54 protein-coding genes and 1 tRNA gene (1 of these 55 running past the window's edge) are annotated in these 57,671 nt (G+C 39.0%); 20 read left to right on the forward strand and 35 right to left on the reverse strand.

Going from position 1 to position 57,671, the window contains the following annotated elements; all coding sequences use genetic code 11:
• Window positions 1-590: 590 nt before the first annotated feature.
• Together VJJ80_01790 and VJJ80_01795 are read left to right on the forward strand one after the other, a co-directional pair.
• The gene (locus VJJ80_01790) at window positions 591-1,289 is read left to right on the forward strand and encodes a hypothetical protein (GenBank protein ID HLC38837.1); all 699 of its coding nucleotides are present in this window, start codon (window positions 591-593) and stop codon (window positions 1,287-1,289) included.
• Entirely contained in the window at window positions 1,282-1,527 is a 246-nt protein-coding gene (locus VJJ80_01795; protein ID HLC38838.1) for a hypothetical protein, read from the forward strand. Before VJJ80_01790 ends, VJJ80_01795 begins: the two co-directional genes overlap by 8 nt.
• Window positions 1,528-1,946: 419 nt before the next feature.
• On the opposite strand, the gene VJJ80_01800 is transcribed toward VJJ80_01795, so the two are convergent.
• The 4 genes from VJJ80_01800 to dnaG all read right to left on the reverse strand — a co-directional run bounded on the left by VJJ80_01800 (window position 1,947) and on the right by dnaG (window position 5,813).
• A complete protein-coding gene (locus VJJ80_01800; GenBank protein HLC38839.1) occupies window positions 1,947-2,252 on the reverse strand; it encodes a hypothetical protein in 306 nt (101 codons plus the stop codon).
• Between the two features lie 11 nt (window positions 2,253-2,263).
• On the reverse strand, window positions 2,264-2,824 hold the full coding sequence (locus tag VJJ80_01805) for a hypothetical protein (GenBank protein HLC38840.1): 561 nt from the start codon (window positions 2,822-2,824) through the stop codon (window positions 2,264-2,266).
• Window positions 2,825-2,899: 75 nt separating this feature from the next.
• A complete protein-coding gene (gene rpoD, locus VJJ80_01810) occupies window positions 2,900-4,015 on the reverse strand; it encodes an RNA polymerase sigma factor RpoD (protein ID HLC38841.1) in 1,116 nt (371 codons plus the stop codon).
• Window positions 3,999-5,813 carry a DNA primase gene (gene dnaG, locus VJJ80_01815; protein HLC38842.1) on the reverse strand — a complete coding sequence of 605 codons (1,815 nt, stop codon included), beginning with the start codon at window positions 5,811-5,813 and terminating at the stop codon, window positions 3,999-4,001. The genes rpoD and dnaG overlap by 17 nt, the downstream gene beginning before the upstream one ends.
• 167 nt (window positions 5,814-5,980) lie before the next feature.
• Here dnaG and VJJ80_01820 point away from each other — a divergent pair, with 167 nt between their 5' ends.
• Window positions 5,981-6,298, forward strand: coding sequence for a hypothetical protein (locus VJJ80_01820; protein HLC38843.1), 318 nt, complete (start codon window positions 5,981-5,983; stop codon window positions 6,296-6,298).
• A 38-nt stretch (window positions 6,299-6,336) separates the two neighbouring features.
• Here the strand turns inward: VJJ80_01820 and VJJ80_01825 are convergent, their stop codons facing one another.
• The 16 genes from VJJ80_01825 to VJJ80_01900 all read right to left on the reverse strand — a co-directional run bounded on the left by VJJ80_01825 (window position 6,337) and on the right by VJJ80_01900 (window position 20,286).
• Complete coding sequence (locus tag VJJ80_01825) at window positions 6,337-7,503, reverse strand: fibronectin type III domain-containing protein (GenBank protein ID HLC38844.1); 1,167 nt, start codon at window positions 7,501-7,503, stop codon at window positions 6,337-6,339.
• On the reverse strand, window positions 7,496-8,644 hold the full coding sequence (locus VJJ80_01830; GenBank protein HLC38845.1) for a hypothetical protein: 1,149 nt from the start codon (window positions 8,642-8,644) through the stop codon (window positions 7,496-7,498). The genes VJJ80_01825 and VJJ80_01830 overlap by 8 nt, the downstream gene beginning before the upstream one ends.
• Before the next feature lie 85 nt (window positions 8,645-8,729).
• Window positions 8,730-8,990 carry a hypothetical protein gene (locus VJJ80_01835; GenBank protein ID HLC38846.1) on the reverse strand — a complete coding sequence of 87 codons (261 nt, stop codon included), beginning with the start codon at window positions 8,988-8,990 and terminating at the stop codon, window positions 8,730-8,732.
• Between the two features lie 136 nt (window positions 8,991-9,126).
• The gene (locus tag VJJ80_01840; protein ID HLC38847.1) at window positions 9,127-9,540 is read right to left on the reverse strand and encodes an NUDIX domain-containing protein; all 414 of its coding nucleotides are present in this window, start codon (window positions 9,538-9,540) and stop codon (window positions 9,127-9,129) included.
• Window positions 9,541-9,856: 316 nt separating this feature from the next.
• A complete protein-coding gene (locus tag VJJ80_01845) occupies window positions 9,857-10,669 on the reverse strand; it encodes a ferric reductase-like transmembrane domain-containing protein (GenBank protein ID HLC38848.1) in 813 nt (270 codons plus the stop codon).
• Window positions 10,670-10,817: 148 nt separating this feature from the next.
• On the reverse strand, window positions 10,818-11,009 hold the full coding sequence (locus VJJ80_01850) for a hypothetical protein (protein HLC38849.1): 192 nt from the start codon (window positions 11,007-11,009) through the stop codon (window positions 10,818-10,820).
• Window positions 11,006-11,482 carry a hemerythrin domain-containing protein gene (locus VJJ80_01855; protein ID HLC38850.1) on the reverse strand — a complete coding sequence of 159 codons (477 nt, stop codon included), beginning with the start codon at window positions 11,480-11,482 and terminating at the stop codon, window positions 11,006-11,008. Before VJJ80_01855 ends, VJJ80_01850 begins: the two co-directional genes overlap by 4 nt.
• Window positions 11,483-11,486: 4 nt before the next feature.
• Entirely contained in the window at window positions 11,487-11,693 is a 207-nt protein-coding gene (locus VJJ80_01860; protein HLC38851.1) for a helix-turn-helix transcriptional regulator, read from the reverse strand.
• A gap of 206 nt (window positions 11,694-11,899) precedes the next feature.
• A tRNA-Ser gene (locus VJJ80_01865) sits at window positions 11,900-11,989 on the reverse strand.
• A gap of 174 nt (window positions 11,990-12,163) precedes the next feature.
• Window positions 12,164-12,589, reverse strand: a complete 426-nt coding sequence (locus tag VJJ80_01870) for a hypothetical protein (protein HLC38852.1) — start codon at window positions 12,587-12,589, stop codon at window positions 12,164-12,166.
• A gap of 93 nt (window positions 12,590-12,682) precedes the next feature.
• Window positions 12,683-14,902 (reverse strand): phosphoenolpyruvate synthase, encoded by a 2,220-nt coding sequence (gene ppsA, locus VJJ80_01875; GenBank protein HLC38853.1) that lies wholly within the window; start codon window positions 14,900-14,902, stop codon window positions 12,683-12,685.
• 245 nt (window positions 14,903-15,147) lie between these two features.
• A complete protein-coding gene (locus tag VJJ80_01880) occupies window positions 15,148-15,483 on the reverse strand; it encodes a DUF4870 domain-containing protein (protein ID HLC38854.1) in 336 nt (111 codons plus the stop codon).
• A gap of 95 nt (window positions 15,484-15,578) precedes the next feature.
• A complete protein-coding gene (locus VJJ80_01885) occupies window positions 15,579-16,025 on the reverse strand; it encodes a regulatory protein RecX (GenBank protein ID HLC38855.1) in 447 nt (148 codons plus the stop codon).
• Window positions 16,003-17,076 carry a recombinase RecA gene (gene recA, locus VJJ80_01890; GenBank protein ID HLC38856.1) on the reverse strand — a complete coding sequence of 358 codons (1,074 nt, stop codon included), beginning with the start codon at window positions 17,074-17,076 and terminating at the stop codon, window positions 16,003-16,005. The genes VJJ80_01885 and recA overlap by 23 nt, the downstream gene beginning before the upstream one ends.
• 68 nt (window positions 17,077-17,144) lie before the next feature.
• Complete coding sequence (locus VJJ80_01895; GenBank protein HLC38857.1) at window positions 17,145-18,116, reverse strand: RodZ domain-containing protein; 972 nt, start codon at window positions 18,114-18,116, stop codon at window positions 17,145-17,147.
• 94 nt (window positions 18,117-18,210) lie between these two features.
• Window positions 18,211-20,286: a DNA translocase FtsK gene (locus VJJ80_01900; protein HLC38858.1), complete on the reverse strand. Its 2,076-nt coding sequence runs from the start codon at window positions 20,284-20,286 to the stop codon at window positions 18,211-18,213.
• Window positions 20,287-20,481: 195 nt separating this feature from the next.
• Between VJJ80_01900 and VJJ80_01905 the strand changes: the two genes are divergently transcribed.
• Window positions 20,482-21,123: a hypothetical protein gene (locus VJJ80_01905; GenBank protein HLC38859.1), complete on the forward strand. Its 642-nt coding sequence runs from the start codon at window positions 20,482-20,484 to the stop codon at window positions 21,121-21,123.
• Window positions 21,124-21,225: 102 nt separating this feature from the next.
• Here VJJ80_01905 and VJJ80_01910 read toward each other — a convergent pair whose 3' ends face one another.
• The 8 genes from VJJ80_01910 to VJJ80_01945 form a co-directional block, all read right to left on the reverse strand.
• A complete protein-coding gene (locus VJJ80_01910; GenBank protein HLC38860.1) occupies window positions 21,226-22,953 on the reverse strand; it encodes a ribonuclease J in 1,728 nt (575 codons plus the stop codon).
• 215 nt (window positions 22,954-23,168) lie between these two features.
• Window positions 23,169-25,262, reverse strand: a complete 2,094-nt coding sequence (locus tag VJJ80_01915) for a polyribonucleotide nucleotidyltransferase (protein HLC38861.1) — start codon at window positions 25,260-25,262, stop codon at window positions 23,169-23,171.
• A gap of 104 nt (window positions 25,263-25,366) precedes the next feature.
• On the reverse strand, window positions 25,367-25,621 hold the full coding sequence (rpsO, locus tag VJJ80_01920; protein HLC38862.1) for a 30S ribosomal protein S15: 255 nt from the start codon (window positions 25,619-25,621) through the stop codon (window positions 25,367-25,369).
• Window positions 25,622-25,678: 57 nt separating this feature from the next.
• A complete protein-coding gene (locus tag VJJ80_01925) occupies window positions 25,679-26,830 on the reverse strand; it encodes a DHH family phosphoesterase (protein HLC38863.1) in 1,152 nt (383 codons plus the stop codon).
• Between the two features lie 306 nt (window positions 26,831-27,136).
• A complete protein-coding gene (locus VJJ80_01930; protein ID HLC38864.1) occupies window positions 27,137-27,778 on the reverse strand; it encodes a hypothetical protein in 642 nt (213 codons plus the stop codon).
• 91 nt (window positions 27,779-27,869) lie between these two features.
• Window positions 27,870-28,700 carry a DNA methyltransferase gene (locus VJJ80_01935; GenBank protein ID HLC38865.1) on the reverse strand — a complete coding sequence of 277 codons (831 nt, stop codon included), beginning with the start codon at window positions 28,698-28,700 and terminating at the stop codon, window positions 27,870-27,872.
• Window positions 28,697-29,365: a BsaWI family type II restriction enzyme gene (locus VJJ80_01940; protein HLC38866.1), complete on the reverse strand. Its 669-nt coding sequence runs from the start codon at window positions 29,363-29,365 to the stop codon at window positions 28,697-28,699. The genes VJJ80_01935 and VJJ80_01940 overlap by 4 nt, the downstream gene beginning before the upstream one ends.
• Window positions 29,366-29,537: 172 nt before the next feature.
• Window positions 29,538-30,344, reverse strand: coding sequence for a hypothetical protein (locus VJJ80_01945; GenBank protein ID HLC38867.1), 807 nt, complete (start codon window positions 30,342-30,344; stop codon window positions 29,538-29,540).
• 285 nt (window positions 30,345-30,629) lie between these two features.
• On the opposite strand from VJJ80_01945, the gene rpsT reads away from it, so the two are divergent.
• Window positions 30,630-31,031, forward strand: a complete 402-nt coding sequence (gene rpsT, locus VJJ80_01950) for a 30S ribosomal protein S20 (GenBank protein HLC38868.1) — start codon at window positions 30,630-30,632, stop codon at window positions 31,029-31,031.
• Window positions 31,032-31,208: 177 nt separating this feature from the next.
• Complete coding sequence (gene lepB, locus VJJ80_01955) at window positions 31,209-31,820, forward strand: signal peptidase I (protein ID HLC38869.1); 612 nt, start codon at window positions 31,209-31,211, stop codon at window positions 31,818-31,820.
• Between the two features lie 3 nt (window positions 31,821-31,823).
• Here the strand turns inward: lepB and VJJ80_01960 are convergent, their stop codons facing one another.
• The 6 genes from VJJ80_01960 to VJJ80_01985 form a co-directional block, all read right to left on the reverse strand.
• The gene (locus VJJ80_01960; GenBank protein HLC38870.1) at window positions 31,824-33,440 is read right to left on the reverse strand and encodes a DUF2207 domain-containing protein; all 1,617 of its coding nucleotides are present in this window, start codon (window positions 33,438-33,440) and stop codon (window positions 31,824-31,826) included.
• Between the two features lie 151 nt (window positions 33,441-33,591).
• Entirely contained in the window at window positions 33,592-34,530 is a 939-nt protein-coding gene (gene holA, locus VJJ80_01965; GenBank protein ID HLC38871.1) for a DNA polymerase III subunit delta, read from the reverse strand.
• Window positions 34,527-37,271: a DNA polymerase I gene (gene polA, locus VJJ80_01970; GenBank protein HLC38872.1), complete on the reverse strand. Its 2,745-nt coding sequence runs from the start codon at window positions 37,269-37,271 to the stop codon at window positions 34,527-34,529. Before polA ends, holA begins: the two co-directional genes overlap by 4 nt.
• A 221-nt stretch (window positions 37,272-37,492) precedes the next feature.
• The gene (locus tag VJJ80_01975) at window positions 37,493-38,827 is read right to left on the reverse strand and encodes a UDP-N-acetylmuramoyl-L-alanyl-D-glutamate--2,6-diaminopimelate ligase (protein HLC38873.1); all 1,335 of its coding nucleotides are present in this window, start codon (window positions 38,825-38,827) and stop codon (window positions 37,493-37,495) included.
• 74 nt (window positions 38,828-38,901) lie between these two features.
• Window positions 38,902-39,915 (reverse strand): peptidoglycan bridge formation glycyltransferase FemA/FemB family protein, encoded by a 1,014-nt coding sequence (locus VJJ80_01980; GenBank protein ID HLC38874.1) that lies wholly within the window; start codon window positions 39,913-39,915, stop codon window positions 38,902-38,904.
• A gap of 128 nt (window positions 39,916-40,043) precedes the next feature.
• Window positions 40,044-40,496 (reverse strand): hypothetical protein, encoded by a 453-nt coding sequence (locus tag VJJ80_01985; GenBank protein ID HLC38875.1) that lies wholly within the window; start codon window positions 40,494-40,496, stop codon window positions 40,044-40,046.
• Between the two features lie 167 nt (window positions 40,497-40,663).
• On the opposite strand from VJJ80_01985, the gene tsaD reads away from it, so the two are divergent.
• The 3 genes from tsaD to VJJ80_02000 all read left to right on the forward strand — a co-directional run bounded on the left by tsaD (window position 40,664) and on the right by VJJ80_02000 (window position 45,083).
• Window positions 40,664-41,716 (forward strand): tRNA (adenosine(37)-N6)-threonylcarbamoyltransferase complex transferase subunit TsaD, encoded by a 1,053-nt coding sequence (tsaD, locus tag VJJ80_01990; protein ID HLC38876.1) that lies wholly within the window; start codon window positions 40,664-40,666, stop codon window positions 41,714-41,716.
• A 31-nt stretch (window positions 41,717-41,747) separates the two neighbouring features.
• Window positions 41,748-43,949, forward strand: coding sequence for a valine--tRNA ligase (locus VJJ80_01995; GenBank protein HLC38877.1), 2,202 nt, complete (start codon window positions 41,748-41,750; stop codon window positions 43,947-43,949).
• 210 nt (window positions 43,950-44,159) lie between these two features.
• Entirely contained in the window at window positions 44,160-45,083 is a 924-nt protein-coding gene (locus VJJ80_02000; protein ID HLC38878.1) for a tetratricopeptide repeat protein, read from the forward strand.
• 13 nt (window positions 45,084-45,096) lie between these two features.
• Here VJJ80_02000 and VJJ80_02005 read toward each other — a convergent pair whose 3' ends face one another.
• On the reverse strand, window positions 45,097-46,914 hold the full coding sequence (locus tag VJJ80_02005) for a SpoIID/LytB domain-containing protein (protein ID HLC38879.1): 1,818 nt from the start codon (window positions 46,912-46,914) through the stop codon (window positions 45,097-45,099).
• 153 nt (window positions 46,915-47,067) lie between these two features.
• On the opposite strand from VJJ80_02005, the gene VJJ80_02010 reads away from it, so the two are divergent.
• The 11 genes from VJJ80_02010 to VJJ80_02060 form a co-directional block, all read left to right on the forward strand.
• Complete coding sequence (locus VJJ80_02010) at window positions 47,068-47,442, forward strand: four helix bundle protein (GenBank protein ID HLC38880.1); 375 nt, start codon at window positions 47,068-47,070, stop codon at window positions 47,440-47,442.
• Between the two features lie 75 nt (window positions 47,443-47,517).
• Entirely contained in the window at window positions 47,518-48,702 is a 1,185-nt protein-coding gene (locus tag VJJ80_02015) for a hypothetical protein (GenBank protein ID HLC38881.1), read from the forward strand.
• A gap of 28 nt (window positions 48,703-48,730) precedes the next feature.
• Window positions 48,731-51,358 carry a hypothetical protein gene (locus VJJ80_02020; GenBank protein HLC38882.1) on the forward strand — a complete coding sequence of 876 codons (2,628 nt, stop codon included), beginning with the start codon at window positions 48,731-48,733 and terminating at the stop codon, window positions 51,356-51,358.
• A gap of 30 nt (window positions 51,359-51,388) precedes the next feature.
• Window positions 51,389-52,078, forward strand: a complete 690-nt coding sequence (locus tag VJJ80_02025) for a hypothetical protein (GenBank protein HLC38883.1) — start codon at window positions 51,389-51,391, stop codon at window positions 52,076-52,078.
• A gap of 10 nt (window positions 52,079-52,088) precedes the next feature.
• Window positions 52,089-52,859 (forward strand): hypothetical protein, encoded by a 771-nt coding sequence (locus VJJ80_02030; GenBank protein ID HLC38884.1) that lies wholly within the window; start codon window positions 52,089-52,091, stop codon window positions 52,857-52,859.
• A gap of 89 nt (window positions 52,860-52,948) precedes the next feature.
• A complete protein-coding gene (locus VJJ80_02035) occupies window positions 52,949-53,455 on the forward strand; it encodes a PrgI family protein (protein HLC38885.1) in 507 nt (168 codons plus the stop codon).
• Window positions 53,445-53,819, forward strand: coding sequence for a four helix bundle protein (locus VJJ80_02040; protein HLC38886.1), 375 nt, complete (start codon window positions 53,445-53,447; stop codon window positions 53,817-53,819). Before VJJ80_02035 ends, VJJ80_02040 begins: the two co-directional genes overlap by 11 nt.
• A gap of 86 nt (window positions 53,820-53,905) precedes the next feature.
• Window positions 53,906-54,685 (forward strand): hypothetical protein, encoded by a 780-nt coding sequence (locus VJJ80_02045; GenBank protein ID HLC38887.1) that lies wholly within the window; start codon window positions 53,906-53,908, stop codon window positions 54,683-54,685.
• A 168-nt stretch (window positions 54,686-54,853) separates the two neighbouring features.
• A complete protein-coding gene (locus VJJ80_02050) occupies window positions 54,854-56,629 on the forward strand; it encodes a DUF87 domain-containing protein (GenBank protein ID HLC38888.1) in 1,776 nt (591 codons plus the stop codon).
• A gap of 47 nt (window positions 56,630-56,676) precedes the next feature.
• Window positions 56,677-57,042: a four helix bundle protein gene (locus tag VJJ80_02055; GenBank protein HLC38889.1), complete on the forward strand. Its 366-nt coding sequence runs from the start codon at window positions 56,677-56,679 to the stop codon at window positions 57,040-57,042.
• A 76-nt stretch (window positions 57,043-57,118) separates the two neighbouring features.
• Window positions 57,119-57,671, forward strand: the start of a protein-coding gene (locus VJJ80_02060; protein HLC38890.1) for a lytic murein transglycosylase. Its footprint extends 641 nt past the window's final position; 553 of the gene's 1,194 nt are visible here — the first part of the coding sequence; the start codon lies at window positions 57,119-57,121; its stop codon lies off the right edge, out of view.

The raw sequence follows: 57,671 nt of genomic DNA on the forward strand, positions 1-57,671 counted from the left end.
TTTTTTGAAATTTAAATGAGACACTCATCAATCCCTTTTTATGGTGTCTCATTTGTCTCATCCGCCTTGGCGAGCCTTCGGCGAGACAGGTTTTTGCTTCAAAACCTCAAAAATGATGTAATATAATCAATCCCTATTTAATAATTAGGTAAAAGACTAAAGAATAAAGTAACCCTCCTATGTTTCCACCTACACTAAAGTTTCGGTGGATCGTCCATAGCCTTTAGCGAAGGACGAAAAGCTACGGAAAAGCAAGAAGGTTCTAGACTAGGGTGGGGAGCCAACAAAAAAGATACTCATAAAAAAGTATCTTTTTTGTTGAATTCTGATAGGTCTGGATTCGAACTGGAAAGGGGTTGGGAAAACAATTGTTTTCCCGTTTGGGGTGACCTGACGAGTAAAGCGAGGAAGACAAGAGGGCGGAAGCCCCATGGAGAGCAAAGCGATGTGAGAATCCGCCACCTATCTCATTTCTCATCTTTTGATGAGGTTTTTATTTTGTGAAAAATAGGATATAATAAAAATATTCAAGGAGGGCTGGTAGTTCCTTGACATTTTTTAAATCTGATCCGACAAGGAGGCCGAACCGGATGCCAGCTCGAAAGCCAGCTTCAGCCAAAAAGCAAGTCCCGGCCAAAGCAACCAAGGGCAATACTCAAAGATACTTCATTAATACAGATGCATTGGATGTATTGTCTCTGCTGGATATAGATATTTTTAAGCCCATAGTACTGAAACCTGCAGCATATGATGAAACGCTCGCTCCATCTGAAAAACTGCATAATCTGGCTTATAGCTTGTTGAATTTGCTCGCCCAAAAACGAGACGAGATGCTCATGACATATGGTGCGAAATATGAATTATCAATGTCAATTCGCGAAGAAGATGGTCAACCTAAAGTAACCTTCTGCCAAATCTCACTCGATCAAGATGGGATTTCAGCTTGGGTTTGTGGACATTCCGAACTTGCTTTTGGTAAAATGGCGAGCGAAGGAATTATTCTGGAATATATTGATGTTGAGAAACAAAAGAACCAAAAACGCAAATTTGCCGCCGCCATCAAAGCGTTCATTACTACTCCCGAACATTTCGACCATAATTATGAACAATGTGAAACTATTGACAGGCCAATGGTAATTAAAAAGGATCTGAAAAGCCGCACTGCGGTGATTGAAGCCTTATGGCACTTTAAAATCTTTTTCGATGAGCTTGACCGACTGATTACCAACACGATCATAAAAGAACAACAGCTCACTAATCAAATTACACAAAGAACTATGGATGAGTAAAACTAAACTTAGAGGAGGCGAGGATAATGCCACTGGGTGCGAAGGAAATATGCAACGAATGGACGATATCGCGGCTGGGCGAATTTCGCTTCCCGAAAAACCACTTATTGATCCCGAATGGCGTGATATTGATTCTCAAACAATTACCAATCATCTCAGGCGAGCCGAAAGACTTGCCAGAATTCGCGTTCAAACAACCACGAGAATGCCGAATGCGATTGGAGAAGATAACCAATAGCAGAACAAGAAACGATCATTACTAAAGGTAAAATTGTTGAAGCGGAGTGGAGATATCACCCTGGTGTGGGTAATTGCATTTGCGGAAGATTATTGTGGCGAATGGTAACTTATATTGTGTACCACCAGATAAATGGTAAAAAAACAGGAAAAATGGCGAGATTTTGCTCACTGCAATGCGCGAATCATCACTCTCTACAATATATATCCGATTGTCCTGAAGATACCCATTTTCTGATAGGTGACCAACTAATTGAAATCACCGATAATAATCGTCATCTATTTCAAATTCAAAAGCCGTGAACAGGCACAACTCCACTCACCTTCCCCACGGCTCTTTTTTATCGCCTCGACGGCGATAACCCCGCATTCCTTGCGTTTTGACAGGAAAATCTGCAGGGTATTTTATTTCAAACGATTTTAAAATCCTGAGGCGTCGGTGTCGTTTTGATTGAGAGCAGAATTAATGCTGTTTAAATCAATACTATTTAGATCATTTTGAGCTTTGTCTAAATCAGTGTTATTTTTAATCGTTGCCTGTGCAGATGTAGAACTGGTTGAATTCGTTGTTGCAGGAATTGCAAGATAGCTGGTTTGTGATATTTGCTTTGAGGTTTTCGTAATATAGTAATAAAGAGAGCCGGCAACAGCCAGGACTATGATTAAAAAAACCGCCCAAGTCCATTTAGGAAATTTTGTTTGAGATTGTGATGTATCTTGACTCATATTTTCTCCTTTTATTCATTATCTTGATTATTTGAAGAATTCTCGGTACCAGTCGAGGAACGCACCGCTACAATTAAATCATTGATTGCCGCCCGATATTCCTGAAGATCTTTTTTGACGACCAACATATCAGTGCGAAATTGAGTTAAGAGATCTTTAGGGCTATTACTTTCACAATTAAGATCATCAATGCCAACTTCGGCTTGCGCTAAATCTTCTTTGGCGGCTAATTTCTTTTCCGCAATTGCGGCTAACAAATCATCATAATTGGCTACAGTTTTTCCGGCTGGTATAACCGTATCGGTATAATATCCCTTGACGTGATCGGCGATTTTGTCAAAGTTTTCAATCATGTTTTCGGTCGTTTTAACTAATTGATCGGATCTTTTTTGAAGAGATTTTTCTTTATTTTGGCAAGCTTTCAAATTGGCTCCGGTAAGACTATTGGTGTTGCGTTGTTGGCTGACTTGAGAAGAAGAGTTAGAAGCATTGGCATTGGGCGCCGCATTAATAAGTGAGACGGAGAAAAATAAAATCAAAACAACAATTAATATTCTAATTGAAGTTTTCAAATTCCCCCTTTTGAAATTTTAATATATCAACTCAATTATATTTTATAATTTTTGAAAAATTTGTCAAGAATAATTTTATTTTAAATAATCTTTGAGTTTTTTAGCATCATCGTGGATTTTGAGTTTTTGCAATGCTTTAGCTTCAATTTGTCGAATTCGCTCGCGAGTGACGCCAAATTCTTTACCGACTTCCTCTAAGGTATGAGTCCGGCCATCTTCTAACCCAAAGCGCATTTTGAGAATTTTTTGTTCGCGAGGTGATAAAAATTCTAACACTTCAGTGATGTGTTCTTTGAGCAATTGGTTGGTGGTGACTTCTGCTGGTGATAATGATTCTTTGTCTTCGATAAAATCGCCCAAACGGCTGTCTTCTTCTTCACCAACTGGCGCTTCCAAGGACACTGTTTCTTGGGAAATTTTAATAATATGCTCGACTTTTTCTGGAGAAATGCCCATTTCTGCGGCAATTTCTTCAGGCAAGGGTTCGCGGCCTAAATCTTGAACCAGCTGGCGTTGAGTACGGATTAATTTGTTAATAGTTTCGATCATGTGCACCGGAATTCGAATGGTGCGCGCTTGGTCAGCAATCGCGCGGGTGACCGCTTGTCGAATCCACCAAGTCGCATAAGTTGAAAATTTATAACCTTTTTTATAATCAAATTTAATAACCGCCTTCATCAAGCCTAAATTACCTTCCTGAATTAAATCTAATAGTGACAAACCGCGGCCAGTATATTTTTTCGCCACCGAAACTACCAATCTTAAATTGGCTTTGGCTAATTGACTTTTAGCCACTTCATCGCCCAATTCGATTCTTTTGGCAAAATCGACTTCTTGCTGCCTGTTTAATAAGGGAATTCGGCCAATTTCTTTTAAATACATCCGGACTGAATCTTCGGATGTTTCGGCAAGCTGGTTTTCGGTTTCAAGCTCGCTTAATTCCCGTTTTTCTTTAGTTTCAATGCCGGTCACCCGGTCTGAATCAGTAATATCAATGCCTTTTTCATTTAAGGCTTTGGCAATTTCGTCGACTAAGGCCAAGTTATCTTCAATTTCCGGAACCGCCTGCATAATTTCCTGATAAGTGACGAAGCCATGATCTTCGCCTTTTTTCATCAAGTCCCAGACCTGATCTGGAAATTTATATTCAGATTTTTTAAAGTCTTTATCTGGTTTATTTTGCTTGGTCATGATTGCCTCCTATTTGTTTCTGTAACTGTAAAATTAATTCTTTAATTTGGCTGCGATTGCCAGTTTTTTCCGCTTCAGCGATTTTTTTCTGAAAATCATTTTTGATTTTATCTAAACGCTTGGCTTTAAGTCTTTGACAAGCAATCACGATTTCATCTTTTAAGCCCTTCTCGGATAATTGGCCAAATTCATTTTCAGCTTCAAGAAAATAACTATTCGCAGTTTTCAGTTCTGCCTCGGTTAATTCTTTTTTAAGCAGTTTTTCATCAACTTTATTATTTTCAGTATATGACTTTATAATCGCTTTCGCAATTTTTTGATTTTCCGGTGATGAAAAATTAGCCAGATTTAATTTAGATAAGATTGGTTTGGCGATTTCGGGAAATTTTAAGGCGGCACCGATGACAATTTCTTCGATTGGTTCATGAATAGCTTGGGGGGTAGAAATTGCCTGATTTTGATTTTGGGCACGAGGATTTGGGCTTGGCGAAAAATTTCGCGGCATTTTCTGGTAAGCCTCATAAAGAAATTTTTCATCTGTATCCAAAAAACGGCTCAATTTTTTTAAATAATCTCCTACCAAAACTGGCTCAGAAATCTTTTTGATAATCCCCAATAACTCAGTTGCCACGACCTGCTTTTCTTGGCTGGTCATATTTTTGCTTTGATATTTTTGCTTTGCCAAATCTAAATAAAAATCAACCGCATCTTTGGCTTGGGTGATCGCTTTTTTAAATAATTCAGGTTCTTTTTGGAGAATTTCCGCCGGATCTTTAGCTTCGGGGGTAACAATAATCTTGGGCATGATGCCAATTTGGTGAGCGGTCGCAATTGCCCTTTTGGTCGCTTCCTCGCCTGCGGCATCAGCGTCAAAACAATAAGCAAAATCAGTGGTAAATTTTTTGAGAATTTGCAATTGGTCTGCGGTAATAGCCGTGCCGGAAGACGCAACCACATTTTCGATTCCAGCTTGGTGGCAAGCGACCACATCCATTTGTCCCTCAACAATAATGACAAATTTTTGGGCTAAAATTTCTTTTTTGGCTTTGTCCAAACCATATAATATCCGGCTTTTGTTATAAATTGGCGTGTCAGGCGAATTAATGTATTTGGCCGGTTCGAAATCTCGACCCGCAGTTTTTATCTGACCAGTGCTAAAAATTCGGCCAGAAAAGCCTAAAACATTTTTAGCAATGTCTGAGATGGGAAAAGTGAGGCGACTGCGGAATCGATCATAAAAACCGCCGTCTGGCTTGATAATGACTAAGCCTGATTGCAAAATATGGTCTTTGGCAAAATTTCTTTTAACCAATAATCTGGAAACTAAATCCCAGGAATCTGGAGCAAAGCCGATTAAAAATTTATCAATGGTAGCTCTGGTCAAACCGCGCGCTTTTTCTAAATATTCGAGCGGTTTCTGGCCAATTTCTTTGGTGGTTAATAGATAATGATAAAATTTGGCGGCGGTTAAATTCATTTGATAAAGTTCGTCTTTGGTTTTTTTGAGCTGCGGATTTTTGGGGGTTAATTTGACACCGGCTTTTTCGGCCAAAATTTTTAAAGCATCGGCAAATTCGATGCTTTCGTATTCCATCAGAAAACCAAAAATATCGCCGCCTTTTTGACAGCCAAAACAATGCCAAATTTGTTTTTCCGGAGAAACGATAAAAGAAGGCGTTTTTTCGGCGTGGAAAGGACAAACCGCTTTGAAATTACGGCCCGCTTTTTTAAGCGTTAGATATTGGCCAATAAAGTCGACAATATCAATTCGACGCTTAATTTCTTCAATTTCGTCCATATCTTACCTCTATTTGGGATTTTTGATTAAAATATTAAAACTGCCCGTTATCTTTTCGAGAAAAACAGGCAAAAATTTATTTCTATTTCTTAATTTAATTATACCATAACTCTTGCATTTTGAAAAGGAACAATATTTAATGATTTAGTTGCTCCGTCTTTTTTTATGTGATAAGTTTAGATTATAGAGATAAAATAAGGAGGAAAATAACAGAAGATAAAAAAGAAGCGACACCAGTTGTCGCTAATACCCAACCATCTTCGCAAACTCCAACCGCACCTGCGACTCCCACTAACCAAGCCCAGCAATCGGCTCCACAAACTTCTCAAAATTCAAATAATGGTTTAAAATGCGCTTGTTGCGGAATCGCTGGCTGCTGTTTATTTATTATTTTATTAATAATTATTTTTCAAATACTCTCATGGACCGGCGTCTTGCCAGTGGGTTTGTTTTCGATTTTTGGTTCAATCTTCCCGGGAATGTAAATCGATTTTGCTCTAAATAAATTTTGAAAAATTTAAGGCTATTTTTTAGTCTTATTTTTTAATTCAGGTTCTTTTTCGATCACGGTTGGCGGAGGAGTTGCCGCGACCGGCTGAGGAGTTGGAGTGGATTTTTTTCTAAAAAAGATCACATAACCTACAACCATTACCACCACGAAAAAGAAGATTAATCCCAAGACCACCACGATGGCTAAAACTGCGCCCGGTAACATCCCACCACCAAATAAGCCCTGGCTTTGTTTATAGTCGTTAATTATTGCCTCTAAATCATTTGAGGATGCGAGACTGGCAAGATTTGAATTTGCAGATTCCAAAGATCCTTTGTAGGCTCTTACTATATAATAATAGGTAATGCTGGTGGTGGCATTTTTATCGATAAAACCGCCCACCATCGCTGGTGTGCGAGCGATTTCGCTAAACGGGCCGTTTGAATTTTGACTTCTAAATAGCTTATAGCCATCAATATTTTGAGATTTTGAAGGAAACCAGGTTAATAAAATAGAACCGCCATAATCAAATTCAACATCTTTGGCGTTTAATTTTGAAGGTGGTAAAATTGTTGAGCTAGTTTGACTTGCTGGCGCGGCACCGGTGCCGGCTTGTGAATTATATTGAGGATTGGTTGAATTGCTTGAATTTGAATTCGTATTTGGAGCTGGATTTTGGGGATTGGCAGGATCAGAAGCATAAACGGCAAAACCAAAATCAAAATTCAAATCAGGAATATTATTAATCGCCGCGTAACCTCGAGCATAACAGGCAGATTCGCCGTGGTACCAAACGGTGTGACCGTTTAAATCCATATCCGACAAAATAATTGCATACATGCCGGTCGGCATGCTGACGTCTGGAAAATCAAAAATAACCCACGAAGCAGTACTGGTGACTTCTTGGGTTTTATCAGTAATAATTTGTCCGGGCGAGGTGGTGGCGTTTAAAACCTGTGCCCTAACTCTGGAAGTACCGCCAATTTCAGTTTTAAGATAAACCGAAATTGCATCAAGGGTATGTTTGGTGGGCACAAAAATTTGCGCCGGTTCATGACTTAAAAATGAAACATCGGGGTTGCCAGCCACGCCATTCGAACAAACCTGGTCAAGGCTTGCTAAGGCTTGAACTCGAGTCTGGGGTATTAGAATTGAGGTTAAAAAAGTTAAGATTGATAATAATGATTTAATTTTATTCATTTTGATCGTGAGCGACTTGATTGTCTTGGCTTGGGGTGGCTTGGGGTTTTTCAGGATTTTGATTGGCTTTTTCGCGCGCTTTTTTGGCATAATGTTTGCGCAAGAATATTAGAAGAATGACGCCATCTACCAAAACAAAAGCACCAATTCCGACATACCACCAGAGATAATTTTTCATTTGGCTTAGAGTATTGGTGGCCGTGGTCGTAGTTTTTTCACTTATTTTAATGCCCAACAAATTAACCTTTGCTGAACCTTTATTATTAATTTGTGCCTGGCCGACCAGAGTGTAATCCCCTTCATCTAATAGCCTCGCGTCAATTTTTGTCCACCAATTGCCATTTTTTTCTTGGGCAACTTCAAAGGCTTGAGTACCAACCATCAAAACCACCTGAGAACCTGCCGGGGCGGTTCCCTCTAAAGTCATTTCATCTTTTAATTTAAGGGTGATATTTTCAGGGGTTGGCGTAATTTTTTGGCCATTTTTTTGAACCTCGGTTAGGACTGGCGAAGCAATTGAAGTGTCAACCGGAAACCAACTCGAATCAGTGTCGGTTGAGGTATCTGTAGAGGTGTCAGTCGAGGTGGCAGGGGCTGGCGTGGCTGCAGTATAATTATAGCCATAGACTCGGAAACAAGCATCATAGGTATGTGGAAGCCCGGTTGCCAAAAAATTTCCGCCGATATAACCGTCAACATTGTTATAATACCAACGGGTGGCGACATCATTGATGCTCAATTTAATACCATAATATTGCCCAGGCGTAACAGTAACATAGGGCGAAGCAAAAGCAATTGTTTCCCAAGTGTCACCTGCTGGAGCAGTAATTACTCCACTGGAAGTTTTAACAACTGCACTCGCGGGACCATCAATACCATCCATTTCATAAATTTTTATGGTCAGCGTTGAGCCCACAGTGCGATCTTTTAAATAAACGTCAATACTCACCAGACGATTTTTAGTAGGCTTAAAGGTCTGAATCATGTTGGCGTTATTGTCTATCAAAAAACCCCAACCACCGGCAGTTTCTTCATAAGATTGATCCAAAACTGATCCGGCAACCCCGGCCGAGGTCCCCATCGGTATTGCCAACAAAAAAATTGCCACAAAAAGCGCCATTAATCTAAATAATCTCTTCATTCCCCCTCCTTAAAGATTGATAAAGTGTTTTCCTAATTATTATTTTATCATTAATAAATTAAGTAGTAAATAATTAATTTTAGGATTACAGGTTCTTACTCTTTTTCTTGTATGAGTTAAGAAAAATTTCCACAAAATCGATTCTGTCTACTAGGATTTCCCCAAGAAAAGCAAAGGGAATCGCAATTAATACAACAATGGCGACAACGCGCCAAGAGATAGTTGCATCAGTCGCGACGGAAATGGTGATCAGATCTTCGGCAATGCCAACGATTATCCCAAAAACTAAAAATTCTAAAAATACTTCAATTTTTTTCCATTTTTTGACTTGTTGTTTGTCAACCATTTTACCCCAAAATTTTTAATAAATTTTTATTATTATTGAAGTTAATCCTAATCTTAAGCTAAACATAAAACTAAAAAGTAAATTATTACACTAATAAATTTATATTTCTAGCTGGTAAGAAATTAGTATCAAAAACTTATTTTTTTACTCTTTTTGGGCGGATAAAACTTTTAAAAGCGGGGATTAAATTATTAATCAGTGGGTATTTTCTAAAATCATGCGGATTAATCCATTTAAAATCATCATGATCTTGGCTTAATTTTACTTTATCGGATTTTGCGAAGCATTCAAAAAAGGTACCAACAATTTGCCAAGTTTTTCCTTTAACGATTGGTCGCCATTCATTAACATAAAAGGGGCGCCCAATTTTTACATTAAGCCCGGCTTCCTCTTTGATTTCTCGAAGTAGACTTAAATCAAATCGTTCTCCCGGCTTTACCCTGCCGCCAACAACATCATATTTGCCAGTGTTTACGCCGTCTTGATATTGAGAAGATTCTTTCAAAATCAGAACTTTATTATTAAAGACAATAAACGCTTTCGTCGCCACAAATATTATAGGTTTAATATTGCTTCTAAATTTATGAAAATTGGTCCTTCGACAATGCTCGGGATGAACGGTGTGTATTTGAAAAAATCCGAACTGATTTTGCCCAAAATTTGTAGGGCGGGCGGAATTTTTACCCGCTTTTGGAGGCCCCCCAACCCCCGTTCCACGTCCGTAGCTTTAACGAAGGAGGGCCTTCCGCTCGCCTCGCCTTGCCTGTCCAACCGGTAGGCGGGAAGCGGAAGCGAAAAGGACGATTTTAAGTTTTTCTTTGCTTGCCCAGCGAAGCCTTCGGCGAAGTTGGGGCGGAAAATTCTTTTTATTCAATAAATTGTCTTCCCCACCAGAAGGTTGCAATGTAAATAAATGGTAGCACAACGGCACTTATATAACAGGCCGCGCGTCCAAATCTCGGACCGACGAATTCAGCTAAGCGTATAAAAACCACCAAGACCATAAACCAGCCCACCAGAAGACCCGCGCCGGGCCATTCCGGATGCACTAACTCTTTACTCCCACCAATTTGGTACCATTTTACCCATCCACTCCACTTCATAATAAAAACGTGAAGAAGAATAAAAGCAAAAGCAAGACGCACGCCCCAGTATTGCAACCGCCACCATTTTTCTCTGCCGAGTACCATCATCGCCCGATTATTAGAGATAAAGAAAATTGTAATAAGAATGATGGTAGCCGTGAGACCGAAGATAAACGGCCACCAGTCCGCACTCAAAAATTTCTGCACAGGAAACTTGTCCTGCAAAAAGAAAAATGAAACGATACTATGAGTCAATGCCAGAAAAAAAGCCATGATTCCCAATTCTTTTCGGTATTGAACATAATGATCAGGGAAGGAAAAAAAACGACTTCCAGGACCAATAAGAATAACAATGCCGATAAGCACTGTGGCCACTCCAGCGAAAACTTTATTGGCAATATATAAATCGTAGTATCCGCGGCGATAGAAAAGATAGACCGATAAAGCAACAAACGAAATTACGGCAACCACAAATGCCGCACCATACTGCTGAAATTGATACTTCCAATCAATATTTGACTGATGCGGCTGCTGAGGTGTCGTTGATTCAGATGGTGGCTGGAGGGAAATATTTGTAGAAGTAGTAGTTCTCATAATAATCTTTTATATTAACCAAAAACTAATACCTTGTCCGAGTCTTCGACCATTTTGAGTAAATCGGACATTGCGGAAACGGGACAAACTTTGCTTTCTTCTTTACCGCGCACTTTGAGACAAGTACCGCACACATAAACCTCGCCTTTTAATTTTTGAATTCTGTGGTTTTTGCAGAAATATCAAAATCTTTAGTGTCAGGAATAGTATCAAGCTCTGACCCCTCGTTCATTAAAAATATTTCCACTTGATGGCTCGCTTTAAGTGCAGTAATTCCTAGACGAAATGTGTTCCACGCGTGTTCTGGTTTATTAGATTGTAAAATAATGCCAAGTTTCATTTCTTAACTTTAATTTTTTCGCATTGTGAGGCGAGATTAACCAACTCTTCTTTGCTGAACACATCCTGGGCGCAAGGATATAAAGTGTTGTTTTCCTTAAAAATATGATCCTTCAAAAGAGAAATCATGGCTTGAGTATTTTTCTTGAGTTTAGTTTCATCATTTTCCTGCAAAGCTTCTCTCATTTTAGTAAGATAATTTCTTTTAGTTACATGTTCCACAAGCATTATGCCGATAGGCCCGCCCTCGTTTGGTATACCTTTCTTTTCTAGGGCTGGGAATAAAACTTGTTCCTCTTTTTGATGATGAGGTTCGGCAAATGTTTCAGTAAAGTGTAAAAATTCTTTAATTTTTGCATGATTAATTGTTGGCTGATTAATAACTGCTTCTAAATCATCGACGTGTTTCAGAATATTTTGATGATCTGATTTTAATTCTTCTATGCAATTGTGGTGATGACAATGATTAGACATAAATTTATTTAATTAAATCCTCGATTGAAACTCCCAATGCTTTGGCAATTTCCGCCATAGTTTGAACGCTTGGCTTATTAACTGCACCGCTTTCCACTTTTGTAAGCGTTGTATATTTAATATCCGCCTTCTTGGCTAAATCGTCTTGCGTTAAGCCAAGTTTGGCTCGTAGTTTCTTAATGTTTTCGCTGATAATTTTTCCACTTGTCATATAAATAAAGTTTTGGTAGCATTATAGTAAATGAGATTATTACCTTTATTGCTATACTACCAAATAAAATGAATTAATCAATAAAAATTCGAAAAGCCCGCTTCTGGCGTTCCGCTTCGCGGAACAAAGGCAAAAAATTTGATTTTGAACCGAAAATCGGCTGGCGAGCCCGCGTAGCGGGCGAGCCAACAAAGACATTTCCCAATTGGCGGAGAGAGTGGGATTCGAACCCACGGACCCTTTGCGGGGTCACAGTCTTTCCAGGACTGCCAGTTAAACCACTCCTGCATCTCTCCAAATTTACTTCTCTGTCTCTACCTCAATACTCTATCTCCCGCCAAAGGCGGGTTGCTAAAGGCGACAGATCTCAGTTCTGCCTTAATTATACGCAATTTATGATAAAAAAAGAAGGCTGAAACAAGTCGATTGGGATGGATGGCGAAGCGCCAAAACTTGTGCCAGCCTATGGGCTAAAGTAAAAAGTAAGAAAAAAGGTTAATTCGGGGTGAAATAGCACCCTGAGTAGAGGTGATCATTCGTAAAATAGTCGAAACAGAAACGGAATCAGAGATGGGGTAAAAACGATAAGAGATAATGCAGCCTGTTTCGCAGGAAAAAACCTGAAAAACATAAACGTTTCCTATCTGGTCTTGACAGCTCCAGTACCCACATGGGTTTTGATCATTTTCAAGACTTTTCCTTAAAGCGATCATCATCTCGCGAGGAGTATTAGCCTCAATTAAGCCTTCAACTTCAGTGGCAAGTTCGCGGCTAGAATTCACAATTGTTTTCCAACCTGGAGCAAGATACATCACGACCGGTCGAGAATGTGTTCCATTTGAGGAAAAAACGTTTTCGCTCCAGACAATAGGCTGAATTGCATTTCGAGCTATCACCTGAAGTCCCCCTTTCCGGAGATGACAAACCATCACTGCCAACAGGATGATTTATATTATATACCAAAAAATTAATTTGTCAAATTTTGAGAACTATTTCTTTTCAACTTTTGAGACCAATTCACGAGTTTGTTCAATGACATCTGGATTTACAGAAATAGAAGTAATGCCGGCTTTAACTAAAAATTCGCAAATTTCCGGATAGACTGATGGCGCTTGTCCGCAAATCGAAATTGTCACCCCGCGCGCTTTACAACCAGCAATAATTTGTTCAATCGCCTTTAAAACCGCGTCTTCGCGCTCGTCAAACTCAGCCGCTAAATGGGCGTTATCACGATCAATACCCAAGACTAATTGTGTTAAATCATTTGAACCGATGGAAACGCCGTCAATGCCTTGTTTGAGGAAATCGTCAATCAATAAAACATTGGCAGGAATTTCTGCCATCATCCAAATTTTAAAATCCGGGGCTTTAGTCAAACCAGCCTCTGAAACCATGGCTAAAACCTTTTTTAATTCAGTTGGGGTTCTTACAAAGGGAATCATTAGCCAAACATTATTAAGCCTTTTCCTGACATTTTTGAGCATTTTTAATTCGAGTTTAAATAAATCTGGCTCTGCTAAATACCGGCAAGCACCTCGATAACCAATCATGGGATTGGCTTCAAATGGCTCAAACTCTTTACCGCCTCTTAAGTTTGCATATTCATTAGTTTTAAAATCAGTGGCCCTATAAACTACCGGTCGCGGGTAAAAAGCGGCCGCAATTTGCGAAATTCCCGTACTTAAAATTTCGACAAACTCATCACCTCGGCCTTGTTCTAACATGCGACGCGGGTGCTCGCCTTTGTTAGCGATAATAAATTCTGCCCGCAACAAACCCACCCCATCAACTGATTTTTGAGCAATTTGTGAGGCTAATTCCGGCTCTCCCAAATTAACATAAATTCGAGTTTTAGTTTTAATATCAGATTTAGCCCGGGCTTTTTCCTTGCACTTGACTAAAGCATCCCCTTCATAAACTAAACCTTTATCGCCATCAACGGTAATTTTTTGGCGGGGTTTTAATTTTTTGGTGGCAAAATTAGTCCCTACTACACAAGGGATGGCTAATTCGCGGCTGACAATGGCGGCATGGGAAGTTTGCCCACCCTGATCAGTCACCACGGCTTTGGCTTTTTTCATCGCCGGCACATATGATGGATCAGTCATTTTAGCAACTAAAATATCGCCTTTTTTAATCTGCCCAATTTGCTGAGGACTTCTTAAAATTCTCACCGATCCCGAGGCAGCCCCGATTGAAGCCGCGGTGCCTTTGAGCAAAATGCGGTGGTTTTGGGCTCGAACAATCTCTCTCTCAACGAGAATTTTTTCCGCGGTCGTGACAGGGCGGCTTTGGACGATATAAAGCCGACCATCGCATGAAGACCATTCAATATCTTGAGGATATTTATAATGTTTTTCAATCTTTATTGCTATTTTGGCTAATTTTTCAATCGTCTGGTCTGAAATCTTTTGCGCTTCTCGATCGGCACGTGCCACTGGAACTCTCTTGTCGCGATCGCCAACTTTTTTAATCGCCCAGGTTTGTCGGGCGATTTTTTTATCTAAAATTCGAAAACCTTCTTTGTAGATTAAATATTTGTCGGGGATAATTGATCCGGAAACAATCGCCTCGCCCAAACCGAAACCGGCTTCAATGGCAATTTTGGCCCGATCATTGGTGGCAGGATCTAAAGTAAACATCACTCCTGATGCATCTGATTGAATCATTTTTTGGACGACGGCCGACAAACCAACTTTCAAATGATCAAATTTATTCATCCCGCGATAATAAATGGCGCGTGGCTCAAATAATGATGACCAACATTTTTGGACGGCTAAAGCTAATTCTTTTTCCCCATTGATATTTAAAAAGGTGATTTGTTGACCCGCAAATGAGGCGGTTGGCAAATCCTCGGCCGTGGCAGAACTTCGAACCGCCACAAAATCGGCATTGAGCTGATGATAAAATTTAATAATTTCTTTTACTAAATCTGGATCAATTTTAGAGGACATAATGCTTTTTTTAATCCGTCGCGAAGCAACACCTAATTGAGTGGTGCTTTCATAATCAATTTTAGATAAGAGCTCGCGAATTAATTTATCAATGCCATTTTTACGGATAAAATTAAAATAAGCCCCGGAAGTCACACAAAAACCATTTGGAACCGCCACGCCAGCTTTTTTAAGCTCGCCGAGGTTAGCACCCTTGCCGCCAACTTTGGGAATATCGTTTTTGGAAATTTCCGAGAATGCTAAAATATTCTTCAAAACCCCTCCTGCACTCCATAATTTAATATAATTGTTGTGCAGCCCGCCGCTAAAGTGCAGCGTGAGCCGTGAACGGATAGTTCCCAAAAGGCGAACACTAAACTTAGGCGGGCTTATTAATTAACAACTATTAAAACTTTATTGTTAATTGTTATTCGTTATCTGCTAACTGTTTACCTTCTAAATATTAGAAATTAGGACCCCGACTGCTGGGCCGGGATCCGCTTTTCTAAAATTTTATACGGTTATATTTTGATATTTTCACCGTATTTGCCAATGACTGGCAAAGGTTGCGTTTTGCCACCCAAAGCGTTCATTAGGCCCATAATGAATAAAATCAAAACCAGAATCCAACCGACGCCACTAACCATCCATCCCACAACAGGAATAGCGGCAATAAAGCTAATAATGATGCCAAAAACAAACAAGACTAAGCCTTGTTTGGCATGGTACTGAGCAAAAGGTGAATCTTTTTTGGCTAAAAGGGGAATTAAAAATAAAATTCCCAGATAGCCGATTGCTGCCATCGCCTTATTCTCTTCAACATCACTTCCGCCTGATTTTACTGGTTCGTCTGCCATTGTCCCTCCTCGTTAAATAGTCGCTTGAGCCAAATGCTCAAACGAAATTCGATTATTTAATATTATCATAACAGAACCATAATTTTGTGCAAATTTTAATTAATTTTTAAAACTTGGCTAATCGTCTCCCAACTAAAGCCGCGCCGAGCCAAAAAAGCTATCATTTTTTGGCGAGATTCAGACTCGGAAAGATTGTGCATAATTTTGCTTTTTTGCTGAATTAAAAGTTTGGCTTTTTTGATTTCTGAAATATTGTCTTCATCTAAAACTTTTTTAATGATGTCTTCGCTAATGCCGAGCCTTTTCATTTCTAAAAAGAGCAATTTTGAGCCTTCGGGATGCAACTCGTTTCGATTTTCAAGCCACATTTTGGCAAAATCCAAATCATTTAACAAGCCTGCGGATTTTAGTTTTTTAAGGGTTACTCGCCGCTCAGGTTCAGAAAAACCTTTCAGCCTTAATTTCTGGTCAACTTCAAATTCGCTCCGGGCGCGATATTTTAAAAAATGCAAAGCGGTATCAAGCGGGGTTTTTGGCTTCATTTTCTTTTTGGTCTTTATCTTCTTGGAATTGTTTGAGGATTTTATCTTTAATATCGCTGGCAATTTTGGGGTTTTGCCGCAAATATTTTTTGGCCGCTTCCCGTCCTTGGCCAATTTTTTCATCACCCGAAAGGAACCAAGAACCAGATTTGGTTAAAATTCCAGCGGTAATGCCTAAATCCAACAAATCACCTTCGCTGGAAATGCCTTGGCCGTAAATTATATCAAATTCGGTGCTGCGAAATGGTGGGGCAACTTTATTTTTAACTACTTTGACACGGGTGCGGTTACCAATAATGTTTTCGCGTTCCTTAATTTGCGCGATGCGACGAATATCCATTCTGACTGTTGAATAAAATTTCAAAGCTACACCGCCCGGGGTAGTTTCGGGATTACCAAACATCACCCCAATTTTCATTCTTAACTGATTGATGAAAGTGACGGTGGTTTTTGATTTAGAGACGGCGCCAGCTAATTTGCGTAAGGCCTGAGACATTAATCGGGCTTGTAAACCAATTTGCGCTTCTCCCATTAAACCCTCAATTTCTGCTTTTGGCACCAAGGCTGCCACCGAATCTACCACAATCACATCAACCGCATTTGAACGCACTAAAGTTTCGGCAATTTCTAAAGCTTGTTCGCCGGTATCTGGCTGAGAAATTAACAATTCGTCTAAATCCACGCCAATATTTTTGGCATAATCCGGATCAAAAGCATGCTCGGCATCAATAAATGCCGCAAGCCCTCCAGTTTTTTGCGCCTCGGCAATAATATGCAAACCCAAGGTGGTTTTTCCAGATGATTCTGGGCCGAAAATTTCAATAATTCTGCCTCTTGGCACGCCGCCGACCCCCAATGCCATATCCAAAGATAAAGACCCAGTCGAAATAACTTCCACCGGCACATGGCCTCTTTCGGCAAATTTCATAATCGCGCCTTTGCCAAACTGCCGCTCGATTTGCTCCAAAGCCAGATCAACGGCTTTCTGTTTTTGTTCGGAGACTTGTCGAGAACTTGATGTTTCAGCTTTGTTTGATTTCTTGGTTAACATTTTACTCCCTCTACCCCTCTTTTTGATATTAATAATTTAAATATTCAAATCTTTTCCTATATTATTTATTATTGTACCATACCAAGATTAAAATTGAGGTCACGTCTAACTTCACCTTCTTTGCCCTGAACTCCTAAATCCTTATTATTTAAATACAAATGGGCGCTACCGGCGTTGCCGATGGAAACGGTGATATCTTTTTCGGCGAGAAACTCTTGGCTGGTTTCTTTCAACATAATGCCTTGAAAAACCCGCTTGCCATCAACATCAACGCTTAACCACGAAGGGTTAGGGCCAATTTTAACAACCAGTTTTAAACCAGAAATGGCTCCTTTGACACTACCATTTTTAGCAATGACTGGCAACTTTACCGAAACATTTATGATTTTGCTTGATTCGCGATTAATTTTATTTTTAGCCGAGACTTTTATTTCATTAATGCCATCTCTAAGCCTGACGCTTTCGGAAAAATTACCTGACAAATCGCAACTGATTGGTTGATCATTAATAAAAACCGAAGCGCCAGGATCGGTTTTGCCTTCAATGGTTAAACCCGAAGAGGTGGTTGATAATTTATCTTGTTCGGGTTTGGTAATTTCCAAAACAGGCGCGCTCGCAAAACCTCGCACCTGAATAAACAAATAACCCGCCAGACCAATAAAAAGTAAAACAAAAATTAAAGTCACCACCAATTTCGGCGTCAAAGAAAATTTTGAGTTTTTAATGGTTTTTTGCGCAAATTCGCCGTAATGATCGGCGGAATTGTCTTCATCTGTGCCACGAGTTAATTTATAACTGTCAACGATTTTTTTAGAGTTTAAACCAACCGCTTCGGCATATTTTGCCAAAAAACCTTTAGTATAGACTTCGGAAGGCAAGTTATCAAAATTATTTCGTTCAATATCTTCAAGATACCTTTTTTTAACTTTAGTAATTTCTTCAACCTCTTCCAAACTAAACCTTTTGCGACGGCGCGCCAATTTTAAACGAGTTCCGATCGGCCTTCTGGACACAGAAATTTTTTTTAATTTAAAAACCACGGCTCGCTCCTTGCCCCTTCTTTGTAGATACTAATATTTTACTAATCTAGCATCGTGAAGAAAATTAAGTTACCCAAAAAAATAATTTAACAAATTATTGATGATCCTCGAAATGGTATCGGCCACCATCATCAATCAAGACGTCTCGAGGTTTAGACCCAGAAGCTGGGCCAATGATGCCTTTTTCTTCCAAGAGATCCAAAAGCCGGGCCGCGCGGGCGTAACCAACACGCAAACGGCGCTGCAGTAACGAAGCAGAAGCTTTTTTCGACTGCACCACCACCTCAACGGCTTGTTCAAAAAGTTCATCGTCTGGCGAGCCAGAAATCCGATTATCAATTTTAGCTTTAAAAGTGGTGATATCGTCATCTAAAATTTGAGGATTGGTATTTTGCTTTTTAAGAAAATCAACCACGGCTTTAACTTCGCTATCAGAAACAAAAATGCCTTGAATACGACGTGGTTTGCCAACATCAGAAGCCAAATAAAGCATATCGCCATTGCCTAATAATTTTTCCGCTCCGGACATATCTAAAATGGTGCGCGAATCAACCTGAGAAGCGGTGGCAAAAGCAATTCTGGCGGTGATATTGGCTTTAATTAAACCGGTAATCACATCTACTGACGGCCTTTGGGTGGCAACAATCAAATGAATTCCAACTGCTCTGGCCATTTGCGCCAACCTGACAATTGAAGTTTCAACATCTCTGGGAGCAGCCGCCATTAAATCTGCTAATTCGTCAATGATAATTATCAGGTATGGCATCTTTTCTGAATTGCCCTTATTAAATGATTCGATATCTTTTTTGCCGTTTTCGGCTAATATTTTATAACGGCGTTCCATTTCCGAAACACCCCATTTTAAGGCATTAATAGTTTTATCTAAATCAACAATCACTGAAGTTAATAAATGAGGAATGCCGTTATAGGCTGGCAATTCAACACGTTTAGGATCAATTAAAATTAAGCGAATATCGTTAGGCGAATTGCGAAAAAGCAACGAGGCAATAATCGAGTGGATACAGACCGATTTTCCTGAACCGGTTGAGCCGGCGATCAACAAATGAGGCATCTTCGCTAAATCAACTGCCACCGGTGCACCAGCGACGTCGCGACCTAAAACAAAACCCAATTGGGAAACAATACTTTGGGATTGTTCAGTAATCAACATTTCTTTAATGCGTACCAAAGCTGGAACTTTGTTCGGAACTTCGATGCCAACCGCGGATTTACCAGGAATTGGCGCTTCAATACGAATCGGATGTGCGGCTAATGACAAAGCTAAATCATTGGCGCGGGCGGTAATTTGTGTTAATTTAACACCGGTATCGGGTTTAAAAGCATATTGGGTGACGGTGGGACCAATATTAACCTCACTCGATTTAACTTTGATGCCAAAATTATCCAAGGTGCGCAAAATAATTTCCACATTCTTTTTAACATCCCCAGACGAAGGTTTGCTGATTTTATCATCAAGTAAGTCCAAGGGCGGTAAAGGAAAATCTAAATTAGCACTGGAAACAGGTTTTGGTACAGGCTGGGTTGGGATTAGAGTACGCTCTTTTCTCCTAAAGCGTGAGAAAAATGATTGCCTTTCGCCGGTTTCGTCTTCGTGAGTAAAGTTTCGAGAAATCCACTCGGAAATTTTGGCAAAAGACAAACTAAAAGTCAAAATTAACGAAATCATTAAAATAGCAAATAATAAAAATAAGCTTGCCCAAAATTCAATTAATTTTAGAAACAAGCTTGAAACTGCATAACCTAAAATGCCACCGCCCAAACCCATTTGTGCGACTTCCAGAGACTGAAAACGATTGACAAAAAGATGGATAAAGCCTGGCAAAGCCAAGAAAAAAATAATTGAACCAATCCAGACCGAAGCTTTGGGTTGATCCTCTTCTTTGGCTGATTTCCAGAAAATTGCGCCTAAACCGATTAAAAAGATGGGTAAAAACCAAACCGTATAGCCAAAAATGGTTTTTAGTGATTTTGAAACCACTTCACCAAAAACACCAGCGCCATTAAAAAGACTTAAAATAAAAATAATCCCAAAAACAATAAAAACAATCGCGATAATTTCTTTATTAATTTCGGGACTTAAGCCTAATTTATCTTTAGTGCGTTGCAAGGAATATTTTTTCGGGCGACCAGGCCGGCGGTGTCGTACCATACCACTCCTTTAGTTTTCTAATTTAAAATTTTAAATACAAAAAGACAAATGTTTTCCGACTCTTTTATTATAACACCACTCGCCAAAGGCGCAAACTTATCAACAATTTGTCCACAACCTCTGGCTTGTTATTGCCATTAGTTCCTTTAGAATAAAATATGGCACTGTCTCAAAATACCTCACGGGGGCCATGCTTTGGTATACCCCACCTGCCCAATCTATTCTGTCCGTCGTTTTTCACCCATCAATGGATCTTGCCCTCTCCGTCCATCTTGTACTGATAAGCCCAATAATTCTGTCAAAAATGCTTGTCAATATTGCCAATCGGACTTTAATTTTTTTCTTAATGCACATTACCGACTCTCGCTTGGTTTTATTGCCGAGGCTAAATCAAGAATCCCCTCCATCCCGGAATGTCTAGGCACGCTTTTTGATGATTTTAACCCAGGATCAACCCCGGACCAAGACAAGAGGTACGATTTCCTCCACCAAACCGAAAAGGTACTTTCTTATCTTTTCAATTTGGAAAAGCATCCTTTGGGGCCACTCGAGACCGTAGATTTAAAACCCTTTAAAGGTTTTGTAAACAATCTCCGCGGGATTAATAAAATTTTCACCTCCCCCGAGAATGATCCTGCTTCTCCTTTGCCAATGGCTGTTGTCGAGCAAATACAAACGGCAAATTCTCAGGCCAAAAAAATCAAAAAAGCCCTAACAAGCTGTCTTGGCCATGCTGGCTTACCGCAATGTCTTAATTGCCAAGAATTAGATCATCTTCTTTATCCGGTCTGGCAAAATCATCCTAACGACGACTTATTTGCTGGTATTAATCACTAATTTCGTCCTCTTCAACCCACAATTAAATTAATTCACAACCCAAAAGGTGCCAATTGGCCACTAACAACTTCGCCATATTCGGCACCTCTTTTTTATTGATAATTATTTATTGAGCTCAATAGTCACGGGCAAAATCATGGGGCGACGCTGGGTCTCATTGTAAATAAATTGGCCTAAATCCTCGCGAATTTGGGTTTTAATCGTGGCCCAATCGCCTCGATTTTGTTCATTATATTTTGCCAGTAAAGATTTAACTTCAGAACGAATTTGATGGACTAAATCTTCACGTTCGCGCATGTAAATAAAACCGCGGGAAATAATGTCCGGAGAGGTCAAGAGTTTGCCAGTTTTCGCATCCACGGTCATAATCGCGACTAAAATACCGTCTTTGGCCATGGCTTGGCGATCGCGCAAAACAATATTACCGACGTCACCGACGCCCAAACCATCTACTAACACATAACCCGAAGGAATACGGGCACGGGAAAGATGAGCGGAGTTTTGAGAAAATTCTAAAACCTGGCCATTTTCCATGACAAAAATATTTTTTGGCGTCACGCCCATTTCTAAGGCTAATTTGGCGTGAATCACCAAATGGCGAAACTCACCATGCATGGGTACAAAATACTCAGGTTTGGTTAATCTAAAGACTTCTTTTAGATCGTCTCTTTTCGCGTGACCCGAAGTATGGATTTCGGCAGATTCACCGCCGTAAATTACTTCAGCGCCAAGTTTAAAAAGCTTGTTGACAACGTTGGCAATTGGTCTTTCGTTACCCGGAATAACCGAACCAGAAACGACGACGGTGTCACCGGCTTTGACGCGAATTTGATGATGAGTGCCGGCGGCAACTCGAGTTAGGGCGGAAAATTCTTCGCCCTGGCTACCGGTACAAAGAATTGCCGCTTCACGATCCGGGGTATTTTTTAATTCCTTAATACTATAAATTAAATTTTTAGGCACCGATAAATAGCCTAAGCGTTCGGTCATTTCAATATTTCTTTCCATGCTGCGACCAGCCACAAATAAGCGGCGGTGATTTTTTTGACAAGCCGAAATGACAGATTGGATTCTGGGGATTGAAGAGGCAAAAGAAGTGACAATAATTCTGCCCCAAGTTTTTTTGAAAATTTCACCGATTGATTCTTCAACGGCTTCTTCGGAAATGGCTTTGCCTTCTTCTTCGACATTGGTACTGTCCATAGTTAAAAGAAAAACGCCTTTTTTGCCAATTTCGGCTAATCTGGCTTTGGATTCGTCACTGCCAACCTTAGAATCATCAAATCGAAAATCAGCTAAATGCAAAATTCGACCGACCGGAGTATGAATTAATAAACCCAAATCTCCGGACATGGTATGAATCATATCAAAAGTATCAATTTGAAAATTGCCCAAACGTAAAGAATCGCCGGGTTTAATAACATTTAATTTTGCGGCGGAAACGCCGAATTCTTCAAATTTAACTTTGACCAAACCAATCGTTAAGGCTGAACCATAAACCGGGCAACCAAGACGATCCATTAAATACGGCATGGCGCCAATATGGTCTTCGTGACCATGGGTTAAAATTAAGCCGCGAATACGATTTCGGTTGGCTTCTAAATAACGAGTGTCGGGAATGACAAAATCAATCCCTAACATTTCTTCGTGCGGAAACATCATTCCGCAATCAATGACTAAAATATCCTGGTCATATTCGATGACCATTATATTTTTGCCAATTTCGCCAAAACCACCCAAAGGGATAATTTTGAGCGTTTTTGAAGAATGAGTTTCAATTTGGTTAGTTTGAGTTTTATCAACAGGTATTGTTGAGACCTGACTGTACATAAGTTTTCTCCTTCATAAAATAAATTAAATAGAACCGAAAATATTATTGAGCAATAAAAATTACAGATTTGACGAGAACGTCAAAAGCTTTCAAAAGCTCAAATTAATAAGTTCAAAATCAAATAGTTCTATATTTAGATTAATTCCATTATAGCAAATAATTTCGAGTTTGTCAAGACCTATCGGATAAAATATCAATAAAAATTAAAAATGGGCTATTTTTTGGCTTGAGATTTGGCAGCTTTTAATGATAAATTGATACGGCCTTGCTGGTCGATTTCGATCACTTTGACCGGAATTTCATCACCAACCTTGACAATATCGGTCACTTTTTCAACCCGTTGTGGTGCCAGTTGTGAAATATGAACCAAGCCTTCTTGGCCAGGCAAAAATTCCACAAAAGCGCCAAAATCTAAAATTTTGACGACTTTGCCCTGAAACTGCTCACCGACTTTAACTTCATGAGTTAGTTGCGAAACCAAGTCTTTGGCTTTTTGCGCGCCTTCTTTGTCTTGAGACGAAATTGTGACTGAACCGTCTTGTTCAATATCAATATTAGAATTAGTTTTTGCAATAATGTCATTAATAATCCGACCGCCCGGACCAATCACGTCGCGAATCCGATCGGGATTAATTTTAATCACGCTAACAGTGGGTGCATACTTAGAAAGTAATTTGCGCGGCTTAGCGATCACGGCGTTCATTTTATCCAAGATTATCATTCTGGCTTTTTTGGATTCTTCAACCGCGCCTTTAACGATTTCCATATTCAATTGCGTAGTTTTAACATCAAGCTGAAAAGCGGTCAAGCCTTTTTTGGTGCCGGCTAATTTAAAATCCATATCCCCAGCAAAATCTTCAGCGCCGATAATATCGGTTAAGAGAACATATTTTGCACCTTCTTTAACTAAACCAATAGAAATGCCCGCCACCTGATCTTTAATCGGGACACCGGCATCCATTAAGGCCAAACTTGAACCGCAAGTCGCCGCCATTGAGGTTGAACCATTAGAAGCTAAAACCTCGGAAGCGACACGAATCGTGTATGGGAAAAGTTCTCTGGTGGGAATAACTGCTTGCAAGGCTTTTTCGGCCAATGAGCCATGACCAATTTCTCGACGAGAGGCGCCTCTTAGAGGACTAATTTCACCCGTAGAAAAAGGCGGAAAATTATAATGGTGCATATATCTTTTGGTGGCTTCTTCTTCCATAGTTTCAATCAGCTGTTCGCGACTAGGAGAGCCTAAAGTGACGACTGACAAAACCTGAGTTTGTCCACGAGAAAAAAGTGCCGAGCCATGAGTTCGAGCCAATAAACCAGTGTCAATGGAAATTTGTCTAATTTCGTTTAATTTGCGGCTATCGGGTCGAATTTTTTTCTCCAAAATTGATTTTCTGAGTTCTTTTTCCAAAAAATCCTTAAAAATGGTTTTGATTTCGATTTGTTTGTAATTGCCTTCAAAATTATTTAAAACTTCTTTTTCAAATTCAGAAATTTGTTCGTCGTGCTTAGTGTCAGTAGCCGCGGCGACTAAAGTTGATAATTTCTTGCCCACAAATTTAGTCATTTCTTGAACTAAATCGTGGTTTTTGGGGTTAATTTCTTCTTTATTAATTTTTAATTCTTTACAAATTTTATTTTGCATCTCCAAAATTGGCTTAATGGCAGTTAAACCCATTTCGCAAGCTGAGACAAATTCAGATTCTGGCAATTGATCGGCTTTACCGGAAATCATTAAAATGCCTTCTTTGGTGGCGGCAATCACTAAATCTAAATCTGCTTCATCCATCTGTCCCATAGTCGGATGAGCCTGTAATTTACCATCAACTTTGCCAATTCTAACCGCACCAACCGGTCCGGCAAATGGCGCCGGGCTAATCATTAACGCAGTTGAAGCGGCAATTATTGAAGCGGTGTCTGGATCGTGAATCAAATCGGCAGAAAGTACCGTGACCACAATTTGAAGATCATTGCGATATCCTGAAGGAAAAAGCGGTCTTAAAGGTCGGTCAATCATGCGTGCGGCCAAGATAGCTTCTTCGGAGGGTCGAGTTTCTCTTTTGACATAACGAGAACCGGAAATTTTACCGGTCGCGTACCATCTTTCTTCGTAATCAACAAGCATGGGAAAAAAGTCCACGCCTTCCTTGGGTTCATCAGAAACCACCACCGTGGCCAAAACTTCGGTTTCGCCCCATTTTGCTAAAACAGATGATGTCGCTAAAGCGGCCATTTTGCCGATTTCAATTTCAAAATCAGCATCGCCTAATTTAATGCTAAACTTTTGAGTTTCATTTTTTGAATTCATAAATTGTCCCCTTGAGGCCAATTAGAGCTTGAGCTCTAAAAAGTAAGAAGATCAACTAAATCGAGTGCCTAAACTTAGTCGGTCCTCTTACATTTTTTGGCCAGTTATTTTCTTAATTTTAAATCAACAATAATCGATTGGTACTTTTTAGGTTCAGTTTTGGCTAAGTACGTTAAAAGCTTGCGTCTTTTGTTAACGATTTTAAGCAAACCTCGTCTGGAATCATGATCTTTGCGGTGATCTTTGAGATGATCAACTAAGTCTGCCATTTGTCGGGTCAATAAAATAATTTGGACTCCGACCGAGCCTGTATCCTGATCGTGTTCCTTGTATTTTTTGATTAAAGTCTCATTATTCATTTTGAACCTGTTTTGATTATACCTGATTGTGCAAAAAAATGCAAGACTTTCTCGGCTTTACGGCCGGCTAAACAGGCGCAGGTTTTGAAATTGGCGGATTTTTTCCACCGCATCGCGTTCTACCAAAGCTAAATTGGCGTTTTTGAGCTGGAAAGCCGCCGCGCCAACATGTCCGCCACCGCCAAATTTTTTGGCAATTTCCGAAGCGTCCACGCCTTTGGTGGTGCGAATGCTGCCATAAATGCCATCTTCCCTTTCGGATAGTAGCAAAACTACTTCGGCATCCGGTGTGGAAGTTAAGAGTTCGTCAATCGCACCGGTGATTTCTTCTTCAGAAGCCGAGGTCTGTTCCAAGTCTCGGATGGTCACCAAAGACCAAATAAACTTATTCTCTTTGTCTTCGCGAATTTGGGCTAAAATTCGTCCCCATAATTTGAGAGTTGATAAAGGCTTGGTTTTATAAAGCTTTTTGACAATTTCTTGTTGTTGTCCGCCTTGGGCGATTAATTGCGCCGCGACCGTTAACGATTTGGGCGTGGTGTTGGAATTTTGAAAACTACCGGTGTCAGAAATAATGCCTGTCAGCAAGCTGGTGGCAATTTGTTCATCCATTAAAGTCTGTTCTGCGCTTAAAGCCTCAACAATTGAAACTAAAATTTCGCAAGTCGAGGTGGCGGTTAAATCAACCAAATTAATCTTGCCAAAATAATCGTTGGTAGCGTGATGATCAATATTTATCACCGGGGTTTTGTAAAAAATCTCGGCGTTATTTTCGTATAGATCACCCAAAAGCCCTAAATCCGGGGTGTCTAAAATAATAATCAAATCTAATTGGGCTTGTTCTTGAGAAATTTTGACATCTTCAGCCGAAAAAGCACCCTGATCAGGCGTAATAATGATATTTAATCTGTCTTTTTCGATTTTATAGCCTAATTTTGCCACCGGGGTTTTGGTAACATCCAAGGTGATGATAAAATTTCTAATTTCCGAAAAATCCATTTTAATATTGGTAATTTGGGGCATAAAATCATAACGATTGGGAATTTTACCCGAGCAAACCATGACTGGATCTTTGCCGAGTTTTTTGAGCATTAAAAAAAGGGAGATTGCTGCCCCCAAGCTGTCGCCGTCTGGATTTGATGATAAGAGCAAGATTTTTTGGCTCTTTTTAATCAACTCGGTTGTTTGTTGTTTTGGGTTTAATTCCATTTCACATCCTTAGCCCCACCCTGTTTTTTCAATATACCAAGCTTGAAAAAAATTGTCAAATGTAGACACCCCGCAGATGCGACATTGTGAGGCATGGACGTAGACCCTGCGAACGGCGAGCATTGTGTGGGGTCAAATCCCAAAATAGAATATGGAATAATGAATTATGAATAACGAATAATTAGTATATTTTAATAAAGAGGCTTTTGACCTCCTTATTCCACAATAAATTATTTTAAATCCCGCGAGATGGGATTGATATTATATTTTTTCGCCTTTTCTGAATCGGATTTGGCGTATTTTACACTAACGTATTTCCACTTTGGACATCTCTGCGACTCCCTCAATATCTTTATAAATGTAAAAATGTCCAATTATTTTTCCTAATTTATATTCGATAGAATTTTTATCCCAGAAAAAAACCCGTTTATCTTTTTTAATTTCCATTTCGGGCAAAGGCACAGATATTCTGCCGCCATCGCAGTATATAAAAATAATTTCTTTTATTGGAATATTATTTATTTTTAAAATAATGGAATGTTTGCCAGAACCTAATCTATCGGGATAAATTTGAGTCCATTCCGCTGAAAATTTTTCATAATTGTCTTTATCTATAATTTGGTATGTCTCATCTTCTTCGCAAATCCAAATTCTGTTATTACCAATTAATTCTTTTTTCCATTTTGATTTATCTAAATAATAAATGAAGGAATAAATATTTTTAGGTTTAGCATCAATAAAACGATTTATTTTATTGCCAACGCTAATATTTCCCCCCGCGTTGATATTACCTCCAACTTTTATAGAGGGACTGTTTGCTATTGATTTATTAATATAATATTTTTTAGTTGAAAAGAAAGTGATTAAGGCAATTATCAACGGAATTAAAATATCAACAAATAAAATGTGATGCACTTCAATAAAATTAATAATGCTTTGAATATTCAATTCGCCCTAAACCTTACACTTATTTCATTTACCACCAAATGATTTTTATTATTATTTAATCATTTTTTATCAGCTTCGGAATAAATTTTGTCTATTTATATTTTTTCCATTTGACTTTAGTTTTATTGGGTTTTGATTTTTCTGGAGTTGCTTTTTCTAAGGGCTTTCGCATTATAATTAAGTGTTTAAAACCTCTAAGAAAAAAATTAAATTTTCGAGCTCGATAATGCCAAACTCCTGTGTTTGAACTTTGTTGTCTTCTTGTGACACAGATTAAGTCCACAGGTTCAAAATATTTATCCATCATCGCATATATTTTAAAACCAACCGGCGTGAATTTTCTTTTAACCCATTGGTCGCCGATTAACCACCCGACCACCTTGCCTGGTTTTAAAACGCGATAAATCTCTTTAGTTGTTTTTTCGAGCTCTTGATAAAATTTCGAATCTTCAGCGGATATTTTACCAATATCTAAAGGGTCAGTACCATAATTTACGTTATCACCATAAGGCGAATCAATAAAAACCATATCGGCCGAATTATCTTTAAGAGGAATTTTACGGGCATCGTTTTTAATAATATCTTCTCTTTGGGGATGGATGTCATAACCGATTACCTTTCTTCCTTCTTCATTACAAACATCAATGGTTGTACCGCTACCACACATTGGATCAACAACTAAATCTCCTGGTTGGGTATATCTTTGAATCATGTTCCAGATAATAAATGCCGGCGTTACTCCCTGAAATTTATTATTACCTTTTGGGATAGCACCATAGCTTTGTTTAGGATAATCCCATAAAGTTGTGGTTTCAAAAGGTGGCTTTTCGTCATTTTTAGGATTCGTCAGTTTTTTTTGTTTGATTAGTTTGATGTTTTTAGCCTTAAAAAGCATTCCGTTTTTTAATTTTTCATCGCTCATTTACAAATCCTCCTTAGATCTTCAATAAATTTATCAAATGATTTCACTTTATCGCTTTCATCAATATTCTTATCAGACATTACATAACTACCATCAGTATCTACCTCGACGATGGCTCGACCTTTTTTGGTCGGTTTTTTGGAAGTTAAAGTGCCATCTTCGTCCGGAGTAATAAAGAATACTTTTATATTTTTGGTCACCGGGTCTTGCAAAAATTTAAGTTTCCAATACCCTGTTTGGGCAATTCTTTCTCTTAATGTGACCTTACTTGAGATAGCGGCTAAAACTTTACAGTTTTTGGGGTTGTAAATAATTAAATCAACATCGGGTAAATGATGACCAAATTCTCCATAATCGATTAAAAGATTCCTTTTTATTTTACTTACATCTGGGGGTAAATTAGCATTTCCTGTCCTTTCAAATGTACTGCCGGAGATAATTTTTAATCCCAAACTCTCGACTTGATCTTGAATAATATACATTATCAATTTTTCCAAGTTTTTACCCTTAAACGACCTCCAAGATTGTTCATGATCAGTTAGGGTAAAATCTTTTTTGTGGATTTCTTTTGCTTTTTTAAAAATGTCGGAAATGTGTTTGTAAATTTCCCGGCCATATTTCTTTTTTTCAATCTCATAAATTTTTATTACCTCGTCAAATTTCATAATTCCCCCATATTAAAACACACCAAATATAATATTGCTTTAATTTTACCGCGAATAAAGCTGAAAGGCAAACTTGTGCAGGGTCAAATCTTAATTTGACTGAGGAAATAAAAAAACGTGGCTAAAAACCGACTTTTGGGTTGGTTTCGAACCACGCTTAGAATTTGAAAATTTAAGTTTCTGCCAACAATTGCGCCCTAAACTTCTGAAGAATAATTGCTTCTTGCCGTTTTTGATCTTGCAAAGCCTGCGCTTGCTGCTGTTCTTGGGCTTTTTTTTTATCTTCCCTCTTTTGGTAATACTGTTGGTATACTTCAAGATATCCATATTCTTGGGCGATTTTAGAATTTGAAAAGGAATGGGATAGTCTATATCTGACCCTGATATCTGGGATCTCCCAACAAATTGATTCTTCTTCAATCTTGGGTGGCTGGACTTTAGGATTAAAACCAAAATATTGTTGGCGATCAGAATCAGAGTGATAAGTAAGAAGAGACGAATCAACATGAATTTCACACCAATCATCCTTGCACAATTGATACCGACCATAGCCGATCTCGCGGGAATCCAAAAATTCTTTCCAGGTTCTGATTCGGGCAACTACAGGCAACAAATCATCAGGTATTTCTTCTTCGGGCAAATCAGCCGCTATTTCTAATTTGCCATCAGAATGACTCTCTGATTTTCTTGACACGATGTGGGCAGTAATTGTCTCAAAAATATCAGGGTAAAGTCGATATTGCGCTCTTAGCTCTTCATTATCAACTAAACACTCACGAACAAAGTAAACCGCAGGTTCAACAGTTTTCCAAAACAAATCTAATTTAGTTTCAGAAAAGCGTCTTTGAAAGATGTTGATTTGAACCCGAAACAAGCGATTAATTGGGGGAAGAGTTCCTGAATCAACAACAATAACAAAGCCCAAGACACCAAGTCCTGATACATATGTTGTGTAATGATATCTTTTTCCCTCAACCATTAGGATCTGCCTCCTTGGAAGGAAAAGTTGTAGGGTGCGATGACTGCGTTTATTTTATTATAAATTGATGCCCAAGTCAACCATACAACTCGAACCCCCTGTCATCACATACGAAACTCTTGCAATCTTGGAAAAAATCTGATATCTTATAAAGAGTAAAGATAAAAAAGTCAAAAGCAAAAATGAAGATTAAATTTTAAAATTGAATCTTATATTTTATTTTTTATCTTAATTTATAATCTTTTCTCTTTAATTTTTAATCTTGACGAGCGAAAGCGAGGAATCGTGCCACAAATAAAATCTGCTAAAAAAGCCAAAAAACAATCAGCCAAAAGACGACTTGGCAATGTTGTCACCAAAAACGTAATCAAAAAAGCCAAAAAAGCCGCCTCGGCCGCCTTAGCCAAAAAAGCCGGTGCTGCGGAAGTGAAAAAATTAGTTTCTGTGGTTGATAAAGCCGCCAAAAATCATGTCATTCATAAGAACAAAGCCGCTCGAATTAAATCAAAATATTTAATTCAATTGGCAAAATTAAAGCTAGCTTTACCCAAAAAAGAAAAAGTCAAACCGGTGGTAAAAAAACCAGCCGCCAAGAAAGCTACCAAACCAACCGCCAAATCTGCTGCCAAGAAACCGGCTAAAAAAACTGCGGCAAAAACTGCGAAAAAACCGGCTAAAAAATCATAATTTTTATATTTAGATAAAGCCCGACTTAACTTATCATTCGCCTTTCCAGTATTACCGCGCCCCGCCATGCAAAACAGTTTGCTGGCGTTGCGGGCGGGTTCATGCACGACTCATGATGCGTTTGGTCGTCGGGCTGCACAACCTATTTTTATATAATTTATGGAGTGCAGGAGGGGTATGCGCAATGTGATTCGACCGCGTCTATCATTAGAAAATAAAAGTTCTAAAAGCAAAATTTTTTATAGGTTAGCGCGGTTTTTTGATTTAAGCAAATGGGTTATTTTAATCGCGATTGTGATTTATTTAGGACATTTGTTTGTGGTGAGCATTTTTGCGGTTTCTGGGGCGAGCATGGAGCCAAATTTTCACGACAAAGAATATTTAATCGTCAATAAAACCTTTCGAATTATTGACCGAATTCAACGCGGTGATGTGGCGATTTTTAAATTCCCCGGCGATCCAAACGAGCTTTATATTAAAAGAATAATTGGTTTGCCGGGCGATACGATTGAAATCAAAGATAAAGCGGTTTGGGTTAATGGTCGGAAAATGATTGAAATGTATTTAACTAAAGATATGGTCACGGATAAATTATCAAATCAGCAAAAATGGCATCTGGGTGCCAATGAATATTTTGTGATGGGTGACAATCGCGAAAATTCGAACGACTCGCGGGTTTGGGGCAGTTTACCCAAAGAAAATATTGTTGGCATTGCTAATTTCGTAATTTTGCCAGCAGCGATGGCTGGCAAGATTCCTATCCCTGATTATTATACGAGCTCAAAATAAAATCTAAATTAATGGTTCTTTGAGGGCCATTAGGGTCTGGGTGATAATTTCAATCATTGGATAAAGCCTTTGCGTAAATTTTGGCAAAGTGCCAATTTCGTGATAAGACAAATACCATTCAGGTAAATTAAAGGGGATACGGCTAAAATGATTAGCCCATTCTTTCTCGCAACCCAAAACCACCGCATATGGTAAATAATTAATGAATTCTTCCCGCTGTGCTTCGGCGGCGGTAGTTTGTTTGGGATAACGAATTAAATAACGGCGAAAAGCCAGCCAGTCCGACAAGGCGCGTCGGCCTTTTTTAGTGCGCATCGGCATTTTGCTCGATAAAGCAATGATAAATAAAGCGGCAATTGCAGATCCCGTGAAAACCAAAACTATATAAGGCGGATTGACAAAAGCTGGAGAGATAAAAACTGCCAGCGCTGACAAGAAAAACAATAAAATGCCAAAAATTTGATATCGATAGAGTATCGTTCTGGGGCCTTGGACAAAATAACCTAATTTCGCGATTTGATCATATGCTTTGGCATATATTTTAAAAACTGCCTCGGAAAATAAGACTTTTTCGGGTTGCTCCTCAATACCGGCTAAACTTTCTTTAAAATGGCCTTTGAGCAATTCTTCAGATAAGGCGCGATCAAATGGCTGGGCATCGTTAAATGATTTTTTTTCACCAATATTATAGCCATCGCCTTTTTCAGAAATAACCAAATAGCCACGATTAGCTAAGTCCAAAATTTGGCTGGCAATTTCCGCCGGCCCGATTTTTTGCCGAAATAAAACGCCCACTAAAAGCGGGCTCATTTGATTGGGAGGCCGATCTGAAACTCGATCGGAAATTTCCGGCCCACCAGAACGTCGGCGAATTAAAATCATCGCTAACAAACTTAAGATGATCACGCTCGGCAAAAAGATGGTCGCCGCCAGCCAAAAATCCAAACCAGCTAATCGGATTTCCGTCATTATCTTGACCATAGTCGCCATTTTGATTAAATTTTTATTAAATTTAACTTGGCAGGTAAAGCTACTATACGGCGAGAGATTTTTGGCATAATAATACATAGCGCCATTTTTGACTCGCGCCCCACTCTTGCCTACTCCATGAATTGCATAATGAGATAAATAAACCTGGTTAGCTTTGACATTCTGCGGAAAAACGAGAAAGACCTCAAGGCTATCAATATTAATCCCGGGATTTTTAATCGGCTGAAAGCGCAGTTGATATTGGTTTTCGGTTGGCATAAATTCGGCGGCTTGTTCATATTCAATGCGCCAAGTATCACCCAAATTTGGGCTTGCTAAATCATAGATTAAAATCTGGTTATCAACTTTTCGAATTTTATATTGATCTTTGGAGATTTTCGTGTCTGAACGATAAATTTGTAAATTTGAAATATTTTTGGCATTAATTGCCCAGGCAAAATCAGCCACAAAGCGATTTGAAAAGACAAAATTTTCCTGCACTTTTAGCCGGCCATTGTTACCAAGAATGGCATTAATTTTAAGCTGGCTAAGACTAATTGGTACAAAATTTTCTTGAGCCTGAATAGATCTTGGCCAAAACAAGATCAAACTGGCAAAAATAATTAACAAGCACTTAGACCGGAATTTCACAGCCCCCCTTGTGAGCTCCGATGCGATATCGGAGCGAATTATGAATCATGAATCGCCTCCTCGGCGATCCACCGAAGAGGTGGATTGAGAATAATAGAATAATTAGAAATTAGACTAATTAGGTTAATTAGTTAATTCTGTCCTTATTTTATCATCCCATCAAACCCAAGACAAGCAATTCCAAAGCAAAATCTGGATCAATTTGGCCAGTTTTCATGGCAATTTCCGCCGACATTAATTTTTGATAAATCAGTTTCAGATTTGATAAAGAAAAATTTCTAATCTGTTGCAAACTTTTTTGAATAACAAAAGGGTGCAATCTGGTTTTTTCGCGAATTTGGGCTGATCCCAAACCAGATTCGGATAAGGCCTTTATAATAATCAAATTTCGAAACTGGTACACAATCATGGTATGAATATATAAAGCATTTTCGCCGGCGACGAGTAAATTTTTTAAAATTTGCTGGCTTTTGGCTAAATTTTTCGCGGCTAACGAATCAATAAGCTCAAAAATGCTGGGTGAAAATTGCGGTTTGACCAAGTCACGAACATCTTCCACGTGAATTTCTTTCCTATCTTTATATTCTATAAGTTTGTCAATTTCTAAATCTAAACGACCCAAATCATTGCCAACAAAAAAAGTTAAGGTTTCGGCGGCCTCAAAATCAATTTTGCCACCTTTTTCTTCGACTCTTTTTTTAGCCCAAGTCAAAATCCCTTGGCTTGCGAGAGGCTCAAATTGCCAGACTTTGCCAATTTCAGTGACTTTTTTAAGCACTGGATTTTTTGGGCTAAGTTCTGATTCAACAAAAACCACTGTCACTTCGGCTGGAATTTTGACAATAATTTTGGCAATTTCTTTGGCATCAGTTGGGCTGGCTTTCTTAAGGAAATTTTTCACGATGATGAGTTTTTGGGCTGATAAAAAATTAGTAACGATAAGTGAGTTTTTAAATTGACTCAGGCTCATATTTTCGTCAAATTTTTCAATATTAAACTCAGAACCGGTTTTTTCGACAAATTTTGCTTGAACCTGGTTCATTTTTTCTAAAACGCGAAAATTGTCCTTACCATAGATTAAAAAAATCATAATTTTATTTTTTTCAGTTCTTGCCAGTTGTCGCCAACCGAAATATCAACCTTGATTGGCACGTCTAATTTAAAAACATTTTCCATAATTTCGCGAATTTTAACCGCAGCACTGGCAACTTGGTCTTTGGGTACCTCAAAAACCAATTCATCATGAACCTGTAATAACATTTTTACTTTTGGCTCTTTAATTTTTGATTTTATTTTTATCATCGCCATTTTAATAATTTCCGCGGCTGTGCCTTGCGCCGGCATATTAATCGCCATTCTTTCGGCGGCTTTTTGAACTTGAGACATGCCTGAATGAATTTCTGGCAAATAGCGCTTATGACCTGATAGGGTTTCGACAAAACCGGTTTCGCGCGTCTCGGCAATCACTTCCTCAAGATATTTTTTAATGCCAGCAAAGGCTTGAAAATAGCGTTCAATAAAATTCGCGGCTTCTTTTTGGTTAATGCCCAAGCTTTGTGCTAAACCATAGGCGCTCATACCATATAAAACGCCAAAGTTGACGGTTTTGGCAACCCGTCGTTGTTGCGGAGTTACTTGATTTAAACCAACTCCAAAAATCTCCGCGGCGGTGGCAGCATGAAAATCTTCACCCTCTTTAAAAGCTTTGATGGCTTTTTGATCATCTGCCAATGACGCCATCACCCTTAATTCAATTTGGGAATAATCTGCGGAAACAATTTTATTGCCAAGACTAGCGATAAAGGCTTTGCGAATTTCCCGTCCCAACTCAGTTCGAATCGGGATATTTTGCAAATTTGGCTCAGAAGATGACAATCTGCCCGTGGCTGTAATGGTTTGATTAAAACTGGTATGCAGCCGACCAGTTTCGGGATTGATTAATTTTGGCAAGGCGTCTAGATAAGTATTTTTAAGTTTGGTCATTTCTCGATAATCGCGGATTAGGTCAATAATTTCGTGCTTGCCTTTGAGTTTTTCAAGTTCAGAGGCGGCCGTAGAATGACCAGTTTTGGTGCGCTTAACCTGAGTCAAAGGAATTTGTAATTTTTCGAACAAAATTTTTGAAAGCTGCTGGGTGGAACTAATATTAAATTCCTCACCGGCTAATTTCCAAATTTTAGCTTTAAGTTTTTCAATCTTCAAGCTAGTCTGGCGGGATAATTGCTTAAGGAATTTAGCATCAACCTTGATGCCGGCTAATTCTATTTCGGCTAAAACTTTAATTAAAGGCATTTCAATTTGATAAAAAAGCTGATCAAGTTTTTCTTCGCTAATTTTGGGCTTAAAAATATTGACCAATCTGAGCGTAATGTCAGCGTCTTCACCAGAATATTGGGCGATTTTGGCAGTTGGCACCTCGGTTAATGATTTTAAATTTTTACCTTTGCCGATCAAGTCTTCAATCGGAATCATTTCCACGCCTAATTCCGCAAAAGCGATTTGGTCTAAGTTGTGAGCGCGGGTGTGTGGATTTAATAAATAGGACGCAATCATCGTATCAAAACTAAGCGGCGTCAATTCAATGCCATTTCTTTTTAAAACTAGATAATCATATTTTAGATTATGGCCGAATTTGGCAATTTTCGGATTTTCCAAGATTGGTTTGAGTTTTTTAAGCCAAGCTTGACCATGGTCGTTATCAACCGGAATATAAAAGGCTTTTTTTTCTTCAAAACTGACCGAGATTCCTAATAATTTGGAGGAGATTGCGTCAAGCCGGTCAGTTTCAGTGTCAATGACAATCCCTTTTTGCTGGGAAAGTTTTTGGCAGATTTGCTCAAATTGATCATTGGTTACTATTAAAAGATATTCAGCTTCAGTTTTGTGGATTGGGATATTTTTTGGGGTGGTTTTGGTTTTTTCAACGGCGGCCTCAAACAAGTTTGTTTGGCTGGTTTGTCTGGCGCCGGGAATTCTGGTCATTAAACTTCTAAATTCTAATTCTTGGAATAAATTGGCAATTCGGGTACGGTCAAAATCGCCAAAAGCGCATTTTGCTAGTTGAATTTCTAGTGGTACATTTTGATCGATGGTGACTAGTTTTTTGGCTAATTCAGCCTGTTTTTCTGCGCCGGTTAAGAGCTTTTGGAGTTTAGGCGAAAGTTCGTCGAGGTTTTTGAAAATTTGTTCAATTGAGCCGTATTTTTCAATTAATTCCTGGCCGGTTTTTTCACCAATCCCCGCCACGCCTGGAATATTATCAGATTGATCGCCTCTCAAGGCTTTAAAATCGATCAGGCTCGTTGGTGGGAGCTGGTAGCGTTCTTGAACTAAATCTTCATCATAAATGGCGGTATCAGTTAAACCGCGTTTCATGGTGTAAACTTTGGTTTTAGGGTTAACTAATTGCAAAGTATCAAGATCACCGGTAACAATAATAACTTCATCAACTAATTTTTGGGTCTTGGCTGCAAAAGTGCCAATAATATCGTCGGCTTCAAAACCAGCCTTTTCGATCACTGGCACACTAAAAGCTTCAATAATTTCTTTAATTTTGGGAATTTGATCGTATAATTCCTGAGGCGCGGCAACCCGTTTGGCTTTGTACTCTTTAAAAGCTTTATGCCTGAAAGTTGGTTTTTTAATATCAAAAGCCGTCACTAAAAAATCCGGTTTTAAGTCCCGAATCATATTCAAAAAAATCATGCAGAAACCATAAACCGCATTCACCGGCTGACCAGATTTTGTGGTAAGATGCGGAATTGCATGAAAGGCGCGGTGCACAATCGCTGGCGCATCGACTAAAACTAATCTTTTTTTAGTTTTGGACATCAAACCTCTGGAAAATTTCTAATTTCTAATTATTCTAATTTCTAAACAAATCCCAATGTTTAAATTCCCAATAACTAAATTCAGATATTTGAAATTGAGTAATTGGGTATTCATTAGGTCAATTAGAGTAATTAGGTTAATTGAACTAATTATACCTATTCTATTTTACCAAAAAAAGCCCGCTGAAGCGAGCCCATCATCGATTTATTTAAAATTAAGGGCTATTTTTTCAAATGCTTTTTGAGTTCATCGCGGACGATTTGGCGTTCGTCCCAAGGGATTTTTTTATCACCCACCGCCATACACATTTCCGCCCCTTTGCCGGTAATGACCACTAAATCATCTTTTTCAGCCAGTTGAATCGCTTTTTTGATCGCTTTTTGGCGATTTAAAATTTTGTAATAATCTTGACCCAGCACCATTTTTTGATTTTTTTTGCCACGCGGCACACCGGCGGCGACTTGATCAATAATGTCTTTAGGCCTTTCGTGATAGGGATCTTCGTCAGTGACAATCACAATATCAGTCCATTGCGAAGCTAAAGCACCCATAATTGGTCGTTTGGTTTTGTCGCGGTCGCCAGTGGCACCTAAAACTGAAATAATTTTCCCGGGCACCAAAGGCTTGACGGTTTGGTAAATTTTTTGCAAAGCATCTGGGGTGTGGGCATAATCAACAATCACCCCAAAATCCTGGCCTTCTTCTATTTTTTCCATTCGCCCTGGTACCTGCACTAATCTTTCCAAGCCTAATTTAATATATTTGAGGTCAATATTTTGAGACAAACCAACGCAAATAGCAGCTAAGGCATTTTCAATGTTGAATTTGCCAGGCAAAGCTAAAACAAATTCCGCTGAGCCAAAAGGTGTTTCGACCACAAATTGGCTGCCGGCAATATCTGAAAAAGTGTGGCGAGCAATAATTTCATGGTCAGCTTTGGCGCGCGGTCCAATTCGATATGAATATTTTTTATCAGCCGGAAATTGCCAAAAATATTCAAAGGTTGGGTCTTCGGCGTTTATGACCGAGACTTTTTTCACGCCTGGTTTGCGTTCAAATTTCATTAATTTGGCAAATAATTTACCTTTGGAGTCGCGATATTCAGTCATAGAGTGGTGATAATCTAAATGGTCGTGCGTTAAATTTGTAAAAGCCAAAATATCATAAGGAATGCCCCAAACCCGATTTTGATCAATGGCGTGAGAAGTGGTTTCCACAACCACATATTGGCAATCAGCTTTGAGGGCTTTGGCTAAAAAACTCTGCAGATGAAAAGCGGAAATCGTGGTCATCTTGGTTAAGTTTGGCCAAAGCTCATCGCCGATTCGAAAATTAACCGAACTTATGTGCGCGGTTTTATAACCAGCGCCCTGCAAAATTGAACTAATTAAATTAACAACCGTAGTTTTGCCGTTGGTGCCGGTGACGCCGATAATGATCATTTTTTGAGCGGGAAAACCAAAACGGACACAGGCAATCCGGCTCTGCATAAGGTGATAAAAATTTATAAAACCTGAGGGGAGAATTTTTTTCAAAAATTGTTTAATTTTATACATTGAAGCTCCAAAAACTCATTATTTTTAGGGTGAAACCTCGGCGAAATTACGATCGCGATTGGGATTTAGACGGGTTAAAACTTTCTCCTCAAAAAACTCAAACCGCGATAAAATTGATATAAAACATGCACAAAAACCAAATCAAAACCGCCCAAGTAATTTACTCGCTCGCCACCAAAACCCAATTTAAAACGCGTCAAACCCAACCATTTGTGGTGAGATTGGTCAGCAGGCGCCACGCCCCAAAAATCATAAAATTTCTGGCCATTTTTTTGAGCGTCTTGAATTGCTTGCCATTGTAATAAATGAGGCGCCATAACCTGGTGGAATTTTGGCAAACTGCCGCCATGCAAATAACAGGCATCGGAACCGAAAAATGAGACTAGAATTCCCGCCACCACCTCATTTTGATGTTCCGCCAGATATAATTTCGCTCGGCCATTTTTACCAAAAACCCTTAATAATTTATCATAATGCTCTTTTTTGAAAATATCGAATTTTTGATTTTGGCTCGTCTCAGATAAAATTTTATAAAATGCCTCGATGTCTTGACTGAAGTTTTCGGAAACTCGAACCTGAACGCCTCTTTTTTCCGCTAACCGGATATTGTAGCGGGTTTTATGATGCATTTGGGCTAACAATTTTTCAGGAGATATTTCCAAAGGTAAAACTAAAGTTGAAGCAGGCTGAATCCCGGGTGATTTTTTAAATTTTTCGGGAATTTGAAGCTGATATGGTTTTTTGACCTTGGGTTCAATTTTGAGGAAAATCGCTTTTTCTTTTTTGGCAATTTGCGCAATTTTAGCAAAAAGCGCTTGGCCAATTTTTAAATCCCAGTTGCGAATTCCCAAAACTGGACCGCGCGGACAATATAACCAACTCAAATTGCGAGGCAGTTTATGTTTAATAATAAGTGCTATGGCAATTATTTTATCATTTTCAATGATTTTAAGGCGAAAAGCGCGATTGCCTAATGATTCTTGAAAATCACCCCATTCCCAACTTTGCAAAAAACTGCCCAATTCTGAGGTTTGGACAAAATTATTCCAATTTTCTTGATCGCAAATTTCAGCTGGTAAAATTTCCATTAATTTCGGCTTTCTCTTTTCTCTAATTTTATCATTTCAAGCTAAAAATGACAAGAAAAAAGCTGGCAAAAGTTCTGTGAGCAGAATTGTTGCCAGCAATTAGAAAAAAATGTTGAATAATTATTATATTATAGGGAAATTGAAGAAGTACTTTCAGAGGGCAAAACTGCTGGTGGACGCAACATAAAATGTATATCCCGGGCTATTGTCTGGTCAGTATCTTGATCGGATTGTTTGTCAGAAATGCGCATAAGCCGTCTTAATCTCACAACCCCAGAACAAAGATTTTGTCTTTCAATATCGGGTAGTTTTTGATACCATCTCCGAATATCAATTACCAATGATGCTGAATGCATATTCCTGTTTGGCAAAAGGTCCGGGACTGCCTGGGGTCCGTTCTGATTCCAGCCAAAAATACGTAAAGCCTCTTCCATCATCAATTCAATTTCATTTTTTGGCAATTGTTTTTCTTGGGCTTGAAGATAAAAAGGTTCAAGTGCTTCCTCAATCGCTTTAAAATCTTTTTGGGCTTGAAGAATTTCTCTGGTTTGGTCTATATCAGTCGCAGTATTTTCCGACACTTTATCTGCCTCCCTTCCGAGATATTTACATTATATCATTCCAATGTTTAACCGTCTATTTCCTTTTAAATCGAATGGAAAAATGGTAAAATGGCTTTATGAAAATTTTAGGGATTGAAACCTCTTACGACCCCGCAAAGTCCCGACAAGTCGGAACAGCGGGGCAAGTGAAACCGCGACAACTTATTCTTGGCATCGAAACTTCATGTGACGAAACAGCAGCAGCGGTTGTTAAAGTAGGTTCTGAAATTGAGATTCTGTCTAATGTCGTTGCCTCGCAAATTAAATTACATCGCCAATACGGCGGTGTTTTTCCTGAATTAGCCTCCAGAACTCATTTAGAAAATATTTTACCAACCATTAATTTAGCGTTAAAAAAGGCTCGGACTAATTTTGCCGAACTCGAGGCGATTGCCGTCACGGTCGGGCCGGGTTTAATTGGCTCACTTTTGATGGGGGTGGAGACTGCTAGAACCTTGGCATATAGTTTCAAAAAACCTTTAATCGGCATAAATCACCTAGAGGGGCATCTGGCGGCTAATTTTGTTGATAAAAATTTAAAACAAATTGAATTTCCGATTATTTGCTTAATCGTGTCGGGCGGGCATACTAGTTTAGTATTAATGCGTAAATTGGGAAATTATAAAACGATTGGCCAAACCCGAGATGATGCGGCCGGTGAAGCTTTTGATAAGGTGGCGCAGTTGTTGGGCTTAGAATATCCTGGAGGACCAGCAATTGAAGTCGCAGCTTTAAAAAGTAGAAAATTAGAACTTAAAATTAAACTTCCAAGACCGATGATTGACAGCGAAGATTTTGATTTTTCGTTTTCCGGACTTAAGACCGCAGTTTTAAGGCTGACTAAAGAATTAGGACCTAAAAAAATCCAACAATTTAGAAACGAAATCGCGGCTGAATTTCAACAGGCAATTGTGGATGTTTTGGTCGCAAAAACCTTGAAAGCGGCTCAAAAATATCAGGCGAAAACTATTTTGCTCTCTGGCGGCGTCGCGGCAAATTCAGCTTTAAGGAAAAAATTAGAAGCTGAAACCCTTAATTCAAAAGCTAATTTTTTGATGCCGCCCAAAAATCTCTGCACAGACAATGCGGCGATGATCGCGGTCGCCGCGGCTTTAAAAATTAACACAAAATCCGCCGCTCAAGAATTTAATAAAGGGTGGCAAAAAATCTCCGCGCAATCTAATTTAGAGTTGAGCTAATTATTAAAATCAGCTATAATAAAATTACATTATGAATAAAGAATTGTCTAAACAATACGAGCCGAAAAAAGTTGAGCCTGAAATTTATCAATATTGGGAAAAAGGCAAATTTTTTGAAGCTAATATTGATACCGGCAAAGAACCATTCTGCATGATGATTCCGCCTCCAAACGTGACCGGTGAATTGCATATGGGTCATGCTTTAAACAATACGATTATTGACAGCTTGATTCGCTGGCAAAGGATGAAAGGCAAAAACGCTCTCTATCAGCCAGGTACTGATCATGCCGGCATTGCCACTCAAAACAAAGTTGAGCAAAAATTAGCCAAAGAAGGCAAAACCCGCTTGGATCTTGGCCGAAAAAATTTTGAGAAAGAGGTTTGGAACTGGAAAAACCAATACGAAAAAAGGATTTTGGGCCAGCTAAAAACTTTGGGCTGTTCGTGTGATTGGCAACGCAACCGCTTTACGATGGATGCCGAATATACTGAAGCGGTCATGACCGCCTTTAAACATTATTATGATAAGGGTTGGATTTATCAAGGTACGCGCGTAGTTAACTGGTGCCCGCGTTGCGCAACTTCAATTTCCGATATTGAGGTCAAACACAAACCGCAAAAAACTCTCTTATATTATTTTAAATATGATTTAAAATTTCCGATTACCATCGCCACCACCAGGCCAGAAACAAAACTTGGCGACACTGGCGTGGCAGTGCATCCCAAGGACAAGAGATATAAAAAATTTATTGGCAAAACTTTTCAAATTGATTTTGCCGGCCAAAAACGCGAGATCAAAGTGGTCGCCGATTCTTCGATTAATCGCAAATTTGGCACCGGGGCAGTGGGCTTGACGCCAGCGCATTCAATAATTGATGAAAAAATCGCGGACAAAAATCACTTGGAAAAAATCAAGATAATTGATGAAAAAATTAGAATGACTGAAGCTGCTGGCAAGGATTTTGTCGGTTTGCGGCCAAAAGCAGCTCGCGAAAAAGTTGTCGCCTGGTTGCGCGATCAAAAATTAATATCAAGGGAAGTTGAAATCGAGCATAATTTATCACTTTGTGATCGCTGTTCAACTACGGTTGAACCTTTGCCGTCTTTGCAATGGTTTTTAAAAATGTCGCAATTGGCTAAACCCGCCATTGAAGCTGTAAAAACGGGGAAAATTAAATTTCACCCCGCATTTTGGAAAAAAGTGTATTTGGCTTGGATGGAAAATATTGAAGATTGGTGCATTTCCAGACAGCTTTGGTGGGGACACAGATTGCCGGTATGGCACAAACAGGAAGAAATCCGAAATCCGAAATCCGAAATCCTAAACAAATCCCAATTTCAAAATTCCAAAAGTTTAGAAATTAGAAATTCGGATTTAGACATTTATGTTGGCGATAATCCGCCTGAAGGTTATGAACAAGTTGAAGATGTTTTAGACACTTGGTTTTCATCAGCCTTGTGGCCGTTTGCGGCTCTGGGTTGGCCGCAACCATCGCCGGTTTTTCAATATTATTTTCCCACCCAAATTTTGTCAACCGCCCGTGATATTATTTTCTTATGGGTGGCGAGAATGATTTTTTCCAGCTTGGAGTTAACTGGCGAGATTCCCTTTCGCGATGTTTATATCCATCCGACAATTTTTAATATTGAAGGCAGGCGCATGTCTAAATCTTTAGGCACTGGTGTTGATCCTTTGGAATTAATTAAAAAATACGGTGCAGATGCGGTTAGATTTGGTTTGCTCGCACAAAATACTGGGGTTCAGGATTTAAAATTTTCCGAAGACACCATCGCGGCTGGTGCAAAATTTGCGAACAAAATTTGGAATGCGGTCAGATTCGTGCGCATGAATTTGGAAATTTCCGACACCAAACTCCAAAAAATGGACAAAGCCCCAAAAGCGATTACTGACCACGATAAGAAGTTTCTCAACAACTTGAATAATATCATCAAATCAACTGATAATAATTTGACGAATTTCCGCTTTGGCCAGACTGCCCAAGAATTATATAACTTTTTCTGGCATACTTTTTGCGATCAATATTTGGAATATTCCAAAGAGCAGATGAAAGACGAAAAGCTCAAAAAAAATACCCAAAAAATTTTATATTACACCATTTGCCAAAGTTTGAAATTAATGCATCCGATTATGCCATTTATTACCGAAGAAATTTGGCGTGAACTCGGTCAAAAAACGCCATTGATAATTTCTGAGTGGCCGAAAAGTCAGTAAACGGTTAACAATCAACAGTTAATAACTCTGTGGTCCGAAATAGAGATTGGGGATTATGCCCGCCAAGTCTTAGAACTCACCTTTTCAGTATTACCGCGCCCGCCATTACTACGCTCAGGCGTTGCGGGCGGGTTCATACACGGTTCGTGCTGCGAATATCAGCGGGTTGCACACCAATTATATTAATTTTCTGGAGTGCAGGAGGGGATTTTGAAGAAAAAAATTTTAATAATTTTAGGCATTATTCTAGTTCTCGTGGGAATTTTTTTCGCGACTAAACCATACCGAACTAGTTTAGCTGCAACATATCTTAGTTTGGGTGATAAATTAATGGAAAACCAAGAATATCCGGAAGCGAAGACCCAATATTTAAAAGCGCGCTTGCTTTTACCTGGTAATTTTGGGGTGACTTTTAAAGTGGCCGAAACATATGAAAAATTGGGAAATTATCAATTATCCTATTCCTATTATAATAAAGCTAGGAAAATCTTACCAAATGACCCGAAAACATATTTAGCAATGGCAAATATCAATTGGCGAAATAATAATTTAGACAAAGCGGTCGAGATTTTAAATAAAGGACTTGACAAAATTTCTAACAACAACGATCGCCAACTTTTACAAATTAACCTGGGTAAAATTTATTTAATTAAAAAAGATTCCGCCAAAGCGAAAACTGCTTTTTCTGATACTGGTTCTAATTATTGGCTAGGAATTTATTTCGCCTATCTCGGTGATTACCAAAGCGCTAAAAATTATTTTAGAAAAGAAACAACTGATAACGCCAAACTTTTTAACCAAGCGACAGTAAAAATTATTAATACCAAAAGCGAGCCAACCCAAAAAGCGATTTTGGCCCAGATGCTAAATCAAACTGGTGAAGCCAGACTTGCGCTTCCAATTCTTAAAGATTTGGTTCAAAAAAATCCCGAATATCGGGATGCCTGGATATTTTTAGGTTATTCGAATTTAGAATTAGGAAATTCCAGTGAAGCCCTTGCTGCGCTCGAAACTGCCCAAAAATTAGACCCGATATATCCCCTAACATATGAACTCTTGGCCAAGCTCTACCAAAATAAAGGTAATGAGGCAAAAGCCAAAGAATATTTAGACCGCGCTAACGCTCTCAAATAAAACTTATTCGAGTTTATGGACTTTTGATGCCAAATAAAATGCTGCGAATTGGCGGATCGGAAACTTCAAGATTGGCATTAATCACTTTGCGCACAGTTTGACCGGTGACTTCAACCGAACCTGCGGAGCCAGTTAAACGAATTGCAATAACGCGGCCGGAAATACCGCGATTTAAAATTTCAATTTTTTGTAAAGTGCCGACATTGGTTTCGGCATTATTGGCAAAAATTTTTGATAATTCATCGCGACTAAAAACTTTACTGGACCATTTCCACCAGGGCGAATCTTCTTCCCATAAACTTGGCACTGCTCTCAAATATGGCCGTGGACTACCACCCCAAACATTTTCATTATTTTCCGTATATCCACCAGAAGTGGAATGATAATAAGTGGGAATGACTTCGGCGCCATATACAACAACTTGGCCGCTGGTTTCGTCAACGGCTTTGTCTGTTTCGGTTGATTGATGCTTTTTACCTAAATAAACTTGAAAACGCGTCGTGTCATCAACATCAAAAACTGCTTGAGGCTTGATGGCTCGAAAAGCATATGACCTGGCCGCGATAGCTTGCGCTTTTAAGGCTTCAGCGGGCCAGGAATGCGGCATTTCCGAAGGCACGACGCCTTTGAGATATTGCTCAAAACTGACAATATTAATCGTGTATAGCGAGCCACCAATATTTTTAACCTGCATTGCGCCGTAATATTCATTATAACCCGACATTTTATAATCCACCCGCAACACGCCAGCAGCTGTCAAAGGTGCTATGGTGACATCGCCGGGATTAGTGATGGTGGCGAGATTTTTACCCGAAGCATCAAAAATTGTAATTTGATTTTGAGAAATATTGGCACAGCCATTTTCGGGTATTGTCCTGGCTAAGACCTTGGCCGATCCCGCGAGGCTGCAAATTTTTCCACCCGCCCCACCCAAAACTAAGCCGACACGAATTTTTAAACTGGCAGTATTTTTATTGGCAAGGTGAGTATTTTGATAATAATAACTCAAAATCTCTTGATAATTTTTACCTAATTTTGCTAAACCGCGCGCGCCATACTGGCTCATGCCAATGCCGTGCTCGGTGCCGCCGCCGGTAAAAATAAAAGTCTCGCCTGAGGCGGAATTTTGAGAAACAAAATCCCGTTCCAATAAAGAATTAATATGTTGCAATCTTAATAAATACTCTTGAATTTTGGAAGCGCGCAAATCCAAACTGCTTAAGCCTTGTTGCTTGGCAGATAGTTCCACCGCCAACAAAGCCATTCTGCCGGCAATCTCTTGTTGTTGAGATTTGAGATCGGAAATTTGGTCATCAAATAATTTCTCCCGCCTTGAAATTAGAGACAAAACTCGATCAATTTGACCGATTTTTCTGATTCGATCTTCAACCATAATCTGGGTTTCATCTTTGCCTTTTAAAAGATCAAAAAAATGCCCGGCATCGACATAATATGTGATATAAAAAAGCTTATCGTCAAAAACCAAATAGAGTTCACGAAGAAGTGCTTTCCGCTGGCTAGCTAATTTAGGGGTAATAATTTTTAGCTTGGCTTTTTTGGTTTGCAGGCTGGTGATATCTTGATCTATTTTTTGCTGCTGAGCTTCGAGATCTTTGAGTTTAGTGTCAAAATTGATAAATTTTTCTTCTAAATCCGAGACTTGGCTTTCATAAACTTCGCGGTCAGATTTAATTTTTTCAAGCTGTGTTTCGGCTTGGCTTTTTTCGCTATCAACCGTTTGGTTGGCGTGAATTGATTGAGTCAGAAAAATACCTGCAAAGAGAAAAAGGACGAATAATATTTGAAGAATTTTTTTGAATTGTCGATGCACTTGCCCCACCTTTTTAATTCAAGATTTATATTCTAATTTGACATTTTTAGTCAATTTTATGGTATATTATAAATAGTAAAGAATCAAATTTGCTTAGCCTCGCGACGAGGATTATTTTGAGGTTATATATAAAATTCCAAATTGCAACAACCGATGACCAATCAAATTACAAATTCCAATCACCAAATAAAATTTGACTTAGAGGAACGTACCTCAAACTTCGGGAAAGAGATAATTAATTTTTCTAAGGGCATTAAAATAAATCCAATTAATAATCCAATAATTAACCAACTGGTAAGATCCGGAACAAGCGTTGGAGCAAATTATTGTGAAGCAAATGAATCAAATTCAAAAAGGGATTTTATCCATAAAATATCTATTGCCAAAAAGGAAGCTAAGGAAACCATGTATTGGCTTGGCCTGATAAGTAGTGCCGAACCAACCAAAGAAAATGATGCAAAGCAGTTACGTAAGGAAGCTCACGAATTAGTCTTAATATTTTCATCAATAATTAAAAACAAGAAATAAATTCGCACCTGAATATTGGACATTGATTGGTGATTGAAATTTGATAATTGGAATTTATCCTAATTGGGGGGGGCTTTGAAAAAATCAACGAAAATCATTTTAATCGCTTCTGGAACAGTAATATTAGTAAGCGTTATTTTGATTGTGATTTTTGCCTATATTTCAAAGGCTAGCCCAAACACACCAGAACCAGGACAGCCGAATTTAAAACTACCACCAAAACCTACAAATGTTAAAGCCGAGCTGGTTAATGTCCCGGGTAAGGGAAAAGCCATTTATATAACATGGGAAGCGCCTGAAACATACAATATTACTATTACAACATCTACACCGACTCTTCCTTCTCGCCCTGGCGAAGGCACCACGCCTCAACAAACCCCAAAAACATATGATTATCATTTTGAAGTTACCATAAACAAAACTTCGCTTTTTAATGGAAAACCTCAAATTGTAGATGGAATTGTGCCCAGGGACCAAGAAGGTGCTTTTAAAATTGGGAAAAATCGATTTAGATATCAACATTTTATTACTTACTCGGATCGAGAACAAAGTTATGGTGTTACAACTATTGCCTCCGGGCAAATCGCCGGATTATATGATAGACCAAATTCTATACCCGTTTATACATCTTATAAACCCACCAACCAATCAGATGATGACCTTGCCCGCAATTTAGCCCAAAAATACAGCCAAGCCTGTTCGGATCTTAACGAATTATATAAACCAAGCAATCGTTCAAAATATTGGTATGATGTCAGCAAAGCCGAAGCCCGGATTCAAGCATTTATTGGAGGCAGTGGTACTGCAATTACCCCATCTGAATTAACCGAAGATGGCATTAAATTATATTATCAATTGCAAAATGAGGTTGCAGACGCGAATGCTAATTTAAACGAGCTAAGCGGACGAGGTTGGGATGATGCACATTCATTTCCAAGTATCGCAATGTGCGGACCAAGACAGGTGAATATTACAACTTTTGGCAAGATGAAGGAAGAATTAGCAATTTTATCCAAGTCTGCACCTGGTGCGGGACCAAGTGCTGGAGTAGTTACGGGCGGCAGTGATTGCACACAAAGCAACTTATTAGAAAAAATTAGCTGCGATATTGTTACGGGAATTCTTAATTTTTTAGCCCAATCCTTTGATTTTGCTTTAAATTTGGTCAAAGATTGGTCAGGTATTTCAGATTCTCCGGCAACAACCCCAACAACCTCGCCTATACCAACTCCCTCCACAGCCCCATCTACTACTCCCTAAATTAATAATTTATTTAAATTAATATAATATGAATAAAACCAAAAAGATTTTTCTAATTTATTTAATTATTTTTATGCTTTCTATTTTTATTTTACCGAAAGCAATCTTTGCACAAAGTTCAGCGGATAACCAGCAGAATGCCAACCAAACAAATACCACTAATTCTACAAATTCCACCAATCCTCTCCCGGGTACGGTTGTCACTGGATCAAACGACCCAACAGCCGCCGAACATCGCAGCCTTTCGACACAATTAAGGAAAAATAATTTTATTAAAGAAGCTTGGAAGTATGTTTTAGCCCTTTTAAATGCTGTCGTAGTTTTAGGTTTAATTTTTATCGCCTTGGCTAATATGTTGAGAATTAATGTTGAAACATATGAAATCAGGCGAATGCTACCGGCAATTATTATCGGTGTAATTTTAGCGAACTTTAGCTATTTAATTTGCCGAGTAATGGTTGATTTTACCCAGGTGTTAGCTGACTTTTTTATTAAAGGCGTTACCGGCCAAGATCTTTTGGTTGTTTTTGGTTTCGCGGATTTGGCGCCGGGTGATACTGCACCAACTGTGGGGACAATGCTTAAAGTTTTAATGGCATTTAACATTGGCGGCGGGGTTATTACAGGTGTTGCGACTGGCGGTTTAGGCGGAGCACTTTTTATCATTGGTGGCGCTTTTTTAATTATTGGGGTACCATTTTTATTAATTTTGTTTATTGGTTTGTTGTTGGCAGTTCGAATTTATATGATTTGGGCATTAGTAATCTTGTCGCCAATCGCCTTTTTCGGCTTATTTTTTACGCCAATAACTAAATTCACTTGGCAAACCTGGTGGAGCATGTTTGTACGCTGGATCTTTTTTGCCCCGTTTTCTTTTGTTTTTATTAAATTAGCAACAATTGTGGCTAAATCCAGCTGGCCTGAGGGCTCTGGCCCAGGTTTTGCAAAATGGTTTTTTGGGGTAGTGCTTTTTGCTTTAGCAATTTATATTCCCTATATGCTCGGTGGGAAAATCGTTTCCGGCTGGACCGGTTTATGGAAAAGCGCCGCTAGATACGGCGCAATCGGGTTAGATAAAGGTAGAAAAGGGGTTGGGGCCTGGGTTACTGGCAGATATAAAGACGAAAATAGGTGGCAAAATAAATTTGGAAAGGCTTTAATGTTTAGCCCATCAGTTGTTTGGGCTGATAGAGTAAAACAGTCGCAAAAAGACGTTGAATTAGCAACGCGCACCGGTCCACTCAGATCCATCGGAGGAAAGAGATCTTTAACTGAAACAAGAATTGGGTTTGGAGAAGCAATGGCCGGCAAAGATCTTGCATTATCAGAAAGTATTTTTACTGCTGCACCAACGAGAAACCCAAATGTCAATAGGTCGGGAATTGATGAATACATCCAAAACAAAGCAGCTAACCCCAAATATCAACTTGCCGGCGACGATGCAATATTAATTGCTGGAGAATCATGGATAGGCGAAGCGAAAAGGCAAGCGCAACAAGGAGAAGCTAATGCTCAAACTTTAATGTGGCGCCATTTTAATAATGCTGGGGTTGATTTAAATAATCCCCTCACCAAACAACAGGAAAAAAACCAGTTCTTAAAAGAAGCCAAGGAATCCTATGACGCTGGCTATAAACGGACCCAATCGGTTGCGGGAACTGTTATTGGACAAGTTGAACCACCTCCGGGCGGTGGACCCATAGCTGGTGGTCCGGGTGGTCCCGAAGGTCCATCAACTCTACCAAATTTTAATAAGGAATTAGAAATTTCCGAACCATTAAGGGTTCATCTTCAACCTGAGATAGAAAGCGGCAGATTAAAACTAAGTGATGTCAGAGCCGCTATTAGAGAACTGGAAAATCCATTGGCAGGAGACTCAAGCTTTGTAATGAATAGGGCTTTTAGTTTTGTCCAAAGATATACCCCGACCGAAAAAGTTGAAATCGGACACTTAAAAGGAAATCGAGAAGAATTGCTTAAACATTTACAAAATATGGAAAGTTTGGGAAGAGCGATTAAAGATAATCCTGGGGTAACCCCGGAAGTCATTAAACAAAAACATTTAATAAACTTAACGCAAGACTGGGATGTTGGGCAAATTCATGATACAATTTCGGGTGCAACTCAAGGAAAAACCCCTGAAGGAATCCGGGCTGCTTTAAATGAAGATACATTAAAAGTACCGTTAAAACAGAAAGTTTTGACATATTTAACTACCTCGGGTGTAGGTGTCGAACAAGCCAAAAAACAACTTGATGCAACTTATGGTGATCTGGTTGATAATCTAAGCAAGTTACCTGCAGGAAGAACAACTCGTAGCGCAACCTCTGAAATATTATTAAGATATACAAAACCTACTCTAAAAGTTACTGAAACACCTGGTCCTGCTCCAATTCCCAATAAACCTGCTGCTCCCGCCTCTGCATCAACACAAGCTCCCGGCGCTCCCGGTGGCACTGCTCCTGCCACGTCAGCAAAAACCAACCCTACCAATTCTGCGGCTCCTGAAGTTAGCGGCAAAACACCTTTCACCGATAAAGATATTGAGAATTTAACGAACCAGATTAATGTTGAGCGTGCATCTGGTAATTTCGAAAAGTCTTATCAGCTAACAGAAACTAGAAATAAAATGATTGAAGAAAGAAAAATGAAATAAAATAATACAATAAAAAGAAAAGGAATAAATATGTTTAGATTATTTGGTGGTGGTCGCGGACCAGAGGGTATGCCAGACCATTCAACTGTCGGGCCAGAAGCTGAAAGATCCAATACGCCACCTCAACCTCCCCAAGATACTCCACAAACCCTAGACCCTTCTGAACCCTCAATAACAAATCAACCAGAAACAGGAGAAAATATTTTTATAGCTGTTCCCAAAGAATTAGCGCAAGAAGTTTTACCTACCATTCAATATATTTACAAAAATAATATAGATAAATTTATATTAAAAAGAAGCCACGATCCAATCGCTACATTATTAAATCCGGAGCGAATTAAATCCGCAGGAGAAGAAAGACGGATCGACCAACTCGCTGAGGAAAAAATTACCAAAGGCGAAGCCGAAAACCTCGATGAAGCAAGACAAAAATTACTTTATGAACATATTTATGCACCACCGATGGCTCAGCATCTTGATCAATTAAGACGAGGATTAGGCGCAGAAGAGAAAATAAATTTAACTTTTTTGACGGACAATTTACAAAGCCGGTTTGATCATGAAGATGGAGTAGCAAAGGGCGATCTAAAACACTGGAGTTACGAAAAACACGGAGGAAAGGGTCCATCAAAAGAAACGGTCAAAAAATCCGAAAAAGAACGCGATAAAATGGATCGATTTTTAAAGGAATTGGCTAAGTTAATTCCGCCTAAATCATAAGAGGAAGAAAATGAATATATCGCCAGAAATGTCGCCAGAATTATTATCCCATGAAGGAAAACCAGTCTTTGCTGATTCACCAGAAACAGGTGATAATAGGTTAAAGATTGAATTCGCGGGGTTTGACCATGAAAAAGCCCCCATCAACGAATCGGAAATTAAAGATAAAGTTGCATGGCTAAAAGATGGCTTAGACAAAGAAGATCTCCAACCAGGATTGGTTGAGACTCTAATTAGCAAAATAGAATATAATCCTGTTCAAGTAGAAATTGATGAAAAATATGGTCTTGAGGGTAATGGGGCGCCTCATAAAGCTGCTGCATATTGTTATTTCATGGAAGGCAAAATTGTTTTTTATGACGCAGTTGCAAGTTGTAAAAGTTTTAATTATATTTTAGCCCACGAATTCGGTCATTTGGTTGCGACCCAAACCATGACCGAACCAGCCCGAGCCACATATTTAGCCAAGCGTGCCGATTTGTTGGCACAAGGAAAAATCCAAGACACGAGATATGTTGCCGGCATGAACGAAGATCTCAAGGATGGCGAAAGATTGGCTGAAGATTTCGCCTTATTAATGACTGATCAAAAAATGAATCGGGAATTAAGTCAGGCCCTAAAAGAAGCTATCAGGTCCAATTCGGCCGAACAAACTAAAATTAATTTACAAGCATCAATCGAGCGAGCCAAAAATATTCCTGACCAAGATAAACGTTTTGAAGATTCAAGTTTGATGGGAAGTTTAGAATATCCACGCAAGAAAAAACCCGGCGAAATATAAAAACAGGTTATAGCTTTTAGGTTTCAGTTTCTAGAAAAAACCAAAAACCGACAACTATAAGCTAGCAAATAGAATCTAAAAAGGGAAATATGCAATTTGAGGTGCCGCAAAAAATTGATTTAGAAGACAAGGTAATCGGACCACTAACTTTAAAGCAGTTCTTTTATCTTTTGGCAGGTGGGATGCTTGATTATATTTGGTTTCGATTTTTCAGTTTTGCTATTTTCGTGATTTTGGCTTTGCCCACCACCGCCTTTTTTGTGGCCATGGCTTTGGCTCGAGTTCAAGATCAGCCTTTTCCAAAATTTTTAGGCAGTTTAGTTTTATATACCCTGCGACCAAAACAAAGAACCTGGGGTCGAGGCGCTCCCCTGCCAAAATTAATGGTGCGAACACCAAAATTAAAACAAGAGATCCAACCAGAAACTAAAAAAATGTCACCCGGGGAACTTGAAAAATTGGCGACAATCTTAGATACTAAAGGTTGGGACAAGGGTGAACCCGAGATGAAAGAAAGGGTAGTTTCACAGCCCGAAGCTCGTCCCAAACTTAATGTAGAGACGAATTCAAAATTAAAAAATCAAAATGCAAAATGATAATGAAAATTTTAAAAATGAATTCAAAAAAAGACTATACTGTTTTGTCTTAAGGCTAATCAAATTTATAGAAAGTCTGTCAAAAAATGATATAGTTTGTAAAACTATTGGTAGCCAATTACTTAGAAGCGGAACAAGTATTTTAGCAAATTTTGTAGAGGCTAAATCCGCCAGCTCCAAAAGAGATTTTATTAATTTCTTTACGCATTCATTAAAATCCGCCAATGAATCAAAAATGTGGTTATGTTTATTAAAAGATACGGACAGAGGAAATAAAAACGAATTAAAATTTCTTCTTAAAGAATTAACTGAAATATCAAAAGTAATCGCTTCGAGCATATTAACCCTTAAGGGTAAAAAATAATTTTGAATTTTAAACTGTCACTTTGATTTTTACATTTTGCAGTTTGAATTATGGAAGTATAAACAACAATAACATAAAGAGGGGCAATGACTAGTTCTAGTTCTGGATTTGGTTCAAATTCGAAGCAGGCGCAGAAGAAAAAAGAAACTACCCAGGCTCATTTGCCGATCGCCGAGATTCGAAATGGCTGCGTGGTTTTAAAAGACGGCAGTTTGCGTTTGGTGCTTTTGGTTTCCACTATTAATTTTGACCTGAAAAACGAGGACGAGCAAAACGCCCTGGTTTATGCATATCAGAATTTTTTGAATTCCCTGACTTTCCCAATCCAAATTGTGATGCAATCGCGACGAATTGATTTGTCGGGCTATTTATCAGAGTTAAGCGCCAGATTGCCGCAAATCGAAAATCCCCTTTTACAGCTTCAGATTGAAGATTATTCAGCGTTTATTCAAAAATTAATTACTGTCGCCAATATTATGAATAAAAAGTTTTTTATCGTCATCCCTTTTTTCCCGCCAGCCCTGAAACAAACGGCTGGTTTTTGGGAAAAAGCTAAATCTGCGATCACGGCGCAAGAACCAGTCATTGACATGACTCATTTTGAAGAATACCGCAAAGAATTGATCCAGCGGGCACAAGCAGCCGCTTCCGGATTAGCGGCTTTAGGTTTGCGAGCAATTCAACTGACAACTCAAGAATTAATTGAATTATATTACCAAAGTTATAACCCAGAATTGGCGGTCCGTGAAAAATTAATCCCGATTGAGCAATTATCCGCGGCGGTCAGCCAAAGCCGAGACCAAACGCCACCAAGCTCACCACCAACCAACAATTACGGACAAGGTCCAGCCGCCAATAAGCAGTAAACATCCGCCAGCTGGCGGAAACAGACAGCAATCATCAATTACCAATCAAATCTTAAGTATCAAATTCTAAACCGTTTGGAATTTGAAAATTTAAATTTTAAAAATTGTTTAGAAATTAGGATTTAGAGATTAGAATTTAACAAGCCCCCATGGGCTTGAAGGAGCTGAATGCCATTTTTAGGAGATTTAAGATCAGGTCAAAAATCAGGCACGGAAAAAACCTATCGAGAAGGCTTGGCTTCGGTATTGGATTTAATTGCACCGGGCGATTTTATTGTCACCCCAAATTATCTGCAAATTAACCAATATTATGTGAAGACTTTATTTGTCTATACATACCCGCGATATTTATACACTAATTGGCTTTCGCCGGTCATCACTTATGACGTCACCATGGATTTAGGCATGTTTGTTTATCCGGTGGAAAGCCGTAAAGCCTTAGAGGATTTAAAAAACCGGATTGGGCAGATGGAATCGGCATACCGAATGGAAAAAGAAAAAGGCTTGGTATCAGATCCTGAATTAGAAACCGCTATGCAAGATGTCGAGTCGTTACGATTTGCCCTACAAAAAGGCGAAGTTAAACTTTTCAAGTTTTCACTTTATTTTACGATTTTTGCCAAAACTCCCGAGGAATTAGAAACCGTCACCCAACAACTCGAGAGCCATTTGGGCGGCAAATTGATTTACACCAAGCCGGCATTTTTGCAAATGGAAGAAGGCTTTCACTCCACCTTGGCTTTGGGCTTAGATAATATTATGATTACTCAGAATTTGGACACCGGTTCGGTTTCTTCTACTTTTCCTTTTACCTCAACTGAATTGACCTCAAATGACGGCATTTTATACGGCATTAACCGCCACAACAATTCGCTGATTTTATTTGACCGCTTTGCTCTGGAAAACGCCAACATGGTGGTTTTTGGCAAGTCAGGCGGCGGTAAAAGCTACGCGATTAAATTAGAAGCGTTGCGGTCTTTGATGTGGGGTACGGACGTGATTGTCATTGACCCAGAAGATGAATACCGCAAATTAGCCGAATCCGTGGGCGGCACTTATTTAGAAATTTCGGTTAAATCCAAACAGCGCATCAATCCGTTTGATCTGCCGAAAATTTCTGAAAATGAAACCGGCGAAGACGTTTTGCGGGAAGCGGTGGTTTCCGCGCATGGTTTGATTAACTTGATGGTTGGCGGTTTAACACCGGCCGAAGATGCACTGTTGGATCGCGCTTTGTTTGAAACCTATGCAATTAAGGATATTACCGTAGATCCGGTTTCACATAAGAATCCCCCACCACTCTTGACGGATCTGCACAATGTGTTGAAAAATATGCGCGGTGCGGAAAATATTGTTTACAAGTTATCCAAATATACCGAAGGTTCATTTGCCGGCTTATTCAACCAGCCCACAAATGTGAATTTAGGCTCAGGATTTATTGATTTTTCGATTAAAAACTTGGAAGACCAGCTGCGCCCAGTCGGAATGTATTTGATTTTGAATTTTATTTGGCAAAAGGTCAAGTCTGAGATGCGTCGCCGAATTCTGATTGTTGATGAGGCGTGGTGGATGATGCAATACGAAGACTCAGCGCAATTTTTGTCAGGTTTGTGCCGGCGAGCCCGAAAATATTATTTGGGCGTCTCGGTGATTTCTCAAGATGTGGAAGATTTTTTGGCGAATAAATATGGCAAAGTGATTGTGAGCAACTCTGCTTTGCAGTTATTGTTAAAACAGTCACCGGCATCGATTGATAAAATTTGCGAGGTTTTTAATCTTACCGAAGGTGAAAAGTTTCTAATTTTAGAAGCCGACGTTGGCGAAGGGTTATTTTTTGCCGGTTTAAATCATGTCGCGATTAAGGTTATTGGTTCATATACCGAAGACCAAATTATTACTTCTGATCCGAAACAGATTCTGGCGATGCGGGGCAAAGCCGCGTAGCGACTTCAAACTCTAAGCACGAAACTCTAATTACTAAACAAACTACAATGACACAAATTTCAAATAACAAACAATACGATTTGGAAGATAGAACACTTAAGTTTGCCAAAACTATTATCCGGTTTATTAACAAATTACCCAAAACTATTTCTAATATTGAAATTGCCAGACAACTAATTAGATCTGCGGGTTCAATTGGTGCAAACTATATTGAAGCTAACGAGTCGTTAAGCAAAAAAGATTTTATTATGAGAATAAAAATTTGTAAAAAAGAAGCGAAGGAAAGTCGTTATTGGCTCAATTTGATTGAAATAATTAAAAACCCCGAATTAGATGAAGAAAGATTAAACTATCTTCAAGAAACTACTGAATTGATGAAAATTTTTGGTTCAATATTAGAAAAAATAAAATAATTTTTTGGGATTTTGGAAAATTAATATTTATTATTTGTTTAGAATTTAGATATTATAATTTAGGATTTAACTTACAATGGATTTATCTGAATTTAAAGAAAAACTTAACCATTGGTGGGCTTTCCCGTGTTGTGGTTGCGCATTAATTTTGGCATTAATTATAATTACCATCGCCGCTCTTGCTAGCACCTATACTAAATCACTTGGCGACCAAACCCCAGCTGGCGGCGGTGCTGGTGTTTGTAGTAACGTTCCTGCGCCATATGATAAAATTTTTGGTACCGCCGGAGACAAGTGGAAAGTTCAGCCAGGTTTTTTGGCAGCAATTTTTGTTGCTGAACATGGACCAGTAATACGATATCGATCAGGATATAGTCCGGTTACTTCAAAAACTGCTGAATTTCCTGAAGCGGGTGGCGATCCCGAAGCAATAATAAAATGGGAAACATCCAGCGCTGGAGCCTTAGGTCCAATGCAATTTATGCCCGGAACATGGCCTGGTTATGCTCAAGATGCAAACGGAGATGGAAGCACCGATCCTCAAAATATTGTTGATGCCGCCTTTGCTTCTGCAAAATATTTAGCGATGGCCGGAGCTGGAGGAAATACTACCGACCTTGACAAGTTAA

Source organism: Patescibacteria group bacterium (assembly GCA_035288465.1).
In the GTDB taxonomy this organism is placed as follows: Bacteria; Patescibacteriota; UBA1384; order DATEAH01; family DATEAH01; genus DATEAH01.

Bases quoted from the DNA above. Each gene is read 5' to 3' on its own strand.
- recA (HLC38856.1), bottom strand. From the start codon at position 17,076: ATGTTAACCAAGAAATCAAACAAAGCTGAAACATCAAGTTCTCGACAA.
- VJJ80_02025 (HLC38883.1), top strand. From the start codon at position 51,389: ATGTTTAGATTATTTGGTGGTGGTCGCGGACCAGAGGGTATGCCAGAC.
- VJJ80_02055 (HLC38889.1), top strand. From the start codon at position 56,677: ATGACACAAATTTCAAATAACAAACAATACGATTTGGAAGATAGAACA.
- VJJ80_01800 (HLC38839.1), bottom strand. From the start codon at position 2,252: ATGAGTCAAGATACATCACAATCTCAAACAAAATTTCCTAAATGGACT.
- VJJ80_01795 (HLC38838.1), top strand. From the start codon at position 1,282: ATGAGTAAAACTAAACTTAGAGGAGGCGAGGATAATGCCACTGGGTGC.
- VJJ80_01915 (HLC38861.1), bottom strand. From the start codon at position 25,262: ATGAATTCAAAAAATGAAACTCAAAAGTTTAGCATTAAATTAGGCGAT.
- holA (HLC38871.1), bottom strand. From the start codon at position 34,530: ATGATTTTTTTAATCTATGGTAAGGACAATTTTCGCGTTTTAGAAAAA.
- VJJ80_02035 (HLC38885.1), top strand. From the start codon at position 52,949: ATGCAATTTGAGGTGCCGCAAAAAATTGATTTAGAAGACAAGGTAATC.
- VJJ80_02045 (HLC38887.1), top strand. From the start codon at position 53,906: ATGACTAGTTCTAGTTCTGGATTTGGTTCAAATTCGAAGCAGGCGCAG.
- VJJ80_01940 (HLC38866.1), bottom strand. From the start codon at position 29,365: ATGAAATTTGACGAGGTAATAAAAATTTATGAGATTGAAAAAAAGAAA.
- dnaG (HLC38842.1), bottom strand. From the start codon at position 5,813: ATGGACGAAATTGAAGAAATTAAGCGTCGAATTGATATTGTCGACTTT.
- VJJ80_01925 (HLC38863.1), bottom strand. From the start codon at position 26,830: ATGGAATTAAACCCAAAACAACAAACAACCGAGTTGATTAAAAAGAGC.
- rpoD (HLC38841.1), bottom strand. From the start codon at position 4,015: ATGACCAAGCAAAATAAACCAGATAAAGACTTTAAAAAATCTGAATAT.
- VJJ80_01825 (HLC38844.1), bottom strand. From the start codon at position 7,503: ATGAATAAAATTAAATCATTATTATCAATCTTAACTTTTTTAACCTCA.
- VJJ80_01995 (HLC38877.1), top strand. From the start codon at position 41,748: ATGAATAAAGAATTGTCTAAACAATACGAGCCGAAAAAAGTTGAGCCT.
- VJJ80_02050 (HLC38888.1), top strand. From the start codon at position 54,854: ATGCCATTTTTAGGAGATTTAAGATCAGGTCAAAAATCAGGCACGGAA.
- VJJ80_01980 (HLC38874.1), bottom strand. From the start codon at position 39,915: ATGGAAATTTTACCAGCTGAAATTTGCGATCAAGAAAATTGGAATAAT.
- VJJ80_01855 (HLC38850.1), bottom strand. From the start codon at position 11,482: ATGTCTAATCATTGTCATCACCACAATTGCATAGAAGAATTAAAATCA.
- VJJ80_01845 (HLC38848.1), bottom strand. From the start codon at position 10,669: ATGAGAACTACTACTTCTACAAATATTTCCCTCCAGCCACCATCTGAA.
- VJJ80_01910 (HLC38860.1), bottom strand. From the start codon at position 22,953: ATGTACAGTCAGGTCTCAACAATACCTGTTGATAAAACTCAAACTAAC.
- VJJ80_01860 (HLC38851.1), bottom strand. From the start codon at position 11,693: ATGACAAGTGGAAAAATTATCAGCGAAAACATTAAGAAACTACGAGCC.
- VJJ80_02010 (HLC38880.1), top strand. From the start codon at position 47,068: ATGACCAATCAAATTACAAATTCCAATCACCAAATAAAATTTGACTTA.
- polA (HLC38872.1), bottom strand. From the start codon at position 37,271: ATGTCCAAAACTAAAAAAAGATTAGTTTTAGTCGATGCGCCAGCGATT.
- VJJ80_01975 (HLC38873.1), bottom strand. From the start codon at position 38,827: ATGTATAAAATTAAACAATTTTTGAAAAAAATTCTCCCCTCAGGTTTT.
- VJJ80_02020 (HLC38882.1), top strand. From the start codon at position 48,731: ATGAATAAAACCAAAAAGATTTTTCTAATTTATTTAATTATTTTTATG.
- rpsO (HLC38862.1), bottom strand. From the start codon at position 25,621: ATGAATAATGAGACTTTAATCAAAAAATACAAGGAACACGATCAGGAT.
- VJJ80_01790 (HLC38837.1), top strand. From the start codon at position 591: ATGCCAGCTCGAAAGCCAGCTTCAGCCAAAAAGCAAGTCCCGGCCAAA.
- VJJ80_01835 (HLC38846.1), bottom strand. From the start codon at position 8,990: ATGGTTGACAAACAACAAGTCAAAAAATGGAAAAAAATTGAAGTATTT.
- lepB (HLC38869.1), top strand. From the start codon at position 31,209: ATGCGCAATGTGATTCGACCGCGTCTATCATTAGAAAATAAAAGTTCT.
- VJJ80_01945 (HLC38867.1), bottom strand. From the start codon at position 30,344: ATGGTTGAGGGAAAAAGATATCATTACACAACATATGTATCAGGACTT.
- VJJ80_01850 (HLC38849.1), bottom strand. From the start codon at position 11,009: ATGAAACTTGGCATTATTTTACAATCTAATAAACCAGAACACGCGTGG.
- VJJ80_02040 (HLC38886.1), top strand. From the start codon at position 53,445: ATGCAAAATGATAATGAAAATTTTAAAAATGAATTCAAAAAAAGACTA.
- VJJ80_01885 (HLC38855.1), bottom strand. From the start codon at position 16,025: ATGAAGCCAAAAACCCCGCTTGATACCGCTTTGCATTTTTTAAAATAT.
- VJJ80_01880 (HLC38854.1), bottom strand. From the start codon at position 15,483: ATGGCAGACGAACCAGTAAAATCAGGCGGAAGTGATGTTGAAGAGAAT.
- VJJ80_01830 (HLC38845.1), bottom strand. From the start codon at position 8,644: ATGAAGAGATTATTTAGATTAATGGCGCTTTTTGTGGCAATTTTTTTG.
- VJJ80_01900 (HLC38858.1), bottom strand. From the start codon at position 20,286: ATGGTACGACACCGCCGGCCTGGTCGCCCGAAAAAATATTCCTTGCAA.
- VJJ80_01935 (HLC38865.1), bottom strand. From the start codon at position 28,700: ATGAGCGATGAAAAATTAAAAAACGGAATGCTTTTTAAGGCTAAAAAC.
- VJJ80_02030 (HLC38884.1), top strand. From the start codon at position 52,089: ATGAATATATCGCCAGAAATGTCGCCAGAATTATTATCCCATGAAGGA.